This is a genomic window from Streptomyces sp. NPDC048479, from assembly GCF_040651435.1.
In the GTDB taxonomy this organism is placed as follows: Bacteria; Actinomycetota; Actinomycetes; order Streptomycetales; family Streptomycetaceae; genus Streptomyces.
The window spans coordinates 1-57,232 of sequence record NZ_JBEZKA010000027.1; the positions used below are offsets into that span (position 1 = coordinate 1).

The window sequence follows — 57,232 nt, forward strand, 5'->3', positions numbered from 1 at the left end:
ACCCTCCCGCCCCGGCCCCGGACGACCCCAAGGCCGAAAGAACACCCGGCCCACACCCCGCCACGACGTGCACACACCCCGCAAGACACAACCTGTGAAGCAGCGAACGAAGAAGTCAACTACCCCACGACCACGCCGCACAGGTTAAAGATCAAGCTAGAACCCGGGACCCGGGTCGCCGCCGCGCTGTTGGCATTCGGTTGCGGCGTCGAGCCAGTCACCTGCAGGTTCGAGGGCGTGCTCGCGCTCGATGCCGGAGTCCACCCTTCCGTCAGGGGGGCGGGCGTCGTCGGCGATGTCGCGGGCCCGTTGGCACGGATCTGATGATGGGCCGGACAACTCAGCGACAGCGCCGACGACGCCAAACGAGAGGGCGACGGCCGCTGCCCCAGCCATCATCAGGCCCGCGCTCCGGTCCTGTACAAGGCGCGGCAAGTGGCGCTGCCAGCGGAAGTAGGGAACGCGGTCCCGGCTGTTCACGATGTTCTCCCATCGGGTGGCAGGTGACTGGGGCATGGATCCTGCCGAAAGTACCGTGCCGGTCGGCCCTCCGAACGTGGCACTGATGTAGGTTCCGCGATTTGATGAGCACTGCTTCCTGCACGAAGGGATGAATCCGGGCTTGGTGCGCTCTGGCCCTGCTGGCTGATCACGCCCAATGGGGTCCGTCCAGCGGATGCTCCATGATGGTCCGTGACGCGTTTCGCCGTGTTGCTGCAGATTGTCGCTGCCGGGCCCACAATGGGCGCGTCACGTCCAAGACCAGGTTGTGGATGGATGGTTGGGCCCATTGGCCCTACTGGCCGCTGACGCCTGGCCCGACCTGAAGGATGGTTCGTTGACAAGTCGACACAAGCTCTGGCTCCGGTTCGTGGGTGCATCCCCCGTCGCTCTGCGAACCGAACGAGTCGGGGCCGGTCTCGTCTGATCCTGCGAATGCCGAGGTAGATCGTGGGAGCTGAGTCGCCCCACGAGTACGAGCGGGAGAGCCCGGCGCCCCAGGGGCCCGTCCGCGTCCCCGGTACAAGCAGGGAGCGGGCGCCGGCCCCACATACGACGGGTACCCGGCGCTCAGCCCAGTGAAGGCCGAAGAGGAAGACCGCAGCCAAGAAGACTGCAGGCTGCGAAACGCTGCCCGCGAACAAGACGGTTTCCAGTTGGCCCCGTAGCGCTTGGCTTCTCTGCCGCATCGCCGGGCTCGGAATGCTGAGGAGTCCCCGACCCGGGCCGATCGGCTCTCTGCCAGCCGGTCGTCGGTCCGCCTGGTGTCTTCAGCATGCAGTCCAACGGCCGTGTCGAACGCCACCTGCCACGTCGGGCCCGCTTCCATCCAGTCAGCACCGAAGTCAGCACCTTGGTCACTCTGTTGTGGATGCCCGCACGGGGGCCCTGGCGGCTGCGGCGGCGCGTTGAACAGGGTGTACTGGCCGTGGTGCCCCGGCTGGTCGAGTAAGCCCGCGAAAGTCGCCAGCCACGGGTCAGCGGCCGCTCGGCCCGCGGCCGGGGGCGCCAGGCCCGGACCGTCGGGCTCGGACCGTTGCGTAGTGCCAGGCCTGTACGGTCATCTCCGGCTCATCGCGGGCATGGTGCGCACCCCGAGCGTGGCCGCTGGTGGAGCAGGCCCCGATCCTGGGAAGAAGAGGAGATCTGGCCGTACCGCCAGCATCTGCTGGCGGGGGCCAGCGCGTCACGCCGCGCCGACGTTACCTCCGGGGCATCCTGTGGGCACTTGCGATCGTGGGGGTGGCCGAAGTGAAGGGTCTAAACATGCGGGTGCCGTCTCAGGGCGTCACGGTCGTAGCTCTCCTGGCGGATCCCGATGCGCCCACGGAGATCGCGCAACGCATTGCCCGGATACTTCCTGCTCGGCTCGCCGACAAGTCAGGCCAGGGGCGACGGTTCGATGTCGAGGTGGTCAGCGAGCCATTCACCTCTGGGGCCGAGGACCTGCCCACCTTGATGCGCCGGATCATGGATCGAGGAAGTGCAGAGAATTGGGACATCGTCATCGCCCTCACCGACCTTCCGCTGCTCTCACACGGGCGCAAGCTCGTTGTGGACCTGAGTCACGAACACGGCCTGGCACTGCTGCCCCTGCCTCCGCTGGGGGGCTTGCGGTTGCAGACGAGAGCTAGGCGGGTCGTGGAAGCAGCCGTGCTCGGCTTGGTAGGTCCGCAGGCCACACAGGCTGAAGGACCTGCGCCAAGTCCGCCGCTTCTGGGGCCCTTTGCCGGTCGTCTCACGCCAATCCACCCGAGCCCGGTCGGTGAGGAGGAGACCGCCGATCTGCGATATGTCGTCAGCGGGCTGCGCGGTTACCTGAGAGTGCTCTTCGGCATGGTCCGCGCCAACCGTCCGTGGCGATTGGTGCCAGGCCTGTCGAAAGCCCTGGCGGCCGCACTTGCCACGGGGGCCATCGCCACCCTGGACTCCACCGTCTGGAGCCTGGCCGGGGCCCTGAGCGCGCCACGCCTCGTGATCGCCATGGTCGGGTCACTCGGGATCATGATCGGGTGGCTGATCGTAGACGGGGAGCTGTGGCACCGATCAACAGAGCTCTCGCGGGAGGCCAGGCAGAGGACAAGGCTCTACAACGCCTCTACGGTCATGACCGTGGGTATCGGGGTGCTCGTCTGCTACGGGGGCTTGATCGTCATCAACTTGCTGTGGGCGTTGTTCATCCTCAACGACCGAGTGTTCGCATCCACGACACGAACCCCGCTGCACGCCACGGAATACCTGACGTTGTCATGGTTCGTCGCCTCGATTGCCACAGTGGGCGGCGCGCTGGGATCAGGCTTGGAGAGCGACGAAGCGATCCGGGCAGCCGCCTACTCCAAGCGCGAACAGGAACGTCGCCATATGCTCCAGAACGACCACAGCAACGAACCGTCGCAGTGAACCGATCCGGCGCAATTGGCTCCCGGACGCGGTGCGGCGGCATCACCGCTGGCCGCAGTGCCGAGGGTCCGGGCAACACGCGGCGGTCCTTCGGATCAGCCCGCGCCCACTGAACCAGGCCGCGTTTTGCATTATCGGTCGGCGACGCCAGCCCTCCGCTCCGCCCCTAACATCCGTCAGCATCCGTTCGGCGCAGATTGTTGAGCGGGTCAGCCTCCGCGACCCTCGCCGCCTTCTTTTCTCCGCCGACCTGCCTACCCGGTGCCGGGCTGAACGGGGGACGCCTGGCGCCGAGGCGCCTGTCGCGTTCGATCGCCACATGGGAGGGCGTTACAACGGAACCTCGGGCCGAAAGGCCGTCGCGCCTACCCCGACCGGATTGAGGCCGTGACAGATTCCCTGCCTGCCACTGCGGCGCACGCGGTGCGGATCGTGATGGTCGCCGACCCCGGAGTGGCGGCGGAGATTGTCCAGGATCTGGCCGACAAGCTGCCGCAGCTGCTGAGGCGGCGGGTCCGCGCGGACGTCGACTGGCGGGTTACGGCGCGCACGGCACCCCTGGTCGCGGACGAGCAACTGGACGTCTCCTCCGCGGTCGACGTCGTACGTCCCTTCCTACCCGAGGGAGACTGGGAGGCCGTAGTCTTCCTCACCGATCTGCCTCGACGAGCCGGCCTGCGGCCGGTCAGCGTCGAGGTGAGCCCGGAGGACCGCATCGCGCTGGTGTCCCTGCCGGCGCTCGGCTCCTGGCGGATGCGACGGCGCGCCCGGCATGTCGTCGCGGATGTCATCGGCAGACTCACCCGCGAGCGGGCCGATCTCGCTCCGGCGCCGGAGGCAGCCGGCTGGCTCGAAACTTCAGAGACCAGCGATGATGGCCTGCAACGCTTCATCGTGCCCGGCCTGCGCGGCCATCTGAGTCTCGTCACCGGCATGGTGCGGGCCAACCGCCCCTGGCGGCTCTTCGCAACCCTCTCCCGGGCACTGGCCGGTGTCTTCGCCACCGCCGCCTTCGGCCTGGTCAACACCTCGGCCTGGACCATCTCCTCGGGCATAGACGTGGGCCGACTGCTCGGGGCCTGTGTTGCGTCCTTCCTCGCCCTCACGGCATGGATCATCATCGATCACGAGCTCTGGGAACGCCCTCACGATTCACTCTCCCGCCCCTTCTCCCGCCTCTACAACACAGTCACCTGCGTGACGATCACCCTCGACTCTCCCTCTATCTGGTCCTGTTCCTCGTCCTCTTCGGCGTCACCCTGCTCATCCTGAACTCGTCGGTCTTGGGCAGGGTCGTCGGGCAAGACGCAACGATCCACGACTACGCCGTGCTCGCTTGGTTCGTCAGCTCCATGGGCATGGTCGGAGGTGCGTTCGGATCCGGACTCGAAGACGACGGCACTGTCCGCAACGCGGCGTACGGCGAGCGTCAGCGCCAGCGGTGGCAGAGGCTGCGAGAGGAGAAGAAGGTGCAGGAAGAGCAGTCGGGGGAGACGTAGAGCGCTTGGCCCTGTCCATGAGGGCAGACTGGCACAATGTCCCCGCACAACAACGTCTGTAATGGCAGTCGAAGTCTCTGCGGGCGCGGGTCGAGCCCTCGGTCATGGCCGCCATGGGGCGCATGCTCGCGACCTGGGGGCTGAGCCGCCGGGGCGAGTGCGCCACCGGGAGGCGAACCACCGCGTTCGCCGAAGGGCGCCGGCAGGGGGCAGGCGAAGGCCCCGACTGGTTCGGGGGATCCCCAGCCGGGGCCGATCGACAGTGGGCGCGAAGGGCGGTCGCCTCGCGGCGGGGGCTCCATAAGGCTTCAGCCGAACGATCGTCCTCATGGGCCAAGTGTGAGGCCCGGGGACACAGTTCCCTTCACGCCCACATTACGGACTAACGGTGAAGCACCCTCGAATGTTCCCTGGGAGCGGCTCATACCGGGACTCTCCGGATGCTCGTGTGAGCGGGGCCCGGTGACGGCGCCTGCCGCGCGGTTCCCGGCGCGATCAGGTAATCAGGAACGGTGAACAAGGACGCGAGCGACCCCTTCGTGCATGTCCGGGGCGCCAGTGAGAACAACCTGCGGAACATCGATGTCGACGTTCCGCGGGACGCGATGGTCGCCTTCACCGGCGTCTCCGGTTCGGGCAAGTCTTCGCTCGCGTTCGGCACGCTCTACGCGGAGGCCCAGCGGCGCTACTTCGAGTCCGTAGCACCGTACGCCCGAAGGCTGTTGCAACAGGTCGGCGCACCGCACGTGCAGGAAATCACCGGACTGCCACCCGCCGTGGCCCTGCAGCAGCGACGCGGGTCGCCCAGCTCGCGCTCAACGGTCGGCACCATCACCACGCTGTCCAATCTGCTGCGCATGCTGTACTCCCGCGCCGGCACCTATCCGCCCCAGGCCGCACGGCTGGAAGCCGAGTCGTTCTCACCCAATACCGCGGCCGGCGCCTGCCCGGAGTGCCACGGACTGGGCGTCGTGCACGACGTCGCCGAGGACCTGCTTGTCCCGGACCCCTCGCTGAGCATCCGCGAGGGGGCGATCGCCGCCTGGCCGGGCGCCTGGCAGGGCGCCAACCTGCGCAGTGTCGTGAGCGGCCTGGGGATCGACATCGACCGACCGTGGCGCAGGCTCAGGAAGAAGGACCGGGACTGGCTGCTGTACACGGACGAGCAGCCCTCCGTGTACATCGAGCCGGAGGAGGACCGCGTCGACTACGGCTACCAGGGCAAGTTCTGGAGTGCCCGCAAGCACGTCAGGCACGTCCTCGCCGACTCCAAGAGTGAGAAGATGCGCGAACGGGCGCTCCGGTTCGTCAGGAGTGTGCCCTGCCCCGAGTGTCACGGCAGCGGACTGCGGCCCGAGGCGCTCGCGGTGACCTTCGCCGGACGTTCCATCGCCGAGATCAACGCGATGCCGCTCACCGAGGTCGTGGCGCTGCTGCGGCCCGTCGCGGGACGGTCCAAGGCCGACGCCACCACGTCGACCGCCCGATCCGGGGAGACGACCGAGGTCGCGGTCCGGATCTGCGGCGATCTGGTCGCGCGGGTCGACGTACTGCTCGACCTGGGCCTCGGATATCTCAGCCTCGGGCGCCGCTCGACGACCCTGTCGCCCGGCGAGGCGCAACGCCTGCGGATCGCCACCCAGCTGCGCTCGGGGCTGTTCGGCGTCGTCTACGTCCTCGACGAACCCTCCGCGGGCCTGCACCCGGCTGACGCGGAACCGCTGCTGGACGTGCTGGACCGCCTCAAGGCGGCGGGCAACTCGCTATTCGTCGTGGAGCACGACATGGACGTCGTACGGCGGGCGGACTGGGTGGTCGACATCGGCCCCGGCGCGGGCGAGGGCGGCGGACGCGTGCTGTACAGCGGCCCGGTCGCCGATCTTGAGCGGGTCGGGGAGTCGGCCACGAGCCAGTACCTGTTCGGGCGCGCCCAGCCGCTCGATCACCGCCCGCGCACACCGAACGGCTGGCTGCACCTGCGCGGCGTCTCCCGTCACAATCTGCACGACGTGTCCGTCGACGTACCGCTCTGAGTACTGACGGCGGTGACGGGCGTGTCCGGTTCCGGAAAGTCGACGCTGGTGACGCAGGTGCTCGCCGAGGTCGTCCGCGGCCACCTCGGACTCGTACCCGAGGAGCCCGACGCGGCGCAACTGGAGGTCGACGTCCAGGACGCGTCGGGGGTCGAGTCGTTCGACCGGCTGGTCCGGGTCGACCAACGGCCCATCGGCCGAACTCCCCGGTCCAACCTGGCCACGTACACGGGGATGTTCGACGCGGTGCGCAAGCTGTACGCGGCGACGGACGAGGCCAGGGCGCGCGGCTACTCGGCCGGGCGGTTCTCCTTCAACGTGCCCGATGGGCGGTGCGAGACCTGCCAGGGCGAAGGATTCGTCGCGGTGGAACTGCTCTTTCTGCCCGGCACCTACGCGCCGTGCCCGACCTGCCAGGGCGCCCGGTACAACGCCGAAACGCTGGAAGTCACCTACCGCGGCAAGAACATCGCGGAAGTGCTGGCGCTGTCCGTCGACGCCGCCGCCAAGTTCCTGTCCGCCGTCCCGGCCGCCTCCCGCAGTCTGGAGACGTTGCGCGAGGTGGGACTGGGGTACCTGCGGCTGGGCCAGCCCGCGACGGAACTCAGCGGTGGTGAGGCGCAACGCATCAAACTGGCCACCGAACTGCAGCGAGCCCGCCGCGGGCACGCGCTCTACCTGCTCGACGAGCCGACGGCGGGGCTGCACCCCTCGGACATCGCGCTGCTGCTGCGGCAGCTGCACCGGCTCGTCGACGCCGGCAACACGGTCGTCCTCGTCGAGCACGACCTGGACACGATCGCCACCGCCGACTGGGTCATCGACCTCGGGCCGGGCGGCGGCGACGCGGGCGGGCGGGTGGTCGCGGCGGGCCCGCCGGCCAAGGTGGCGAGGGCCCGCCGCAGCGCCACCGCGCCCTATCTCGCGGCCCGCCTCGCGCGCTCCTGACGACGGCGCGAGGGGCTGAGCACCGGTCAGCCGGGGTCGGGGCGCAGGGTCGCCCTCCTCCGCAAACGTGTCCTCCTCACTGCGGCCAAAGGCAGCCACCGCCACCAGGCGGGCGTTGCTCTTGATAGAACTGCTTCATGAGTTCGAACGACGACCAGCTGGCGCAGGTCGAGCACCACTATCGTCCACTGTGACCTGCGGGTCAGAGCAGCCCTGAGAATCCCTTCACCACCGCCCTAAAGGGCAGTGCACTGCGATTAGTCCCGGTAGCGGTGCGCGCATGGCATGCACCGGGACGACTTCTACGCCTCGCAACAGGTCGGTCAAGGTTCCCCGGCCGAGCTTCCTGCGCCGACCCCTAAAGCCGCTGGCACGCTGATCGGCAGAACGCGATGATCGAAAGACAGCACCAAGCGGCCTGAGAGTCGGCTTGGCTCGCAGAGTGGAGAGGAATCGCTGTGATCGTGACGGTGGACTTGCGCCACGTCGACGAGGAGACGCTCCAAGGGCTCCTCGCGGTGGCTGTCAACGAAGCGGCACCCGGCGAGGTCATGCCACCCGTGGCCGGTCCGCCAGGCTGGACGCCGGCACGGCAGGACGCCTTCCGGGCCTGGCATCGGACTCGCCGGCCAGGACTGGCCGGTCCGCTCCGAGAAAGCACATTCGCGATCCTCACCGACGGGCAAATCGTCGGATCAGCACGGCTGGCCTGCCGCGACAATCAAGAGGTGCTCGAAACAGGCATGTGGCTTGCACGTTCCGCACGCGGGCGCGGAATCGGCACCGCCACCCTCCGGGCGCTCCTTCACGAAGCGGCGAGAGCAGACGCACGCCTCGTGGTCGCCGAGACCACCGCCACCAACCTCGGGGCAATCGCCGCCTTGCGCCGAAACGACGCCAGGCTCACCACGGACCAGCACAACGGTCACGTTCATGCCCATCTGCCCCTGAACCAAGCACAGCCCCCGCCACTGGCGTCACCGAACCCGTGATCTTTCGGCGGCATACCGCACGAGTTCACCGGCCCAAGTTCGCCTGGCAAAGGACTCGTTCGAGGCAATGGCCACGTTGTTCCTCACCTCACGCTCCGTCAGAACCCTGAACAGCAGCTCGGCTTATCTCAGCACTGGGGTCTGCTGCGAAAGTACTGGTCACGCCCATCGCAGGCAGCAGGGTGCTCGGCTGCTACCGTCCGCGTGCATGAACGACAGTGTGTACGTGGGCAATGCAGGCCGAGACGCGGCGATGGACCGAGGATGGCTGCTGGGACACTTCAAGGACACCGGCGATCCCCGGCACAGCGAGGCCGTTGAGATCAAGTGGGGTGTTCACCCGCGCGGTGACGAGCGTGCCCAGTGGGCGACGGGCGAGGCGCGTACAGCTCTGCTCGTCCTGATCAGTGGCCAGTTCCGCGTTGATCTGCCTGGACGCAGCGTGCTCCTGACCGAACAAGGCGACTACGTCGTGTGGGGCCGAGACGTGGAGCACTCCTGGTACGCGGAGGAAGAATCTGTCGTGATCACAGTCCGCTGGCCTTCCGTTCCCGGCTACCGAGCCCCTGATGAGAAGAGCCAGGCCCGGTCTTCCGCCTGGCGCCCTCCTCCAAGTCCGTTCCAAGTCCCTTCCAGGAGCCTCCGACGAGGCTTCTCGCAGGGCGCTGGGCTGGGCGATGCTGGCGATAACCTTCGTTCCGGCCGGAGACATGGTGATCGTCCTGAGCAATGACGGATCACCCGGCACCGCGTACGGGGTCCACGGCTTCACCGCCGCCGCGGTGGCGGTGACCGCCGGTCTGCTCCTGCGCGAGCGCCCGCTCCCGGCGACCACCCCTGGGTCCGCCGAACCGGCCTCACACCCTGCGGTGGGGGCGGGACCCGGTCGCGCTTTCGGTGGCCTTCCGCGGCTCCGGCACGGAAGGTGATCCAGAACCACGCATCAAACGTCGCCCAAGTCCGACCCGTCCCCCATCCGGCAGCACCGCCTCATCCCTGGGCGGACGCACTCGGAAGCGTCCGTGAATCAGCCCCAACACGATCGCGGCCCCGATCGCGATCAGGTGCTCACGAGCGGCCAGATTGGGTTTGACGACCGACTCCAGCACCATGGAGCCACCGGTGAAGGCGAACAGAACAGGCGCCCGCCGGACCACCGCGAGGTAGGTGAACAGGCCCACCACCGCCGCAGACGGCCCCGTGTCAAGCACCTGCCCGATCTCAGGCGGCAGCCCCAGCCCCCACCACCCCGGACCGAGCGCAATCATCACCCGCACGCTGAGCGTGCCGGCCAGCGTCGTAGCGTACGCAACCACCAGAGTCCGGGTACGGCCCAGCGAAAGCTCGGCAAGCGCGAACGCGAGGAACAACTGCGTAATGCCCGCCCACACCGGCAGATCCAGCGCAGGCACAAACAGCGAAACAGGAGTCCGCAACAAGGCAAGAGGCAGCGGCAGGTCAGCACGCACCTCGCCGAGCAGGCGCACCACCACCGCACCCCTCGGCGTCACGTGAATCGCGTGGAAGAAGATAACCGCGAACGTCGCCAGCAACGCCAACGAGACCCCGCCCACCCCACGGCGCAGAAGCCCCCGCACCGGCTCCACGACAACACCACGCCACTCCCCCAGCAGCGTGCCCCCCACAAAACGCACCAGCCAGCTCAACGCACCGTACAACCGCCCCCGGACGCCCTCACGCGCCACGCCCGGCCCCTCGTCAGCGACAGCCTCGCCCCCGCCGTCCCGGCCCCTCTCAAGAACGTCATGCCGAACACCCGTCCCACCGGACATCTGCCGACCAACCCCCCCTCACGCTCACAGCGCCGAACAACCCTGACCATCAGCGCATGACTGTGCCCACGCACCTCCAGATCGTGCACCAAGTCGCATAAGGCCTGCGCATGGGGGCCTGGGAGACGATCGGCCACATCTCTTCAACTCCGCGGCGTGGCCGAAAACATGCCTCAATCTCGCTCGTCCCGCGCATCGCCTGCCCCGCCCTCCCGGCTACTCATAGCATGGTCGCCTTACACGACCTGATTGCCGAAGATGCGGGTGAGGACTGGATGAAACGCGAGTCGTGGCGCCCGGACGCCATCGACACGAAGGTGCCCAGCGTGGCACGTATGTACGACTACTACCTGGGGGGCGACGACAACTACCAGTCCGACCGTGAGGCCTGCGAGCAGTTGCTGCTTCAGGTTCCCAGCACGAAGACGCTGGCCGTCAACAACCGTCGTTTTCTGCAGCGTGTGGTACGTATGCTGGCCGCCGAGTACGGCGTGCGCCAGTTCATCGACCACGGCTCCGGTCTCCCGACCCAGGACAACGTCCATCAGGTCGCCCAGGCGGTCGATCCGGCCTCGCGAGTGGTGTACGTCGACAACGACCCGATCGTGCTGGCACACGGTCGAGCTCTACTGGAAGAGAACGACCGCACCGCCGTCATCCAGGCCGACATGCGGGACACGGAAGCCATTTTCGGTCACGAGGAGACGACACGGCTGATCGACTTCAGCCAGCCGGTCGCTGCTCTGTTCGTGTCGGTGATGCACTGCATCCCGGATGAGTCCGACCCGGGCGCCCTCGTCCGTCGGGTTGCGGAACGCCTCGCGCCTGGAAGCTTCCTTGTCGTCTGCCAGCTCGTCAGCGACCGGCCGGAAATCCGGAAGTTCGTCACCGACTTCATGGCGGAAGCCACCGGAGGTCACTGGGGGCGCGTCCGCGAGGAGCACGAGGTGGCGGAGTACCTCACCGGGCTGGAGATCTTGGAGCCGGGCCTGGTGGAAGTGTCGACCTGGCGACCGGACTCCGACCTCGCGCCCGCCCAGCTGACCGATGAATGGATCGAGTGGGGCGGCGTCGCTCGGCTCCCTTAGCGCCGGCATCCAACTCGCCATACGCATTGACAGTTCTGGGTGGGATGCGCCTCGCGCGATCCCACCCGGAACGCTGCTGCGTCACGAGCCGGACAGGCGCTCCCGGATCAGCTCGATCGACTCCTTGGGAGTGAGGGCGCACGCCCCGAGCCGGTCCAGCATGTCGCGGTACTGCTCGACAACCTGCGGTTTCTGGCTGAACGTGCTGTCAGTCAGGTGCTCGATGTAGACGGCGTCCTTGAGCTCGCCGAGTGCGAAGCGCAGATAGGTCACGCCCGTGCCGACGCCGGCCGAGGCGGTCACATCCAGCGGAGCGATCTGCAGAACCACGCGGCGCTGCTCCATTATCGCGGCGAGATACTCGAGCTGCCCGCGCATCACCTCCGGTCCGCCGACCGTGCGCATCAGCACGGACTCGTCGATCAGCACCCACAGACGGGGCGCGTCCGGCTGTTCGAGCTGCCGCTGCCGTTCCAGCCTGAGGTCCACCCGTCGCCCGACGTCGTGCGGATAGAGGTGGGCGGGGCCGGAGCTGATGACCGCACGTGCGTACGCGGGCGTTTGCAGCAGGCCCGGTACATAGAACGGCTCGTAGGTACGGATGGTGGCCGCCGCCCCTTCCAGGGCGACCAGCGGAGCGAAGAAGTCGGACAGGACATCGCTGAACGAGCGCCACCAGTCCGGCCGACGTGACTGCTCCACCAGCCGCAGGAACTCAGCGACACGCTCCTCATCGCTCACCCCGTACAGGCTCAGCAGGGCCAGAGCGTCAGCGGGCTTGCAACCGTGCCGACCCAGCTCAATCCGGCTGGTCTTCGACCGGGAGAAGCCCAGCCTGGTGTCGACGCCGGACGGGTCGAGTCCAGCGCTCATGCGCAGCTGGCGCAACTTGCCGCCCAGAATCAGTTTCAGGGCGGTCGGGTTGCTCTCAACCACGCCCAGCGACTCGACGAACAACGACGGGCTCGGTACAGCTGCAGCCATCGCGCGCTCCTGCGGATTATTGAGAAGACCACGACATTATCGAGCACAGCAGGAGCAAGCCAGGGGGAACCGGTCGGCCACCACTCTCTTTCAGCCAATCATGGAGTCGAAATCGCCGGCTCGTGCTCCCGCCACGAAGGCAGCGATCTCCTCCCTGGTGTAGACGAGGGTCGGCCCTTGCGGATCACGGGAGTTGCGCACGGCTACGTTCCCGTCCGGCAGAGCCGCCATCTCCACGCAGTTTCCCGTGGCGTTGCTGTAACTGCTCTTGATCCACGTCACCGAATTCAGCGCACCCACCCGTATGCCGTTGGAGAACTCCATGCCCGCCAGCCCCTCCCCGCTCGTACATCCGTTCGCCCCGGAACCGGCCATGCAATCTCAGATGCAATTGCATTCTCAGGGCGCGCTCGACAATACTCGTCCTTCATCAGCTGCCGCAGCATCGAACACCGAAGCCTGCAGGGGGACATGACCAGTGACGACTCACATGTCAGCCTCTTCGACGATGAGGGTCGAGCAAGAGGTGCCTCGTCGGTGTGACGGCCGCGAGACAACACCGCTGCCCCAAGGCCTGTGTGCAGACTCAACGGACCTCGGCCACGACGAATGCTCCGGCCCCGGCCTGTTCGCCGCCTGCGGCCTGGACGGCCAGCTCCAGAACGCGCGTCAGTCACGGCAGTTCGTCACCATGACCCTGAACAGGTGGGCGTTGCAACCGCTTGTTCCCGATACGGAGCTGGTCGTCAGCGAACTCGTCACCAATGCCGTCCAGCACGCCTTGACACACACTGCGGCGGACGCCGAGGACTACCCCCTCTGGTTGGGCCTGTTCCGGCATCCCAGACATCTCGTCTGCGCCGTGGCCGATCCGAGCCCGGATCCGCCGCGCCCGCGCGACCCCGACGCCTTGGCGCTCGGGGGCAGAGGGCTTGCACTGATCGATGCGCTGAGCGACACGTGGTCCTGGTCCCCGACGCTGCCGTATGGAAAGACCATCTGGGTGACGCTGCCCCTCCCCAGCACGTTCCGTCCAAAGCCCCGCCCCCTGCACCGGCGCCCCGCGTAGCCGGCGCCGGATTCATGGCCGACACCAGCGGCAGGGCAGCGGCGCTCGTGACTCCTGACTCCTACGCCCGAGCGCCAACCTTGCGCAGGAAACGTCGCAGCTTGGTAAGCGGCCATGTGTTGATGACGTCGTCCTTCGTCAGCCATCCGCGCTGCGCCGTGCCCACTCCGTAGCGCATGTACGGCAGATGCGTGGTGGAGTGCGCGTCCGAGTTCACCGCGAACTTCACTCCGTACCGCTTCGCGCGCAGAATGTCCTCGTCGCAGAGGTCGAGACGCTCCGGATGCGCGTTGATCTCAAGGGCGGTGCCCGTTCTCGCGCAGGCTTCGAAGACCGCGTCGAAGTCGGCGTCTATGCCGGGGCGCTTACCTATCCGGCGAGTGGTGGGGTGGCCGATGATGGCAACGTTCGGGTTCTCGCAGGCGTGCACGAGCCGACGGGTGAGCGCCTGTCGGCTCTGGTTGAAGTGTGAATGGACAGACGCCACGCACAGGTCGAAGCCCTCCAGGAAGTCGTCCGGCCAGTCGACCTCCCCTTCCGGGCCGATGTTGAGTTCTGTCCCGTGCAGAAGCCGCATCCCGTGGTGCTTCCGGTCGAGTTCGCGTACGCGCTCGCGCTGCGCGAGGATTTTCTCGTCGGTCATGCGCTGCATATAGAGGTTCGGAGCGTGGTCGGTGATCGCGTAGTACGCGTAGCCGCGGTCGGCAGCGGCGGCGACCATGTCCTCCAGTGGGGCGAGGCCGTCGGTGAGGTCGGTGTGGGTGTGCAGGTCACCCCTGATGTCGTTCTCGGCCAGGAGGTCGGGGAGTTCGCCGCGCAGTCCTGCCGCGATCTCCCCCCGGTCCTCACGCAGGGGCGGCGGTATCCAGGGCAGGCCGAGCTTGGCGTAGATGTCCTCCTCGGTGTCCGCAGTGATCCTCTTGCCGCTCTCGGCGTGGAAGAGCCCGTACTCGGAGAGCTTGAGCTTGTGGCGTACCGCGATCTCGCGCGTGCGGATGTTGTGCGCCTTGGATCCGGTGAAGTACTGCAGTCCCGCTCCCCAGGATGCGGGCGGAAGGACCCTCAGATCCACCTGGAGGCCCTTGGTGGTACGGATGGACGTCTTCTTCTCCCCGTGCGCGATGACCTCGGCCGTGTCCGGAAGGTTGCTCAGGGCCTTCATGAATGGCGCCGACCGCTCCGCCGCCACCAGGATGTCGATGTCCCCGATCGTCTCCCTCATACGGCGCAGCGATCCCGCGTAGGTGCACCGTTCACATCCGGGGGTCCCGGACAGTTCGGAGACGATGTGCTCCGCGATGTCCATCGCGGCACTGATGAGGATCCGGCCACCGCCGGCCTCCTGCATCAGGGAGATGCCGTGGAGGATGTTCTCCTCGGTCTTCTCACCGAAGCCCTTCAGGTCGCGCAGCGTCTCCTCGCGGATGGCGTCCAGCAGCTGGTCCACGGAGGTGATGCCCAGCTCCTCGTACAGGACCATGGCCTTCTTGGGCCCGAGCGTGGGGATGGTGATCAGTTCGCGGACGCCGGCGGGGATCGATGCCCTGGTCTCCTCGATGGTGGCGACGTGACCGGACTGCAGATACTCGACGATTTTGTCGGCGATCGATCTGCCCACGTTGGGGATGTCCCGCAGGCCCTTGGCGTCGAGCTTCGAGACGTCCGCGTGGTAGCCGCCGATGGCACGTGCGGCCTTTTCGTAGGCACGCGCCTTGAAGGCATCCCCACCGCTGATCGCGATCAGGTCGGCGTACTCCTCCAGGAGTGATTCAACCTCCTCGTTGGCTCGGACCATACCTTCATGGTGCTCCGATACCGCTGGACAGGCAGCTTCCGATGCTGTGCGCCGAGGGGCCCAGCCCTGGGCCGGACCGCCGAGGCATCGTCACGGTGCCGACCGTCGGGTGAGTGCCATGCAACGCGACCGGCAGGCTGCGGGCGCGGTCCGGACAGTGGACAGATCACGCCGAGTTTATGGACTGCTGCTTCGGATATCGCAACAGCCACATAAAACGGGTGACGCAAGCCAGTGATCCAGAATGGCTTCGATTACATGGTCATGACCCATCTGGATCTGCTCAATCGATTCCCATGACGTGGACTGCCATGGAAGTGCCGAAAATCTGATTGAGATGTAGCTACGGATTCCGTAGGCAAATGAGCGTTGACGTTGCGGTTTCCGCAAGGTTCCATGGCGCCTCGGGAGCAGGTTCTACCCAGTACACAGCCGCCCGGAGGCGATAGCGCTCCCGCTCGACACCCGTCGCACGAATCGATCGGAACCACCACTCCATGACCGAGACGCTTCGCACCCCCGTCCCCGACGAAGTCCTTGAAGTGCCCGAGGCGGCGGATGGCAGCAGTCCTCAGAAGCTCAAGCGCTCCATCGGTGTGGTGGGCGGCACTCTGCTCACGCTGTCCTGCGTGACGCCCGCCTCCACGCTCTTCGTCGTTGTCCCCGACCTGTTTTCCAGCCTCGGTACGGCGACGGCGCTCACCATCGCGATCGGCTCGCTGCTCTGTATCGCCGTCGCCTTCTGCTACTCGGAACTCGGCACCCTCATCCCGAGTGCCGGCGGCGAGTACGCCATGGTGTCGACCCTGGCCGGCCGGCTCGCAGGCTGGCTCGTCTTCGTGCTGTCCCTCCTCGTCGTGGTGATCGTGCCGCCGGTGATCGCCATGGGCACGGCGGACTACCTCGCCCCGATCGTCCACCTCAACCCCTCCTACGCCGGCGCCGGCGTGATGCTGCTCGCCACCCTGGCCGGCCTGCTCGACCTGCGGGCCAACGCCTGGATCACCGGCGTCTTCCTGGTGCTCGAAGTGATCGCCGCGGCCGTCGTCGCCGTCCTCGGCTTCGCGCACTCCGAGCGCGGCGCGGGCAGCCTCGTCGACCTGACGGTGGCCGGCTCCGACGGGAAGACCGACCCGGTCACGGCGATGCTGATCGTCTCTGGGCTGGCCATCGCGCTCTTCGTCACGCAGGGCTTCTCCACCGCCGTCTACCTCTCCGAGGAACTGGACAACCCGCGCCGCAACGTCGCCCGCACCGTCCTCACCACCCTCGCCATCTCCGCCGTGATCATCCTGGTGCCGGTCATCGCCATCACCATGGGCGCCCCTGACCTCGCGGCCCTCACGAGCGGCGACATCAGCGGCATGGTCACCGCGTGGAGCAACTCTGCCGTCGGCACCTTCGTCAGCCTCTGCGTGGCCCTCGCGATCATCAACGCGGGCATCGTCATGGTCATCCAGAACTCCCGCGTCCTGTTCGCCTCGGCCCGCGACAAGGCCTGGCCCCAGCCCGTGAACAACGCGCTCTCAAAGCTCGGCCGCTTCGGCTCCCCCTGGGTCGCCACGCTCGTGGTGGGCGTTCCGGGAGCGCTCTTGTGCTTCGTGAACCTGGACACCCTCTACGGCGTCACCGGCGTCTCCGTCACCGGCATGTACCTCCTGGTCGCCGTAGCCGCACTGCTCGCCCGACGTGGTTCGCACGCCGCCCAGCCCGCCTGGCGGATGCCTCTGTGGCCCGCCATGCCGGTCCTGCTGATCGCCGTGCTCGCGTACATCCTCAGCCAGCAGGAAATGACCTACCTGCTGTGGACCGGGGGGATCACGGCAGTCGCCACCCTGTACTGGGTCTTCTACCTGCGGCCGCGCCGTGACACGAGGTGGCTGGTCTCCATCCCTGAGGACGCACAGGCCTGACACCGTCAACCGGCGGGGTCCCAGCCGGGCATCACGATGTGACGCACCGACTGGCCACCATGGCCGACAGGCTTCCGCGAGCCGCGGAGGCGTGTCGGCCATGGGCACGACGACCTAAGAGGCGGAACGAATAGGTCACCGGATCTGTCACGGACGGCGGAGAACCGTGGTGTGATGGCGCCGTGAGCCGCGCTGCAGAAGAGTCCAACCGCCGCATGCTTCGGGCACGGGATGCGATGGACCGCGGCTACGCGCAGCCGCTGGACGTCCCGGCGCTGGCCCGGATCGCCCATGTGTCGGAGGCGCACTTCACGCGCACCTTCCGGGCCACGTTCGGCGAGACGCCGCACCGCTACCTGCAGCGCCGCCGTGTCGAGCGTGCGATGTTCCTGCTGCGGGAGACCGACCACAGCGTGACGGACATCTGCTTCCAAGTCGGCTTCGGCAGCCCGGGAACCTTCAGCCGCACATTCCGCGACATCGTCGGCCGGTCACCGAGGACGTACCGCAAGGAAGCGGCGGCCACGGCCGTTCCGACGTGCTTCACGATGGCGTGGATGCGGCCGAGCTCCTGATCGTCCGCACTGCCCGTACCCGTCCGTCGACTGAGCAGTTTTGGACAAGTTTTCGTCCGGCTTGCCCGGTAGCGTGATGCACATGTTCAAGGCCATCACGCACTCACAGATCTACGTCCTCGACCAGGACGAGGCCCTCGACTTCTACGTCGGCAAGCTTGGCCTGGAGGTCAACGCCGACGTCGACCTGGGCTTCATGCGCTGGCTGACCGTGAGCGTCCCCGGTCACCCGGAGCGCCAGATCCTGCTGGAGAAGCCGGGCGCTCCGGCGATGTCCGAGGAGACGGCGCAGCAGGTCCGCGAGCTGGTGACCAAGGGGGTGATGGGTGGCCATCTCATCTTCAGCACGGACGACTGCCGCAAGACGTACGAGACGCTGCTGGGCCGGGGCGTGGAGTTCACCGAGGAACCCACCGATCGTCCGTACGGAACCGACTGCGGCCTCCGCGACCCCTTCGGCAACAGCATTCGCTTCACCCAGCCGAAGACCTGAGGGCTGTCCCAGGGGGCACGCGCGGAGCCAGAGCAGGATCACGGCAACGGTAACGGTGCCGCCTGCCCAGGCATCGACCGGCCGACGACGGCTGCGCACCGGAGCAGCAGGCCGACGGGTATCAGCTGAGGGCACTGCCCCTCTATCGCTGGGGGGCAAACGGCGAACTCGCCGAGTGGGCGGGAGGCACCCTCCGCGAAAGAACTGCCGGCCCTCTCCCGGGCTTCCTGGCCAAGGCGGAAGTCGGCGACAAGACCGTCGGCCTCGGTCCCGGCCAGCTGGCCCGGCACCCGGGGCCCGGACTCGTCGACGCGGTACGCATCGGCCTCGTGCCAGTCCTCCTTGGGAACGGCACCCGCATGCCGGCCGCGTCATGGATCGTCATGCCGACGCGTCTGCCGACATCAGCCTCTCCAGCTGTCGAGACTCTGAACCCAGCCCTCCTCGTTCAGGGCGTAGCGCTCCTCAGTGGCGAAGTGCTCCTGAGTGAATACCAGCTCCGTGGCCTGACCGCCGAGATCGCGAAGCGCGAGCGTCACTACCGTCTGCCGGTCCCCGAGGTCTTCCACCACTTCACGCGTGCCGGCCTCAGCCGTTCCCGCAGCGCGGGGGGAACGGGACTCGGGCTCGCCATCGTCGAAGCGGTCGTCGCCGCACACGGCGGCGAGGTCGATGTGACCAGTCGCCCCGGCCACACCCGATTCCGGCTGCGCCTGCCGTCCCTGACGAGGCCCCAGTGAGGTCGAAGGCGTACTCAGGCGCAGGCTGCTGCGCGCGCAAAGGTTGACTGACTCGGGGACCTACGCGCGGCGGATCGCGAACGGATCAGCAACACCTCCCTGGCCTCCGCGCCTTCATCACCCCTGCGCGGGCAGCGAGGCTTGCTGTGACCTACCTCACCCGCGCCTGCCGGTCATGTGCGCGAACTACCTGGTCAGCGCCTCGCTCCAGCAGTCGCTGACTGCCCGGTGGCCGGATTCGTCAACAAGCTGTCATTGCGGCCAGTTCGACGCCGGATACAGGCTGTGACCGTGTTAGAGCGACGTGTTGTGGTGGTTGTCTACTCCGGTGCGCAGGCCCTGGACGTCACCGGACCCATTGAAGTGTTCGATACCGTCAACCGGCTGCTCCCCGAGTCGGGTGCCCCCTACCGGATCGAGTTCGTCTCCACCGATGCGCCACTGGTGCGGACCAGCTCAGGGGTGGTGATCGAAGCCGCCCCGCTGGAGGCGGGTCAGGGCCCGATCAACACCCTCCTCGTCCCGGGCGGATGGAGCCTGAACGACGCGCTCGGGAACCGGGAGCTGGTCTCGTGGATCGGCGAGGCCGCCGCCCGGTCGCGGAGAGTCGCGTCCGTATGCGGCGGATCTTTTCTGCTGGCCGAGGCGGGCCTGCTCGACGGGCGGCGCGCCACCACGCACTGGGCGTACTGCGAGCAGATGGCCTACCGCTACCCGAACGTGACGGTGGACCCTCAGCCGATCTTCATCTGGGACGGCCGGTTCGTCACCTCGGCGGGAGTGTCGACCGGCATCGACATGGCCCTCGCTCTGGTGGAGGCCGACCACGGCGCGGCGTTCGCACTGCAGATAGCACGGTTTCTGGTGCTGTTCCTCAAGCGGCACGGAGGACAGTCGCAGTTCAGTGCCGTCCTCGACGCCCAGTTGGCCGATCACGCGCCGATCCGGGCCGCACAGGAGTGGATCCTGGACAACCTGGAGGACCCGCTGCCCGTGGCCGAGATCGCCCAGCGGGCCAATATGAGCCTGCGCAATTTCGCCCGGGTGTTCCGGCGCGAGGTGGGCACGCCCCCCGGCCAATACGTCGAGCGGACGCGTATCGCCCGCGCCCGCGAGCTGCTGGAGACCACCGATCTGACGGTCGGCCAGGTAGCGCGCCGCTGCGGATTCGCGGCCCCCGAGACCTTCTTCCGCTCCTTCGGACGAGCCCTGGGGCTCACCCCGAACGAGTACCGACACCGCTTTCAGATCATCTCGCCGTCCGGCCTCATGGTCCAGCCCGACCAAGCTGACAGGAGCTCCGTATGACAGCCACGCCACGCGAGATTCGCGAGGGATGCGGGGTACGCCTTGTCGACTACCTGGCAGCAGAGTTGACCAGGGCCGGCGTCACCCACCTCTTCGGCGTCGGCGGTGCGAACATCGAGGACCTGTACGACGCCGTCCACCGCAGCAGCACCATCCGCGGCGTTGTCGCCAAGCACGAGTTCTCCGCCGTCACCATGGCCGACGGATACGCGCGCGCCACGAGGCGCCTCGGCGTTGTCGCAGCCACCTCGGGCGGCGGCGCGATGAATCTTGTGCCAGGTCTGGCGGAGGCGTACGCCTCACGGGTGCCGGTGCTGGCTCTCGTGGGACAGCCGCCCACCGGCCAGGAGGGCCGGGGGGCGTTCCAGGACTCCAGCGGCAAGGCAGGCTCCTTCGACGCCATGGAGGTGTTCACACCCGTCTCCCGGTTCTGCGCCCGGGTCGATGACGCGGACCTGTTCGCGGAGTTGCTGCCCCGGGCGGTCGCGGCGGCACAGACCGATCCGAAGGGGCCGGCGGTGCTGCTGCTGCCCAAGGACGTGCAGCAGGCACAGATCGATGTGCCCGTTCGCGACGTGACGCCGACGCCGCTCGTGCAGGCGGCGACCGCGTCGGCCGCGTCCACTGCGGGGCTCGAAGCCGAGGCCCGGGACACTGTGTCGGCCGCGCTTCGCGGCGCGAGCCGTGTCCTCGTCATTGCCGGTGAAGGGGTGGCCGCCGCGGATGCGCGCGGGGAGCTGGCGGAGCTGGCCCGGCGGCTCGGGGCCTGGGTGGCGGTCACCCCGGACGCCAAGGATGTGTTCGACAACCGGGACCCCCGGTTCGCAGGTGTAGCCGGGGTGATGGGGCATACCAATGTCGAAGACTGTCTGCGGCGGGCCGACTTCTGCGTGCTGGTTGGCACCCGGCTGCCGGTACTGGCACGCGGCGGACTGGACCAGGCCCTGGCCGCCACCCCGGTCGTCTGCATCGATCCCGAACCGCCGTTCGTGGCCGGCATCGCGCTGGGCGGGAACCTGCGGGACACCTTGCGCGCAGTGGCCCGGCAGCTCCCGTCGCGCCCGCTTCCCTGCCCGGAGCACGCCGGTCCCCTACCGACGCCCCCACCGACGCCGGTTGCGCAGGCCGATGGTGGAACCCTCTCCTACGCCGAGGCGGTCGCCGCGGTCGAGGCGGCACTCCCCCAGGACGCGCACGTCTTCGTGGACGCCGGCAACGCAGGTGCCAGCGCGGTGCATCTGCTTCCCGCACCGCGCCACGGCCGCTTCGTGGTGGCGGTCGGCATGGGCGGCATGGGCTACACCTTCGGTGCCGGCATCGGCGCCGCGCTGGCCACGGGCCAACGCACCTACGTACTCGCCGGCGACGGAGCGTTCTTCATGCACGGGATGGAAGTGCACACCGCCGTTGAGTACGCCGCACCGGTGACCTTCGTGATCTTCAACAACAACGCCCATGGCATGTGCGCCATCCGCGAAGAGCTCTTCCAGGGCGGCGTCCGCAGCAACGACCTGTTCGCCCGGACAGATATCGCCGCCGGGGTGGCCGCCGCCTTCCCGGCTCTTGGGGCCACATGGGCCGGCGACGCCGCGCAGCTGTGCCAGGCCTTGCTGCGCAGCAACGCGCGCAGCGGCCCGGCGTTCATCTCGCTGGACTGTGATGCCCGGGAGATCCCGCCGTTCCTTCCCTTCCTGTCCTTCACCGAAAGCACCCAACGCACTGAAAGCACCGAGAGCGAGGAGAGTTCCGATGAGCGCGGACCCGTCCACGTTGGCTGACATCCCCGGCCTGATGCGGATCGAGAACACCGGCAAGGAGGAGCTGACCGCCCACTGCATGGACCTCACCCGCGCGGTCTATCCGCACCACCAGGTCTACGGGCAGTACTGCACCATCCACGAGCACGTCGACTGTCCGCCGGAGCAGGCCTATGACTACCTGCGCCAGGGCCACCACCTGGAGGAGTGGACCTGCAGCCTGCGGGGCTTCGCGCCCGCCGGCACCCCAGGACTGTGGGTCGGCCATGACCGGCTGGAGGACGACACCAGGATCTACTGCAAGGTGGTGGCCAACCCCGAGGCCATGACCGTGGACTACCACTGCTCCTGGGACCAGGGCGAGAAGCTGTGGATGATTTACCTGATGCGCGTCGTCCCGGCCCCGCTGGTGCTCAACAAGCCGGGGTCGGTGATCACTTGGACCAACTGCCGGCACCCGTACTACGACGACAACCCCCACCCGGAGACGGCGCCCCGCCCGGAGCGGCCGTGGGTGGGCGACTACTGGGATCTGTTCTACGCGGGCCACACCGTGGAGATGAGAAACCTCAAGGCAATCCTGGAGTACCGCCACCGCGGCGGCCTGCCCGTCAGCGTGCCGCCTGCGACGGCGGTGATGCGGTGAACACGGTCAGCCTCACCGATGTCGCAAGCTACCTTCCCGGTGAGCCGGTCCCCGCGGAGTTCTACACCGAGTACCCCGGAGCCGAGGACAAGCTCCGCGACCACCCCATGTTCAAGGTCCCGCCGTTACGTCACCACGTGGCCGCGGACGAGACCAACGCAGACATGATCGAGCGCGCGGTACAGCCCCTGATCGAACGGCACGGCAGGGACGAGATCCGCGACGTGGATGTGCTGTTGGTGCACAGCCAGGTGCCGGACCTCCCGTTCGTGGGCGCGGGCACCGAAGTGGCGCGCCGGCTGGGACTGCACCCGGAATGGCTGATCGACGTGGCCAACGCGGGCTGCGCGTCATTCGTGTACATGCTCAAGCTGGCCCGTCGGCTCCTTACCACCACCGATGCGAGGACCGCCCTGATCTGCAACGCGCAAAGCGCCGCAGGCCAGTGGTTCACCCAGTCCGAGGTGCGCAGGCTCGCCCAGGCCGCGATCCCGGGCGACGGCTGCGGCGTGGGATACGTGACGACCTCGGCCGGCGCCCCGGTGCTGGACGTGGAGACCCGGCACATCGGTGCCTACGCCGGCGACATGACCGTGATGCTCGACGACGGCCGCAAGTACTGGGAGCCCGGGGAGTCCCAGCTGCGGATCGGATTCACCGAGGCCGGCGTCGCCAAGGTCCTGGCACGCGGGAACCGCCTCGTGCCGGAGGTGGTCACGGACCTGTGCGGGCGTCTCGGGGTGGCCACCACCGAGATCGACGTGTTCATCACCAACCAGCCCAACCGAACGTTCCTGCGGAACTGGCGCGAAGCCCTGCAACTGCCGGCCGAACGGCACCTGCACACGTTCGATCAATGCGGGAATCTATTCGGAGCGGCGATCCCGATCACCTTGGACCGTGCCATCCGCTCACAGCGCCTCGAGGACGGCGACCTGGTGGTGCTGGGGGGATTCGCCCACGCCGGCGACTTCGCCGGTGCCGTCGCCATCCGCTGGCGCGGGGGGCGGGTATGAAGACCGGAGTACGGCGCCTCCTCGTGCCGGAGCCGCGATGGCGGTCCGACAGCGCTCGGCTTCAAAGCATCAGTGGTAGACCGAAGGCCGGGAACAGCCTGGCGACGTCATCGTCATGCGGATGTCCTGCGCTGTGATCGCAACGGCCGCCGTACGATGTGCCGCCGCGCGGTCGGCGTGCCTGCGCACTCGATCGGGCGAAATGCGGCTCCACGACCCTGTGGCTGGCCCAGGAGGCTTCGCGGCGGCGATATGGCTGTCCCATGGCGATTCTTACCCGTTCCACTGAAGGTGCAGAGGTTCAGCCGAGCAAGGCGCAGCAACCACCCACCAGGTGGCTGGCCGGCCTGTGGCTGTGGCTGTGGCCGACACTGGCCACCCTGGCAGTGACCGGGTTCCGCATCGACGCCCCGCAGTTGGTAACTGATGAGCTGGTCACCTGGAACGTGGCCAAGCGCAGCTTCGGGCAGATCCTGGCCACCCTGCACAACGTGGACGCGGTGCACGGCACGTACTACGTTCTGATGCACGGGTGGATGACGGTCTTCGGAGATTCGCCCCTGGCCCTTCGCCTGCCCTCTGCGCTCGCCATGGCCGGAACAGCTGCTCTTGTGGCACTGATCGGGCATAGGCTGTTCGGCCGACGTGCCGGGATGTGCGGCGGACTGTTGTTCGCCCTGATCCCTGCCGTGAGCCGGTTCGCCCAGGAGGCCCGCAGTTATGCCCTGGTGGTCCTGGCAGTCGGCCTGGCAACACTCCTGCTGCTCCGGGCCTTGGACGTGCCTCGAAGCTGGAGACGCTGGGCAGGGTATTCCCTCTGTGTGGCGGTCGTCGGACTGCTGCATCTGGTGGCGCTGACCGTCCTGCTGCCGCACTTGGTCGCAATGGTCCTGCGAGCTCGGCACGAGCGCTGGGCACTGTGGGGCTTTTGCCTCGCGGTCCTGGCTGGTACGGCCTGCGTGATCCCGGTGCTGCTGTCGGGCAGGTCGCAGGTGTCCCAGCAGCTCTGGTACGTCCCTCGGCCGGACGCGTGGGGTCTGGTCGATATCTGGCCGAAGATGTTCGCCTCAGGCCTGTGTGCCGGAGCGATGATCGCGCTGGCGGTGGTGGCACCCAGGAAGCGCCGCGAAGCCCTCCTGCTGTGCGCCGCCCTGGCCGTGCTGCCCCCACTGGTGCTGTGGGTGGCCTCCCACGGAGACATCTCCTACTTCCGTTTCCAGTACCTCTTGTTCACCCTGCCGGCCTGGGCGGTGCTGGCGGGGGCCGGACTCGCCGCGGCGACGACGTCCCGGGTGGCGGTCACGGCAGCCCTGACCGCAATCGCTCTGCTTGTACTCTCTGACCAGCACAAATTGAGAGAGGAGTACGCACACCACGACGACGTACCAACGGATTACGTGGGAGCCGCGGAAACCATCATGAAGTACCACCGCCCAGGGGACGCGGTGGTCTACAACAGGGAGGGCCCGGCCTGGATGCTCGACCAGGGCGTTCGTTACTACCTTCCGCGCGACGTGGAGATGCGGGAAGTCTTCCTGGCCACCCCGGCTGCCGACAACGACGAGCTGTTTCCGGTCTATTGCATGGAGCCGGCCAGGTGTCTGAAGGACGAGAGCCGGATCTGGCTGGTGGTTCCGGGCAACAAGCCGGATCCGCTGGATGCGGTCCCGGCAAGTCAGGCATGGGTACTGCGCACTTTGTACAAGAACTATGGGTCGGAACGCCTCTCGGGTCTGACCGTGGCTCTGCTCCAACGAAAGGTATAGCGCCCATCGTCCGGGGTGGCGTCGTGACGATGAGGCGGCCGTCTCGTAGGTGACGTCCACCAACTCCCCTGCATTCCTGCCCCGTTCGCGGCTTCACGTTGCAGAGTCGGGGTACGTTCGCCCGCCGCGATGCGCGCGCTTGGGAGGCTGGATCTTTGGGACACAGCGGCGAAGACACGTCCTGGATGAACAAGCGGGCACCTTGAGAGACCGAAGGCGCAGCGCACTGCCCGCACCCGCGTTGAGCAAGGCGCGGGAGCGGGCCCGGGACACGGACTGCTCCGCCCCCCGAACCCGACACCGCACCTCATGACCGTCAGCCGGAAGTTACCGTCTCCGCATTGGCGATGAGCATGTCCAGGAGCGACAGCAGGGCACCGTGGACGTCCTCGCGGGAGCGGGCGTCGAGCATGAGGATGGGCGTGTTCGGGTCGCTCGGGTGCAGGGCCGCACCGATCCGCTCCGCGGTGTACGGCTGCTCGCCGTCGAAGCAGTTCTCGATGCCGTCGAGGTCGTCGATACCGACGCCCGCCGCCGTCAGTCGCTCTTCGGTGCGCAGCGGATCGAAGGGGCCGGGATCTCACCGCCCGCCAGGATGAGCAGGTTCTGGATCTGCCGCCGCATGCCACCGTCAGCCGGCCGGCTCCCATGCAACAGGAACGGCGCCTTCGACCTGGCTCCGCACTCCGCCGCCGACAACGTCCCGCGAGCGACCCGGCGAGGCGCCTCGCCGTCGCCGACAGGCCTCACTTAACTGTCGCAAGAGGCCGTGTGCGGACCTTCGGTACACCGGCTGCTTTCCCGAGGAGAGTCATGCCTTCGAACCAACACCCGCCGGGGACGACCGTGGGGCAGGTGCTGCGGAACCCGAAGATCTGGGTGCTGCCCACGGTCATTGTCGGAGTGCTGTCCCTGTTGCTCTCCCTCATCTACTTGGGTGGCATCCTCAACCCGCGCAGCGATCTGCATCGCATGCCCATCGGGATGGTCAATGCCGACCGGGGCGCCACGGTGATGGAACAGCGGGTGAACCTGGGAGCGCGAATCACCGCGGGCATCAAGACCTCACCCGACCCCAGGGACCAGGTCTCCTGGCGGGTGCTGGACGCGGCCGAGGCCAGAGACGGCCTGGCCTCGGGCAAGCTGTACGGGGTTCTCGAGGTGCCACAGAACTTCTCCGCCTCGGTGGCTGCGCTGGAGACCACCGGGCAAAAGGCCCCGGACAGACCGACGATGACCGTGTTGACCAATCCTTCGGCCGGCAGCCTGGGCGCGTCGTTGGCCACCTCGATCGCCCAACAGGCAGCACACGCCGCATCGAAGCAACTGGGCCGCTCGCTCACTGAGCGCCTCCAGGCCCGAGACGGTCAAGTGACCAACGCCGAGCGGCTCCTGCTCGCCGATCCGGTCTCGGTCGAGGTGAAGGTCGGTCATCCGATCGGCACGCACAGCGGCCTCGGGCTGAGTGCCTTCTACTACACGCTGCTGCTGGTCCTGGTCGGCTTCCTGGGCGGCAACGTGATCAGCAACAGCGTCGACGTCGGCCTCGGCTACGCGGCCAGCGAGATCGGGCCCCTGCGCAGACAGCGGCCCACGGTGACCATCTCGCGCACGCACATGCTCATGGTCACCTGCGCGATGTCGGTCGTACTGTCCTTGCTGACATCCAGTCTGATCCTCCTCGCCAGTGTCGCGATCCTGGGGATGGACGCCCCCCACATCCCGCTGCTCTGGCTCTTCTCGGTGTGCGCCTCAGCCACGGTGGGGGTCGGCGTCCAGGCCCTGAACGCCGCGTTCGGCGGGATCGGGCAGCTGATGAGCATGTTTGTCTTCATCGCCCTGTCGCTGCCGTCCTCCGGAGCCACCATCCCGCTGCAGGCACTGCCCACCTTCTATCGCGTGCTGTCCTACTTCGAGCCAATGCGCCAGCTCACCGACGGCGTCCGGGCGATCCTGTACTTCGACGCCCGCGCCGATGCCGGCCTCACCCGGGGCTGGACCATGATGGGCATCGGGTTGGTGGCCGCCCTGCTCTTCGGCTTCGCCATGACCACGTACTACGACCGCAAGGGTCTGCACCGCATCGTGCCCGAGCCCGCCGAGCAACCCACGGCGAGCAGCTGACTCTGCTGCCCGACCGGCGCCGGGGGCGTCGGTGAACGCCTCGCCCCTCAAGCGGCTACGCCGGTCGCCTGCGACCTTCGGGGTTGTTGGCGTAGCGGGCGCGCATTGCGTCACTGGCGGCGGGGCCCGCGGTGAAGCGGTACGCGTCACTGTCATCGAGCCGGTGGCCGGTCACGGCGTCGACAACTATGGGCTCGACCTCCTCGCCGCTCTTCGCGTCCACAAGGATCATGCTGCGCTGGGACGGGTCGAGGCGGGCGTTGCCCCATGCGGCCAGCGCCACGATCACCGGGCGCAGGGAGCGGCCCATTTCGGTGAGGACGTACTCGTGGCGTACGGGGTTGGTCTGGTACGGGCGGCGTTCCAGCAGGCCGTCGGCGACCAGCGTCTTGAGCCGGGCGGTGAGCATGCTCGAAGAGATGCCCAGACTGTCCTGGAACTGGTCGAAGCGGGTGTAGCCGTCGAAAGCGTCGTGGAGGATCAGCAGCGTCCACCACTCGCCGACATGCTGCACCGTCGTGGACAGCGGGCACTCGCGGTCCTCCAGCCTGATCCGGCTCGCCAAGGTGACCATCTCCAATGAGTTGCTGCTAAAGTCGAAGTTACTAGCTTCTATCTTAGCAGTTACGACGGGAGCGGGGCTGTGGCCAGCCCGTGCCCGGGATCGGATCCCGTGTGATGTCCCCTCGTCATCGACGGCGGCACCACCCCCGCCGTCTGAAACCACGCGGCCTGAGAACACGCCGTCTGAAACCACGCCGTCTGAAACCACGCCGTCTGAAATCCGCCGACAACCACAGTCAGGACCACAACGAACGCCAACCAGGCCCCGGGCCGGCCCATCGAGCCGGCCGCACTCCCCGAGGCGATCACCCGCTACCTCAAGGCCCATCGCGCCCACGACACCGCCACGGCGATCACCGCGTTCGCCGCTGACGCAACGGTGATTGACGACGGCCACACCTACAACGGCAGCGCAGCGATCGAGAAGTGGCTGACCCGCTCCGCCGGCGAATACACGTACACCATCGAGCTCACCGGTGCCCAAGAGGTCGACGGCACCCGCCACATCGCCACTCACCATCTCAAAGGCAACTTCCCGGGCGGGGTCGTCGATCTGCGCTACCAGTTCACGCTCCGCGGCGGCCACATCGAACTGCTCGTCATCGAACCCTGAGACATGAGGCGTGTCGGGCCAATGCGACCCGGCGTGCGACACGGTGACGAGTGCGCGACAGCAGGCCCAACCGCTGGATGCGGGAGAGAATCACGAAGTGACCGAACCTTCAGCGGCTCCCGGCCTGGCCGGGCAGACCGTTTGCGGCGACGCCATGCGAACGCCGTGGCGCGATTTCCTGCGGACTGAGACGGGCAGTGCCACGTTCCTGCTGGTCGCGGTGGTGGCGGCGCTTGCTTGGGCAAATATCGGGCCGACCTCCTACGAAGCCTTCTGGGGCACGCACCTGTCGATCGAGGTGGGTTCCCACGGCGTGTCGCTCAGCCTGCGCGACTGGGTCAACAACGGTCTGATGACGCTGTTCTTCTTTGTCGTCGGACTCGAAGCACGCCGAGAGTTCGACATGGGCGAGCTGCGCGAGCGGCGACGCGTGACACTGACCCTGCTCGTCGGCATCGCCGGCATGCTCGTACCGGTTGCCATCTTCCTCGGCATCAACAGCGGCCACGCCTCGGTGCACGGCTGGGGCGCCGCAATGTCCACGGACACCGCCTTCGCCCTGGGGATGCTCGCCCTGCTCGGCTCGCGCCTGCCGACGGGCCTGCGCCCTTTCATCCTCACGGTCACCGTCGTCGACGACTTCGTCGCGCTCGGCGTCATCGCCGTCGCCTACAGCGACCGCATCGCCGTGGCCGCACTCCTGGTGGCGCTGGGCCTCTTCGGCGGCATTCTGCTGCTGCGGGCCGCCGGTGTACGCCAAGGGCCGGTGTACGCGTTGCTCGGCGTCGCGACATGGACGGCACTGCTGAAGTCCGGCGTCGACCCTGTCGTCACCGGTCTGGCCGTTGGACTGCTCACGTACGCGTATCCGGCGGCCCGCAGCGACCTGGAGCGCGCGAGCGGCTTGTTCCGGCTGTTCCGTGAACAGCCGACGCCGGAGCTCGAGCGCTCGGTACGGCAGGGACTGGCATCGGCCATCTCGCCGAACGAACGGCTGCAGCAGATGTTCCACCCGTGGACCAGCTATGTGATCGTGCCGCTGTTCGCGCTGGCCAACACGGGCATTCCCGTCGGCGCCGAGCAGCTGTCGGCTGTGGTGGGGTCGCCGGTCACCATGGGCATCCTGCTCGCCCTCGTCCTGGGCAAACCGGTTGCGGTCCTCGGTATGTCGTGGCTGGCGAGCCGGCTCAGCCACGGACAGGTGCGTCCGCCGGTCGGCTGGGGCGCGACGGCGGCCGGCGGCACCATCGCGGGCGTCGGGTTCACCGTGTCCCTGCTGATCGCGACCCTCGCCTTCACCGGCGACCAGCTCGAAGAAGCGAAGATCGGCATCCTCGCAGCGGTCGTCTGTGCCTTCGCCCTCACCTGGGCGGTCACGGCCGTGATCGGACTGCTACCGCGCCGTACGCAGATTCGTGCACTGTTGGGCGCGACGGAGGGCATCGTCGACCTGGCCTCGGCTGTCGACGACGAACGCGATCACATCCGTGGACCCCGGGACGCACCGGTGACCGTGGTCGAGTACGGCGACTTCGAATGCCCCTACTGCGGTAAGGCGGAACCCGTCATTCGCGCTCTCCTGGCCGGCTTCGGGGATGTCCGCTACGTATGGCGGCATCTGCCCCTGACCGATGTCCACCCCCATGCCCAACTGGCCGCGGAAGCGTCCTGTGCCGCAGCCGCCCAGGGTGCCTTCTGGCGGATGCACGATCTCCTCCTCAAACGCCAGGACGCCCTGAAGGCCTCCGATCTGGTCGGCTACGCGGCAGAGCTCGGCCTGGACGTCCAGCGTTTCGAGCACGACCTGCGGAAGCGGGTGGGCGCCGCGCGGGTGGCCGAGGACGTGGAATCCGCCGACCACAGCGGCGTGTCCGGGACGCCGACCTTCTTCATCAACGGAGTACGCCACCACGGCGCCTACGACATCGACCATCTCTCCGCCGCCGTACGAACGGCCCGCCAGCGCGCAGCCGTCCAACAGCCATAGCTCATCCAGCAGCCACAGTTCGGAACCTACGCCCGCGACAACCGCAGCGTCAGGAGCAGGAAGAGCAGGAGTTCCCCAAGGTGCGCGCGGAAAACCGCTCAAGTCGCTGGACCTGTGACCAGGGCCTACGATTCTTTTGGAGCTTTGTCCTCTCATGACGGGAGCCGGCTCATGACGCGCTTGCACACACGGCTGCGCAGGGGGGCGGCGGGCGCCGTGGCGGCCGGGCTGCTGATGATCTCGGTGTCCGCGGAATCCGCGTACTCCCAACCCGCCCCGGCACCAGCCGTATCCTCATCGTCCTCGTCCGACTTCCCGCAACTCACTCCCGCTGTGGCCAAGCAGTTGGACAAGGCAGTCACACAGGTCATGCGCGAAGCGCACGTGCCCGGCGTGACGGTTGGACTCTGGGCTCCCGGCAAGGGCAGTTACGTCCGCGCGTTCGGGGTCGCAGACAAGGCGACGGGCGCGCCCATGTCCACCGGCTTGAACATGCGGCTCGGGAGCGAAACCAAGACCTTTACCGTGACTGCCCTGCTCATGCTGGTCGACCAGGGCAAAGTCAGCCTGGACGACCCGATCGGGAAGTACGTGGACGGTGTCCCCAACGGAGACCGGATCACTCTGCGCGAGCTGGCGGGCATGCGCAGCGGACTCTTCAACTACACCATGGATCCCGACTTCTTCAAGGCACTGACAACCGACCCCCGACGACCGTTCACGCCGCAGGAGTTGCTCGCGTACTCCTTCAAGCACCCCGTGCAGTTCCAGCCCGGTGAGAAGTTCGAGTACTGCAACACCAACTTGATCCTGGTCGGCCTCGCCGTGGAGAAGGTCAGCGGTCAGCCCCTCGCGGAGTTCATCAACCGGAACGTCGTCGCACCGGCGGGCTTGGACCACACGCTCTTCCCGAAGGCCGCGGAGTTCCCGGCCCCGCACGCCCACGGCTACACCAACCAGACGGCGACCGGCAAGACCGAGGACGCGACGGACTGGAACCCCTCCTGGGCCTGGGCCGCCGGAGCCATGATCTCCGACCTGAACGACATGCGTACTTGGGCCGGCACCCTCGCCACCGGCACTCTGCTCCGCCCCGCCACGCAGGCCCAGCGCCTGAAGATGAGCCCGAGCGGCCTGCCGAACACCGGTTACGGCCTGGGCATCTTCAACGTCGCGGGCTGGATCGGCCACAATGGCTCGCTGCCCGGCTACGAGTCCCTGGTCGTCTACCTGCCGGAGTCGAAGGCGACCCTGGTCGTGCTCCTCAACACGGACATCGGCTACAAGGGCTCTGAACCAAGCACTCTCTTCGGCCAGGCGATCACCAGCATCGTGACCCCGCAGCACATCTTCAAACTGCCCGCCCAGCCGGCGGGGCGGTGAGCCCGGCCGAGCCGCGCCGGCGCTGACCGGGGTCTTCATCTGCCCCCGGCTCTGGGGAGCAGGCGCCATTCTCATGGTGCTCAGCCGGAGCGCCCGCTCCCCGTCTTTTCTGGCCATTGGCATCGGTTTCGTCGCCTTGGGACACATCGTGAAGCCAACGCAATTTCCCAAGCCCGCTGGGCAATCCGTCAGCTCCGGAGGTCAAAAGCCGAGCCAGGTCTCACCCGGACGAAGGAGCCGGCTGTTCCGCCGAGGGATTGCCGGTGAGAGCGCTGTAATAGACGGATTTCTGCTGCTTGGTGCGCTCGCTCTGGTTCTTTGCGACCGATGATTCCAGGGCGTTGCGCACCAGTGTGACGTTGACCGTGCGCTCCGGGTGCGCCTGCGCCAGCTCCTTGGTGACTTCGGCTGCTGACCGCGGTTCATGGTGCTCGGCGAGCAGGGCGACGACGAGTTCACGCAGCGGCGGCCCGGCAGGTTGTGCCTTCGCATCGGCCTTTCTCTTCGGCCCATTCTTGGGGCGCTTGCCCTTGCCGGCAACCACGTTGGCGCGCCGCGCCCTGGGAACCGCTGAGGTCGTTGCCGCTGGGGTGTCCTTGGCAGGGGCGGCCCCCAGGGTTGCCTGCATGCTCACCAGCATCTCGTGATCCTGTTGCAGCGCCTCAAGCTGGTCATGCAGTGCGGCAGCCTCGGACTTGAGGCGTTCTTGTTCCCTCGCGTTGGCCTCGATGTCGGCAGCCACTTGGTTCGCATATTGGGATTTCAGGGTGGGGTTGTTCTCCGGCACGACAGCTCTCTTTCCTCGTACCTGTGTTGCTGCCGGATGCTACCCACACTGACCGTGGTTATAGAACGCTGAAGTAGCTGGTAAGTCTCGTACGGCCCTGCCGGCACGAGTGAAGTGCCGCCGACACCGAGTCCCCCGTCGTGCGTCCAGGGCACCGAATGACTCGTCGACAAGCGGTAGTTCGGGCCGCCGCGCGCGAGGGCCCGGCCCAACTCCGAATAGTGTGCGGGATTCTGCCGGGTGAGCGACGACCGGCAGCATCGCCAGGAAGTGACTGCAGCAAGTCACCACCCTGATAGCCGGACACCAAATGTGACGCCCACGCGATTTCATACTCGTCGACGCGCCACCGCCAACCATGCACAAGCTCGTTGGCTCGCCGGCTCCGAGGCTGGACAGCTGTGCGTGATCGCACGCCGTAGCCCTTGACAGCGCCTCCTCACGGCCCGCAGGATCGCCCCGTGAAGCTGTCAGACAGCCAGACAGGTGGCCCGGTCGCCCGGTGCGGAGCTCTCGCCGGCCCCTCGCCCGCCCGGTGCGCTACCTGCCGTGGTTCACGCCCGTGAGATCGACACTCTCGTTGCGGCCCGCGCCGAGCCGGGCGGTGCCTGACCGGGCGCGCTCTTCCCTGCCGCTGGGGAGGGAGCCGCTACCTGCCCTTCGCCGTCAGCGGTCCGCAATGGCGTGACCCGAATTCCCTCTCCGGCAGCGGCAATGAGCGCCGCAGAAACCGACCACGTCCAGGACAAGGCCTAATCGATGCAAACCCAGACAACACGGCGCATCCATCCGTGCCCACCCGTCCGCGCACACATGCCGACGTTGGTGTCGGTTGACGAGACCTCGAGTTCGACGTTGGCCTTGAGGCTGGGCCAAGCGGGTCTCGCGCTCGGCTCCGCTGTGCGTTGGGGAAGCGAGTCGGCCTGCGCCTCCGTACTGGACCGAAGACCGGCAATGATCCTGCTCGATGTGCCCACGACGGAGGCTGACGGGCTGGCAAGGCTCGTCCGGGCCGCATCTTTGATCGCCCCCGTCGCCGTACTGCGGCACGAAGGGCGGGATGCCGTCGCCGCGTTCACAGCCGGGGCGTTCGACGTCCTCGACCGGCAGAGACCGGCCGCTGAGCTGGCCTGGCGCATCCATGCCGACCTGAGACGCCACCCGCCCACGCCGGTGCCGCGTGGGTCAGCGGGGAGTACCGCCAGCCAGCGCCTCCTGTTCGACCTGATCGCCAGAGCGCAGGCTCCCGTCTGCTGCCACCATCTGAGACTGCTCCTGGGAACACCCTGCCTGCCCATGACGCTTCGGGCACTCAAGGCACGTATCCAACGGCTGCTGCCCGACTTCGCCGACCACGGACTGACACTCATCGTGGACCAGCAGTGGGGGCTGGCGACCTACCGCACCCGGAGCGCGGCTCCAGGCACCGGTGCCCCCGGCCCGCCGAAGTCGCGGCCACCCCTCGAACTGCCTGCGGCTCCCGTCCCACCCGCTTCAATCGTCCAGCTGCCCACCGCCACCTGAGCCGCCCCAAGAGCCACACAGCCCCACACGGTCAAGCCAGCGAGTGAGGAGCGGCCGGCCTGGGCCTGAACCTGCGTTTCAGCATCTCAACGCTCACACAGCTGATGGCAGCTGAAGGGGATCTTCAGTGGGCGATACTGTCGATCAGCTCACGTGCGCCCTGGCGCAGCAGGGTGACGGCGACGGATGTGCCCAGGGTGGCGGGGTCCAGGGGGCCGGCCCATTCGTGGGCGTTGAGGACGGTCTTGCCGTCGGGGGTGAACACGCATGCGCGCAGGGAGAGGTCGCCGTTGCGATGAGCCTTGGCGTAGCCGGCGATGGGGCTGTTGCAGTGGCCTTGGAGGACGTGAAGAAACATACGTTCCGCGGTGGTCTCGCGGTAGGTGTCAGGGTCGCCGAGGGTGCTGACGGTGTCGATGAGGGTGGTGTCGCCCTCGCGGCATTGCAGGGCGAGGACTCCGGCTCCGATCGGCGGGCACATCACCTCGGGCGAGAGGACCTCGGTGATCACGTCGGTGCGACCGATGCGTTCCAGGCCGGAAACGGCGAGGAGGAGGGCGTCGGCTTCGCCGGCGGCGAGTTTCTCCATGCGCCGGTTGGCGTTGCCGCGGAACGGAACGCACTCCAAGTGCGGGTGGGAAGCGGCGAGTTGGGCGACGCGGCGCACGGAGGAGGTGCCGATCCTTGTGCCGGCCGGGAGGTCGTCGAGCGTGAGGCCGTCGGGGTGGATGAGGGCGTCTCGGATGTCGTCGCGCTTGAGGAATGCGGCGAAGGTCGTGCCCGCGGGGAGGGGCCGGTCGGCGGGGACGTCCTTGACGCAGTGCACCGCGAGGTCCGCCTCGCCTGCGAGGAGGGCGGCATCCACCTCCTTGGTGAACGCCCCCTTCCCTTCGACCAGGGAGAGGTCGCCCATCCACTTGTCGCCGGTGGTCTTGACCGGGACCACCTCGGTCGTGGTGGCGGGGTGGAGCGCGGCCAGCTCGGCGCGGACGCGCTCCACCTGGGCCAGGGCCATGGGCGAGTCGCGGGAGACGATACGGATCAGCTCAGGGGCGGACATGCCGCCCACGATAGACCGTCAGATCCGTGCGCATACCACCGGCTTGGACGCCCATCTCAGCGGTGTGGCAGGCCGGTTGGGCTGCTCGGGCACGTGTGCGAGGTGGGCATCGGCACATGGCTGGTGGCCGGCGGGTTAGGTGGCCTGCGTCATCAGGTCTACGCGACGTACCGGCCGCCCGGCTCCGGCAGGTCGATGAGGCGGTGGAACATGCCCGGGCGGCAGTCGACGTACGCGAGGGAGAGGCGAGGGTCACTGTAGGTGTCGAGCCATGTGTCCGCGTCCGCAGTCTCGAAGGTGATCCGGGGATCTTCGCCCAGGGTGGCCACGACCGCCTGCCGGGCTTTGCCCGGCCTGCAGGCCGCCCCCGCCAACCAGTTCACCCTCGCCGGTGCGTACGCTTCCCGCTTGGGCGAACCGGTGATTGAACGGAAGCCGCCGGCAGGCCGTACAGATAAGGGCGGCCCCGAGCTCCCAGGCCTGGTCCGCCGTGCCACCACCGGGCTTCGCATGGAAGGACCTTCGGGTTGTCACTCTTCACGCGCCCTCGTCGGCGTCCGAATACGGACAAGATGGCGGAGGGCCTGACGCCGGACGATGCCGTCGCGGGTCAGAACGCCACCGCGAGTGACGGCACCGGCGTTCGTGAGGACGCCACCGCAGATGACGCCGCCAGTGACGCCCCGGACGACCGGGCCGACCCGGACGAGGCTGTCGCAGACGGCGGCTGGCGGGGCAAGCACCCGGCCGCGGCACAGGCCGTGGCGTGGGTGACCACCGCCTTGGCCGCCGTGCTTGTGCTCTTCGCCCTCCTCGTACCGAACGAACTCGGCCGCCTCACGCCCGGCGCGTTCGCGCGCATCCCGGTAGAGGGGATCTTCGGCGCTGCCGTGCTGCTCGTCCTGCCGCCGAAAGCGAGGCGGGTGGGAGCGGTCCTCGCCGGGGTCGGCCTCGGCCTGGTGACCATCCTGAACCTCCTCGACATGGGCTTCTACTGGGTTCTCGACCGGCCGTTCGACCTGGTGCTCGACTGGATACTGTTCGACGACGCCGAGTCGTTCCTCAAGGACTCCGTCGGCCCGGCCGGCGCAATCGGTGCCGTGATCGGGGTCGTGGTCCTCGTCCTCGCCCTGCTCCTCCTCATGACGCTGGCGGTCGTCCGGCTGAGCCGCCTCATAGCGCGGCACAGTGCCATGGCGACCCGCACCACAGTGATACTCGGGACCGCATGGATCACCTGTGTGGCGCTGGGCGTGCAGATTGCCGGCGTACCGGTCGCTTCCAGGAACACGGCCGAGCTCGCCCAGCACCGCGCGCAGGCGGTACGTGCCGGCATCAAGGACGAGCAGGAGTTCGCCAAGGAAGCCGGCGTCGACAAGTTCAGCGACACCCCGGCCGACCAGCTGTTGACCGGGCTGCGCGGCAAGGACGTCATCTTCGCCTTCATCGAGAGCTACGGCCGCAGCGCGGTCGAGGACCCGGCGATGGCGTCGCAGGTCGGCGCGGTGCTCGCAAACGGGACCAGTCGGCTGCGCGCGGCCGGGTTCTCCTCCCGGAGCGCCTTCCTCACCTCGCCGACTTTCGGCAGTGGCAGTTGGCTGGCGCACTCCACTTTCATGTCAGGCCTGTGGATCAAAAACCAGCAGCGCTACCGCAGTGTCACCTCGAGCGACCATTTGACCCTCACCGGCGCCTTCCAGCGCGCCAACGCCTGGCGAACGGTGGGCATCATGCCGGGCGTCACCCGGTCCTGGCCGGAGGGGCAGTTCTACGGCCTCGACAACGTCTACGACTCTCGGGAGCTCGGATACAAGGGCCCGAAGTTCAGCTGGGCGCCCGTCCCCGACCAGTACAGCCTTTCGGCCTTCGAGCGCCTCGAGCACGGCAAACCGGGCAACAAGCCGTTGATGAGCGAGATCATCCTCGTCTCCAGCCACAACCCCTGGGCGCCCATCCCCAAGACGATCGGCTGGGACAAGCTCGGTGACGGCTCCGTGTACAACGCCATCAAAAAGGAGGGCAAGGACCCCAAAGAGGTGTGGAAGGACGCCGACCAGGTGCGCACCGAGTACCGGCGTTCCATCGAATACTCGGTGAGCAGCCTCGTCTCCTACGTGGAGAAGTACGGAAACGACAACACCGTGCTCGTCTTCCTCGGCGACCACCAGCCCGCCTCGATCGTCACCGGCGCCCACGCCAGCCGGGACGTACCCATCGCGATCGTCGCCCACGACCCGGCCGTCATGGACCGGATTTCCGGCTGGGGCTGGCAGGACGGCCTGAAACCCGGTCCGAAGGCCCCGGTCTGGCGGATGGATTCCTTCCGCAACCGCTTCTTGACCGCCTACGGCCCACAGCCCGGCCACACCCCGGCGCCGCCAACCCGGAGTATCTCGCAACATCGGTAAGGACCCGTCAGGCTTTGCGACTCCGGACCCGACTCGGGAGCCCCTTTTCCTCCGGAGGACGAGATGCTGCTGCGCGGACCACTGGGCGGTGCCCGAGCGGGCGGGCCGCACAGCGGTGGATCATGACGTGACGAGTACCGCGACTCCGGTGACGCGACCGACCGCCAGATCTTCCAGGGCTTGGTCGGCCCTGCGCATCGGATAGCGCGTGACCCGCACCGTAGGCCGCAGCCGCGCTGCTTCGGCGAGGAAGGCACGGCCGTCCTCGCGGGTGTTGGCGGTGACGCTGCGCACGGTCCGCTCCTGAAAGAGATGCTGGTCGTAGTCGAGCGGAGGTACGGCACTCAGGTGGATACCGGCGATCGCGAGTGTGCCGCCGCGGTCCAGCGCCTCGAGCGCCACCGGCACAAGGCGCCCGGCCGGGGCGAACAGGATCGCGGCCTCCAGCGGCCGCGGGGGTGCGCCCTCTCCGGCGGACGTCGCCCCGAGCTCCAGCGCCAGCCGCTGCGCACGTGGCGACCGAGTGACGACATGGACCTCAGCACCCCGCGCGATGGCGAGCTGGGCGGTCAGATGCGCGGAGGCTCCGAACCCGTAGATACCGAGCCGGCCGCCGCGCGGCAGGTCGGCCCGCTGAAGCGCCCGATAGCCGATGATCCCCGCGCACAGCAGTGGCGCGGCTTCCTCGTCACCCCACCCTTCCGGCAGAACGTAGGCAAATCGGGCATCCACGACCATGTAGTCGGCGAAGCCACCGTGGATGTCCCAGCCGGTATAGCGGGAGTCGGGGCACAGGTTCTCCCGCCCGGTACGGCAGTAGTGGCACTGCCCGCAGGTTTCCGCCAGCCAGGCAGCCCCTGCCCGGTCACCGACGCGGAAGTTCTGAACGGCGGACCCCGCGGCGATCACCTCGCCCACGACCTCGTGGCCCGGCGTGCAGCGTGGCCTGTGGGGTGCCAGGTCACCCTCGGCCAGATGCAGGTCGGTCCTGCACACCCCGCAGGTGCGCACGCGCAGCAACAGCTCGCTCGGGCCGGGCGCGGAAGTCTCGCGCTCCACAAACCGCAGCGGGGCGGACGTGATCGGCCCGGGGTGCTCGACAACCCAGGCGGATGTAACCACTGGACTCGGGGGTACCGTCATCACTCTCCTGCCCGCTCTTGATCTCTCAGCCGGCGCGCGGCCCGTCGGCCGCCTCCGCCCTGGGTGAACAGAGAAGGGCCGGTGAGTCGAACGGACGCTGCCTCAGGGCAATTTCGTAGTCCAGGAGTGGTGGGGGCGTCCATTGCTGCACCCGCTCAGCCCCCCTGTTCCTCGGCACGTTCACGCACCAACCGCTCCACAGCACTGGGGATGGTGGTTTCGAAATCCAGGAGCTTCGCCCACTCGGGGGTAATGGCGATTCGGACCATCTGCTTGTAGAGCGACCGCACCTCGGCTTCGAATGCAGACCACTGTTCGTCGGTGACGTACTTCTTCCCTGCTTCCAGGAACTCGGCGGGGATACCTTCGACAAGTTCGGTGTCAGCCGTGCCACGGACGAGCAGCGCATGCGGTGGCTGCCGGCCGGTCGTGTCGATGCTCAGCGCTACCTTCGGGTTGGCGGCGAGCGCCCGCACCTTGTACGAACTTGGCAGGGTGCAGATGACGATGTCAGCGCCGGACCAGAGGAAGCCGAGGGGGATGACGCGTGGCCCTCCGTCCAGCCCGGTGTAAGCCACCCGAGCCGGGATGTCCGAGGACATGAGCTCGAGCGCGAGCGGCTTGTTCAGGACCTCGGCGACTTCTCTTCGATCCACTTCGGCCTCCTGCGGGGGCGTTTGGCCTGTCGGCAGAGCACGATACGTCCCGGTACCGCCCACTGCGCCGACGGCGCGCCCGGCATGCTGGGCCGCCTGAGGTGACCACCAGCTGCTGCGCCTCCTACGCAGGCGCGTTGTGGGCCCGCTCATGCAACGCCAGCCATTCCTGAAGCTCGATCAGATTTCCCTTCCGGGTCCTTCAGCTACCCGACCGCATCCGGTCGCCCATCGGATCCGGGTGCCGGGTGAACTCCGCCCCCCGGCGAGGCGAGCTCGGCGTGCGCGGCGTCCAGGTCATCCACCCGCAGCACCACCAGGGCCCGGTATCCGTTCGGATCACCCTCCAACCCCGGCAGCACACCGGCCATTTGCGCTCGGTCCTGCAGCGCGATCGCGGCGTGTCCGGTATCGGGACTGAGCTTGGCGTACGGCCGCCATCTTTCCAGCCCAGTTCGGGCTCCGGTTCCGAGCGCCGGGCGGTTCAGTAACATCGGGCGATGAAACCTCCTCGGTTGATCGCCACCGATCTCGACGGCACACTCCTGCGCCGCGGCGGCGTTCTCTCGGAGCGCACCGCGCGCGCCCTGCGCAGCGCCGTCGACGCCGGTGCGGAGATCGTCCTCGTCACCGCCCGGCCACCCCGGTTCGTCGACATGCTCACCACCGCGACCGGCCTGGTCGGAACGGCGGTGTGCAGCAACGGTGCCCTCGTCTACGACGTCGCGGGGCGCACCGTCGTCGAAACACGGGCCCTGCCGGTAGCCGCCGCCCGCCAGGTGGCCACCGTGCTCTCGGAAGCCGCACCCGGACTGGGCTACGCCGTGGAGACCGGCCATCAGGTTCTGTACGAGCCGGGGTTCGGACTTCGGTTCCCCGGGGGCGCCGACGCCGAGGTGGCAGTGGCGTCCCTGCTGGACCTGTGGCTGACCGATGTACCCATCACCAAGCTGCTCGCCTGGTCGGCGCAGCTCGATGCGGACTTCCTGCTCGCAGCCGCGGAAGCGTCGGCCGACGGAGTGGCACAGTTCACCCACTCGGGCGGGGTGGGTCTACTGGAGATCAGCGCGCCGGGTGTCAGTAAGGCAAGCACCCTCGCTGCCCTGTGCGCCGCGCGCGGAATCGACTCCTCGGAGGTGGTCGCGTTCGGCGACATGCCGAACGACCTGGCCATCCTGCAATGGGCAGGCACCGGCTTCGCCATGGCCAACGCCCATCCTGCGGTGCTCTCCGCGGTGCGGCGGCACACCGTGTCGAACGAGGAAGACGGGGTGGCTGTCATCCTCGAACAGCTCTTCAGCAAGGCCTGATCGGCTCGGACCGGGGTGGGGCGGCTGGGGTGAGCCGGTCACAGACGACGTGCTTGACCCGGGGTTGCTCGACCGCGTCGGCCGGCCGAGGGACAGCAGAGGTCACGCCGGACGCCGCCGGAGTCGCGGAGCCCACGGGGCCGGCCAGGTCATGACCCCGCCCAGCAGAAGGATGCGACGCTACGACGGGCGCCGGAGACCGCATGCCCATGGAATGGCCGTCCAGCGCTCGTTTCCGGCGTGGCGGGCACAGCGACGTACGTCGTTCGTCTTGGCTGTGCTGCGACTGCAACCCGCCCCGCCGGGCGCGGGCGTGCGCCTTCCGGCAGCGGATGCCGGAGGGTCCGCGCGCAGCGGCGAGTGCGTTCAGCCCGCGGGGTGCAGGGCGGTGCGCAGCGTGGCTACCGCCTGGGTGATGGCTGCCTCGGCGGCGTGCGTACCGCGCAGGGCGTCGAGCATGACGAAGTCGTGGATGATGCCCTGGTAGCGGGTGGCGGTGACGGGGACTCCTGCCTGGCGGAGCTTGTTCGCGTACGCCTCTCCCTCGTCGCGCAGGACGTCGGCCTCGCCGGTGATGACGAGCGCCGGAGGCAGTCCGGCCAGCTGCTCGGTGGTTGGCTCGCAGCGGCGAGGCGGTGATCTGCGCCCGATCGGCCTCGTCGGCGAGGCACTGGTCCCAGAACCACTGCATGCCGTCGCGGCGCAGGAAGTAGCCCTCGGCGAACTGCTGGTGGGAGTCCGTATCGCCCCTGAGCCTGGATCAGGTGCTCGCGCAGCCGACGCCCGGCGAAAGCACCGCCGCGGCTCCGGTCAGCACCGAAGCCGGCCGTAGTGTCGAGCCAGCGCGTGGAACGAGTCCTTCGGCTCCCAGCTCCAGTCGGACGCGGGGTCCCCGGGCGTCTCCTTGACCGTCTTCACAATGCTGTAGCTCGCCATGTCGAGGTCGCAGCGTGGCTCATGCCGGTGCGGGGCATCGGGGCTGACGAAGTTGTACACCATCGCGGCCACCGCCCATCCACCCGGCCAGGGTGAATGCGCGGTGATGGACCTTCTGCGACGTCGGCTCACCCGCCCCCGAGCGAGCCGACGTCGTGACCGTTGGCGGTCAGCGTGACGTCGATGTTGCCCCGTGTGGCATTCGAGTACGGACACACCTGATGTGCGGCAGCGACAATCCGCGCTGCCTGCTCGGGATCCTGAATCTGCGGCAGGGTTACATGGAGCTCCACCGCGATCTTGAAACCACGATCCTCGGTGGGAAGGAGGCTGACGCGACTGTCGATCGAAACGTCGCCCGCCTCGATACGTTCGCGACGACCCACCACGCCGAGTGCACCCTCGAAGCAGGCCGCCCAACCCACTGCGAAGAGCTGCTCCGGGTTCGTGCCACCCCCATCGCCGCCCATCTCTTTGGGCACACGGAGCTGGACGTCCAAGACTCCGTCATTTGTGCGCCCATGGCCGCTTGTGCGACCGCCTGTCACGGTTGCCTCCGCCGTGTAAAGAACTCGTGCCATCTCGACCTCCACTCTGGATCTCCCGCCGACCCACCGCACCCCCCACGCCGCCGAAGCAAGTGACGGCGACACGACGGGGCGTCCGGGGCAGGACCGTTCCGGCAGGGGATCCCTCTCTCACGCGGGCACCTCTCCTGTCCGGACGGCAGGTTCGGTTCGGGAGTTCTCGGCAGCACCGGGCGGCGGTTCCTCGGGGTTCGAGGGCGGTGTGATCGGCAGGCAGACGCGGAATCTCGTGTCGCCCGGCTGCGAGTCCACTCTGATGTCGCCATGGTGCTTGTTGACCACGATGCGGTAGGAGATGTCGAGGCCCAGACCGGTGCCCTCGCCCACCGGCTTCGTAGTGAAGAAGGGCTCGAAGATCCGCGGGCGAATGTCGGCCGGGATGCCGGAGCCGGTGTCGCGGACCTCGACGAAGAGTCGGTCGCCGTCGCGCCAGGTGGCAATCGTGAGGGTACCGCTGCCGTTCATCGCGCCGAGTGCGTTGTCGATGAGGTTCGTCCAGACCTGGTTGAGCTCCGCGCCATACGCCGGAATGGGCGGCAGGCTGCGGTCGTACTCCTTCACCACCCGCACGGCCGGGGGGATTTTGGCCTGCAGCATCACCACGGTGGCGTCGAGGAGTTCATGGACGTCGACGGGCTGCTGAGCGGCACGGTCGAGCTGGGAGTACTGGCGTGCCGCATCCACCAGACCCAAGATGCGGTTGACGGCATCCTCGATCTCTCCCATCAGGAGCTCGGTGTCGATCGTGTACGTCAGCCATCCCACCGCGGCCTGCCGGTTCTCGTCGCCCAGGCTGTCGGTCGCCTCGGACAGCCATGAGGCGTCGATGCCGCCGGCGACCAGGGTGGGGGCGATGTCCCAGGGCCGGCCGACGTCGTGGTCCTCCAGCCAGTCGGTGACTTCGTCCTCGGCGTCGGAGGCGTCGATCGCCGACAGCTTGGGGGCGTTGGAGGCGCGCTGGACGGCCGCGTCCTGCATCTCGACCAGGTGGTGCAGACGGGTGCCGTCCACACGGCCGTCGGCGATGAGGGCGAGCTTGTGGCGCATCTTGGTGACCCGGTCGCGCAGCGAGTCGGTGGCACGTACGGCTGCCGCCGCGGGGTTGTTGAGCTCGTGGGTGAGTCCGGCGGTGAGCGAGCCGAGGGCCTCCAGGCGTTCGCGTTCGCCGATGATGGTGTTACTGGCACGGGTGCCGAAGAAGAGGCCTTCGAGCAGATGCAGGGCCATGGGGAACCAGGTGCGTACCGCGTGGGCGAACTCTTCGGCGGGCAGCACGAAGAGTTCGACGTCCGTGATGGCCTGCAGCGTGTTGAGGTAGGCCTGGTCCACCCGGTCCCCGAGGTAGGCCTGAGTGGCTCCGCTGTAGACACCTACCTGATCGGTGCGACCGAACTCGATGTCGTCCCCGTGGAGGCGGCGGACGAGAGCGACCGTGCCACTGAGAAGCACGAAGAAACAGGTGGCGGCCTCGCCCTGAGAGTAGACGGGCGCTCCACCGGGTCGCGCCTCGACGCGGCCGCGCTCGGCGAGCCAGGCCAGTTGCTCGTCGTCGAGGGCCTCGAAGAGGAACAGGGCCTGCAGTTCGGCCGGGCTGAGCCTGTCGCGCGGGCTCGGGGTATTCATTGCGCCTCCAGGTAACGGTGCACCAGGGAGACGGCCATGGCTCCCTCCCCCACCGCGGATGCGACCCGTTTGACCGATTCGGCCCGTACGTCGCCGGCGGCAAAGACACCGGGCACGCTGGTCTCGAGATGGTAGGGGTCCCGTGACAGCGGCCAGCGCGCGGGACGCGCTCCCCCGGACAGCAGGTCGGGACCGGTCAGCACGAAACCCCGTTCGTCACGGGCGACGACACCGTCGAGCCATTGCGTGGGCGGTTCCGCGCCGATGAAGACGAAGAGCCATGAGGCATCGGTCGTGGTGACGGCACCCGTGCGGTTGTCACGCAGTATCAGGCGCTGCAGATGCCTGTCGCCCTCGCCGCCCGCCACTTCGGTGTGCGGGTGAACCTGAATACTGGCGATGTCGTCGATCTGCTGTACCAGGTAGTGCGACATCGACCGGGTCAAGTCGGTTCCCCGGACCAGGAGATGGACGCGGTCGGCGTAGCGGGAGAAGTAGACGGCGGCCTGGCCGGCGGAGTTGGCCCCGCCGACGATGTACACGTCTTCCCCCGTGCAGCTGGCTGCTTCGAAGGAGGCCGAGCCGTAGAAGACGCCCGCTCCGGTGAACTCATCAAGGCCCGGCCCCTTCAGCCGCCGGTACGACACCCCCGTGGCCAGCACGACGGTATGCGCCCCGATCGAGGTCCCGTCGCTGAAGTGCAGCACCCGGCCTGCCCCCGCCGCCTCGAGCGACACCACTTCTCGGGCGCTGAGGATCTCGGCGCCGAAACGGGTGGCCTGCCGACGTGCGCGTTCCGTCAGCTGCGCCCCGGACACTCCGTCGGGGAAACCCAGGTAGTTCTCGATACGGCTGCTCTGGCCGGCCTGCCCTCCGGTTGCGCTCCGCTCCACCAGTACCGTGCGCAGCCCCTCGGAGGCCGCGTATACAGCGGCGCCGAGACCTGCGGGGCCCGCGCCGATGACGACAACGTCGTAGAAGTCTGAGGCCGGGGTGGTGCTCAGCCCGACCTGGGCGGCAAGCTCGGCCTCGCTCGGCGCCTGCAGGGCTTTGCCGTCGGCCGTGATCACCAGCGGCACGTCGTCGGCGCTGAGCCCGGCCGCATCCAGCAGCCGCCTGCCTTCGGGGTCGTCCGCGGCGATCCAGATGTAGGGCACAAGATTGCGGGCAAGGAATTCCCGCACCGCGAACGATGGCGCCGACCAGCGGTGGCCGACGATCCGTGTCTCCCCCGCCTCCGGGTCGGGCGCGCTCGCCCACACCTCCAGCAGCGCATCCAGCACCGGATAGAGATTCTCCTCCGGCGGGCTCCACGGCTTGAGCAGGTAGTGATCGAGATCGACGATGTTGATCGCATCAATGGCTGCGCCGGTGTCGGCGTACGCCGTCAGAAGCACCCGTCTGGCCAGCGGGAAGAGGTCCATGGCCGCTTCCAGGAACTGCACCCCGTTCATCGTCGGCATGCGGTAGTCGGCGATCACCACCGCGAGCGGCTCGCCTCGCAGTTTGACCTCCCGCAAAGCCTCCAATGCCTCTTTACCCGAAGGTGCGCGGAGCACGCGATACCGCTCGCCGTACCGGCGCCGGAGGTCGCGGGCGATGGCTCGGGACACCCCCGGATCGTCGTCGACGGTCAGGATGGTCGGCTTCGCCATGTCCACCATCATGCGCCGCACCGATATCCATTGCGATGCGAGAACCCAACGCGACCGGGTTCGGCTCCGGCAACGGTCTCCGGAGGCCGGAGCGCGGCGCTCCGGAAGGGATCCTGGCGGACGGCACCCTCAGCCACAACGCCGGCGGGCGTCACAGTCGGACGATGACAAGGGCGATGTCGTCGCGGGCCCCGCCACTCACGTCGAGACGGGCCAGAACGGCGTCAGCGAGGCCTTCCGCTCCGAGTCGCCGGTGGTGGGTCAGGGCATCGGTGAGGCGGGCGAGGCCGATGTCGATATCTTCGCCTCGGCGCTCGACAAGTCCGTCGGTGTAGAGCACGAGGGTGGCGTCGGAGATGTAGGCGCGGCTGCTCTGGGGGCGGGGAGCGTGTGCGGGTCGGGCGCCCAGCGGCGGGTCGGTGGCCTGGTCCAGGAGCTCGCAGGCACCGTCCGGATGCAACAGGATGGGCGGTGGGTGGCCGGCGCTGCTGTAGGTGATCACGCGGCGACCGGTGTCGATCAGCACCTGGGCGGCGGTGGCGGCCAGTGCCCCGTCGACGGAACGGGCGTAGAGACCCAGCACTTCCAGTGCTTTGGCCGGGCCTTCGACCGCCCGGGCCGCGGCGCTCAACGCGCTGCGGAGCATTCCCATGACGGTGGCGGCTTGCAGCCCGTGGCCCACCACGTCACCGACCGCTACGGCGAAGCAGCCGTCGGGAAGATCGACGATGTCGTACCAATCGCCGCACACGTTCAGCGATCCAATGGCGGGTAGATAGCGCACCGCAATGTCCGTGTGCTTGCTCAGATCGGGTACATGGAGCATGGCCTCCTGCAGAGCGAGCGCGACGTGGCGTTCACGGGCGTGTGCCTGGCGCAGTTCTTCGTTGAGTCGCTGCAGTTCGCGTGCCCGCGCGTAGAGCTCGGCTTCCATCTCCTCGCCCCCCGTGCTGTGGGTTGTGCCCGGGCGACGCGCGTGGATGAAGGCGGTTACGTCCTCGACCCGGTGAATGACCCATGCGACGGTGCCGTTCGGCTTCAGGACCGGGGTGTTGATCGTGGACCACCACCGCTCCTCGAACAGACCGGGCCTGTCGGTGAGTGGGATGTCATACCTCTGCAGGGCCATCGAGTCGGGCTTACGGGAGTTCAGGACGCGGTGGAGCGACGACTCGAGATTCGGCACCCCGTCGGCTTCGGGGTCCGCGGGATTGTCGGGAAAGGCATCGAAGACGTACTGCCCGACCAGTTCTTCTCTCGTGCGGAGCGTGGCCTGAAGATATGCGTGGTTGACGTCGACGATGAAGAAATCTGTGTCGAGCACCAGGTAGGGGCTGGGCGTGGCGGCAAACAGCGCTGCGTAGTCGAGAGTCATGCCATCACGCGCCTGCCCGTTCCTGCGGTCCATGGCCCTGCCCACTGATCAATCTACGAGGCTTCCAGCACTCCCGCGCGGGCTGAAGCCCGGGACTCCGGGGCCCCAGCCGTGTGTTCAGCTCCCTTCGCCCGGTGGACGGCAAACTCCCGCCGCCGGCGCATTGACACCCGCCCGCCTCGCCCCGACACTCATCGCAATCAAACAGTGAAATGTAGTTCACCAGGCGAACATAGTCGATCTCGCTCGCATCCAGGGACACATATGACTTCCACCGGTACACCGGGCGCGCGGAACCCGGACCCTGAACGACCGACGCACACACTCCGCAGCGTGCTCCCCGTCCTCGCCCTCTGCTGGCTCGCCGTCTTCTTCGACGGTATGGACGTCAACATCTACGGCGCCGTCATGCCGCACATGCTCGACGACCCCGGCCTCGGGCTGACCCCGGCCAGTGCGGGCACCATCGGAAGCTGGACCACCTTCGGCATGCTCATCGGCGCACTCGTCGCCGGGAACATCACCGACTGGCTCGGCCGCCGGCCCGTGCTCATCGTGAGCGTGACGCTCTTCTCCCTCGGCTCCGCCGTCTGTGCGACGGCCGGCTCCCCCGCGCTGTTCGGAACCGGCCGCTTCATCGCGGGCCTCGGCCTCGGCGGACTCATGCCGCTGTGTCTGGCCATGGTGATGGAGTTCGCGCCGCCGCGGCGCGCCGCACTGACCACCGGGCTACTGATGACCTCGTACCACTTCGGCGGCATGGCAGCCACGGGGCTCGGACTGACGGTGGCGCCCTCGGCCGGCTGGCGCTGGGTGTTCTGGGCGGGCGTGCTCCCCGCGGTGATCGTCGGGCCCCTGCTGTACAAGGTGCTGCCCGAGTCCCCCGGTGTGCTGCTCGCCCGCGGCGAGCGTGACCGGGCCGACGCGGTCGCCGACCGGTTCGGCATTCCCCGCCCCTCCGCCGTCGAGGCCCCGGACTCCGGAGCGAAGGGCCGCTTCGACGCCGTACTGGCCCTGTTCCGGCCGGAGTCCCGCTGGGCGACGCCCCTACTCTGGCTGGCCTCGTTCTGCGGTCTGCTCCTCGTGTACGGCGTGTCCACCTGGCTGCCGCAGCTGATGCGGGCTTCCGGCTACGGACTCACCTCCTCCGTCAGCTTCCTGCTCGTCATCAACGCCGGCGGCATCGTCGGCATGCTGATCGCCGGGCGTACGGCGGACCGGTTCGGCGCGGTCAAGGTCTCGGCGATCTGGTTCCTCCTCACCGCGGCGGGCGCACTCCTGCTGAAGTCGCACCTGCCGCTGGGGATCACCTACGTCGTCGTCGCCTTCACCGGGGTCTGGCTGTTCAGCGCCCAGGTGATGGTGTACGCGGCCACCAACACGGTCTACCGGGGCAGCGAACGCGCAGCGGGCCTCGGCTGGGTGACGGGCGTCGGGCGCACGGGTGCCGTGCTCGGCCCGTGGATGGGCGGCGCGCTCGCCCAGGGCGGCAACGAGAGCTGGGGCTTCACTGCATTCGCCCTGGCAGGCCTGCTCGGGGCGATCGCGGTGTCCCTCGTCCCGCTGGCGGCCCGGCTGGGCAGCCGTAGCGGGGCCGCGTCCGTACGGGCGGTGAAGGCGTCGCCGGTGACGGCCGCCGACGGCTGACCTCTCCCCGCCCCCCGGACAGACCAGGGCCGGCCGGAAGCGATCCCACTTCCGGCCGGCCCCTGGTCTTTCACTGGATGAAGTGCTCCCAGAACCTCACCGATGCCGGCGGATTGGCGGGGGCATCCTCGTGTTCACCCTCGTGTTCATCTTCATCTTCATCTTCGACGAACTCATGGCTGATGTAGTCGGCCAGGTCGACGCCGTAGTAGATGATGTCCGTGCCCCACATCGAGAGGACAGGCCGCCCGAAGGTTCCCTGTCCCGCGGGCAGGAACCGGTGCGCATGGACCGGAACCAGCTGCGGCACCAGCGCCAGATGGTTCAGCGCCTCAGTACGGGCGTCCTCGAGTGCAGAGGGACGGGTGCCCCACGCCGGATGCCAGTAGCCGTGTTCGACGCTTCGCAGGACTCCGTCGGTGGGCCAGGCGAGGCGATACCGCAGATCGTCCTTGTCGCCGCTACGCCAGTCGGGCCAGGGCTTCTCCCATGGCGCTGCCTCGTCGGGCGGTTGGCTGACCGGCAGGCCGGCTGCCAGGAAGGCGCGGTGGTCGTCGGAGAAACGGAAGCCGTATGTCGTCTCGATGCGGTGGAACTCGTCGTCGCTGAGGCCTGGTTCGATCTCGCAGCAGTCGGCCTCAGCCAGGCGACGTGCCGCTTCGGCCCCGAGCCGGGCCCCCTCGCTGTTGATCACGCATGCACCCTAGTCATCAGCAAGGGAAGCCTGCTCGGCATTCTTCTGTGCGCCCGTGCCCGGCTGTCGCCCTACCTCACGCGATCGGCAGCCCGGTGTAGTTGGCCGCCAACTCCGCTGCCGCGTAGGGCGAGTTCGCCACGCGCTGCAGCTGGGACAGCTGCAGACGGGTGTCGAAGGCAGACTGGGACGGGTCCGTGTGGAGCATCGTCGTCATGAAGTACGAGAAGTGCTCCGCTCGCCAGACCCGGCGCAGGCAGGTGTCGGAGTAGGCGTCGAGCAGCTCCGGCGAGCCCGTCATCTGCTCGTGGATCAGTGCGCGGGCGAGGACGATTACGTCGGATGCCGCCAGGTTGAGGCCCTTCGCGCCCGTCGGCGGGACGATGTGCGCCGCGTCCCCGGCCAGGAAGACACGGCCGAAGCGCATCGGCTCGGTCACCGAACTGCGCATCGGGAGAACCGCCTTGGAGGAGACGGGACCTCGCTCGAGCTTCCAGCCGGGGTCGGTGCCGATGGCGAAACGGGCATCCAGTTCATCCCAGATGCGCACGTCCGGCCAGTCGGCGGGATCGGTGTCATTGGGGACCTGAAGGTAGAGCCGGCTGACGGCGGGCGACCGCATGCTGGCCAGGGCGAAGCCACGCGCCGAGTGGGCGTAGATCAACTCGTCGTAGACCGGGGGTGCTTGGGCGAGAATCCCCAGCCAGGAGTAGGGGTAGCTACGCGCGTACGTCGTCCGGGCCGACTCGGGGACCGCGTTGCGCGTCACCCCGTGGAAGCCGTCGCAGCCCACGACATAGTCGCAGGTGAGGGTCTGCTCGCGCCCCTCGTGGAGGTAGTGAACAGCCGGCGGGTCACTGTCGGCGCCCTCCACCGAGCGCACCTCCGCCTCGAACAGCAGCGGACCGCCGTCGATGAGCTGGCGGGCTATCAAATCCTTCACCACTTCGGTCTGCGCATACACCATCACGCTCCTGCAGCCGGTGAGAGCGCGGAAGTCGATCCGGTGGGCGCCTCGGTCGAAGCGCAGCTCGATACCGTCGTGGACCATCCCCTCGCGGTCCACGCCCTCCGCGACTCCGGCGGAGCGCAGGGCGTCCACCGTGCCCTGTTCGAGGATGCCTGCACGCTGGCGGCTCTCCACATAGGTGCGGTCGCGCGACTCCAGGGTCACGCTGTCGATGTCGGCGTTGCGCAGCAGCCGGGCGAGCAGCAGTCCGGCGGGGCCGCCGCCGATGATGCCGACGGTGGTGTGCATCAGCGATCCTCTCCCCGGGGGTGGTTCACATCATGTTCGCGCAGGACGTCGGCAATCTCGTCCGGAGTCAGGCCGTTGCGCAGGGCGGCGCGGACGTGCATCGCGAGCTCTTCCCTGCGGCCACCCGCCACCAGCGCAGTCGTACGGGCCACGGCTCCGTCCACGTGCGCGTCACCGAGCACCGCCCTGCGCACTGCCATCCCGTCGCCGCCGCGGTCCGGGCCGCCGCGCTCCGGGCCGCCGCGCTCCGGGCCGGATCCGAGTCGGCTGAGCAGGGCGTCGAGTACAGCGCGAGGCTGCTCGACATTGGCCAGATGGGCGGCGCGCGGCAGTTCGACGAGGTGTGTGTCTCGGATGCCGTCGGCGAGGGCCCGTGCGTGGGGTGGCGGCGTGGCCTTGTCGTCGCGGCCGGCGACGACAAGGGTCGGCGCGGTGATACGGGCAAGGTCGGGTCGCAGATCGAGGCCGGCGAGCACTTCGCAGCAGCCCGCGTAGCTCTCCGGATCGACGGATCGAAGGTCGGCGGGCAGCGAGTCGACGGCGAGATCGCCCGAGGCCGCGAAGGCGGGCGTGAACCAACGGTCGCGGGCGGTCGCGGCGAGCGGCCCCGCCCCCTTCGTCCTCATCAACTCGGCCCTGTCCAGCCAGGGTTGGGGTTCGCCGAACCGTGCCGATGAGCACACGAGGGTGAGCGAGGTGATCCGGGACGGATGGTGCGCGGCCAGCCATGTGCCGACCGCTCCGCCGAGCGAGATGCCCGCGTACGCGAAGGAGTCATGGCCCAGGGAATCGGCGAGGTCGAGCACCAGACGTCCCAAATCTGCCATGGCGGCAGGAGTGGGAAGCAGGCCTGTCGGCGAGGCCCCGTGGCCCGGCAGATCCCAGCGGACCACTCGACAGTGCCGGGCGAGCGCGGGAGCCTGCTTGTCCCAGACGGCGAGCGATGTGCCCAACGACGGCCCGAGGTAGAGCGGGGGTGCGTCGAGGGGTCCTTCGGCTCGGTGGTGAAGAGTCATCAGAGGTCCCGGTGGGGTTGGCGGGCGAGCGCGCGGTCGGTGAGCGAGGCGGCGGAGCCGAGGTACCCGAGAGGGTCGGCGAGTGTGCGCAGCAGCGCCTCGGGGAGCCCGCCCGATTCCTGTTGCAGGGCCTCGACCAGTCCGGTGCCGTGCTCGGCGGCGCGCCGCGAGGCCTTCGCGAGCAGTTCCTTCGCGGCGCCGCGGCTGATGACCGGGGCGAGCTCGGCACTCAGCCGTTCACTGAGAATCAGACCGCCGGTCAGATCGAGGTTCGTACGCATCCGTTCCGGCAGGATCCGCAGATCGGCGCAGAGTTCGGCCGCATTGTGGGCGGCCCCGCCGGTCAGGCGCAGGGCGTCTCGCAGGGGCTGCCACTCCGCGTGCCAGGCTCCTGCGGGCCGTTCGTCCTCCGCGGCCAGCGAACCGTGGAGAGCAGCCGACAGCGACGGGACCTGGCGGGCGGCGGAGGCGATCAGGGTCGCCCTGACCGGGTTGCTCTTGTGGGGCATGGCGGAGGAGTCACCGCCGGCCGACTCGGCGACCTCCCCGATCTCGGTACGGGAGAGCACCAGGACATCGGCGGCGATCTTGCCCAGTGCGCCGGCGGTGAACGCGAGTGCGCTCCCGAGGTCGGCGACCGGCGTGCGGAGCGTGTGCCACGGCATGTCGGGGGCGGCAAGGCCGAGTTCGGCGGCGTACGCGGCGATCAGCGCCAGGCCCACGTCTTCCTCATTGTCGCCATGGTTCGCGTACGCGTGGAAGGCGGCCAGTGTGCCTGCCGCACCACCGAGTTGGACGGGCAGCGAGAGCCGGACGCGGGCGAGACGGTCGTGGGCGTCCAGGACCAGGGAGCGCCATCCGGCGGCCTTGAGACCGAAGGTGGTGGGAACGGCGTGCTGCGTGAGTGTGCGCGCCGGCATCGGTGTGTCGCGGTGCGCGTCCGCCAGCAGGGCCAGCTCTTCGCCGGTACGCACCAGATCGGCGGTGGTCAGATCCAGGGTACTGGCGGCGACCAGCATGAGCGCGGTGTCGACGATGTCCTGGCTCGTGGCTCCGCGGTGGACGAACTCAGCGTGTTCCGGGGCGCGTTGGGCCACCTCGTGTGTGAGGTCGGCGACGAGCGGGATGACCGGGTTGCCGCCGCCTCGGGCGCGCAGCGCCAGGGAGCGGGCGTCGAACCGGTCCGCGTGGGCGGCCTCGGTGACGGAGTGGCCCGCCGCCGCCGGTGCCAGTCCGACGGCGGACTGCGCCCGGGTCAGGGCGGCTTCGGCGTCGAGCAGGGCCTGCAGGACCGCCCGGTCGCCGGTGGCCGCCTCGGCGGGGCTGCCTGCCCTGACGGGTGCGAGCAACCCGGTGTCCCACTCCGGGCAGCCGGCCGTGTCATCGGTGGAAGTCAAGGAAGACCGTCTCCTTCTCCCCCTGCAGATGAATGTCGAAGCGGTAGGTCCGCTCCCGCTCCTCGTGTGCGATCAGAGTGTCCCTGCGCTCCTGAGGCAGGGCGGACAGCAGCGAGTCCGAGGCGGGCTGTGCGAAGTAGGCGCGGGTGAACAGGTGGTGCATGAGCCCGCGGGCGAAAACACACACCGCCAGATACGGCGCGGTGGCGGGCGGCGCCAGAGTGCGCACCGCCCAGTGGCCGTCCGCGTCGGTGGCCACACGGCCGAAGCCGGTGAAGTCCACGCCGTTGCGACCGAGGAAGCCGCGCGTCACCGGGTCGCGCCGCAGTGAACCGGGCCGGCCGGTGCCGTCCGGCCCGCTCTGCCAGGTCTCCAGCAGCGCGTCGGGCACCGGGTCGCCGTTCCCGTCGCGCACATACCCGTGAACGGTCAGGGTTTCGGGATGACCGGCGGGAGCGATGTCGCCGCCGCCCGGGAACGGCAGGGCATATCCGTAGAACGGGCCGACGGTCTGGGAGGGGGTGGGGTGCATCAATGGTCCTCCGGGTCCGGGAGCGTGGCGGCGGGCCCCTCGAGGACGATGTCCCAGCGGTAGCCGAGTGCCCATTCGGGGGTGGACAGCTCGTGGCGGTATTCGGCGACCAGCCGGGCGCGGGCGTCGGCGTCGGTGACGGACTGAAGGATCGGGTCGTACGCGAAGAGCGGATCGCCGGGGAAGTACATCTGGGTCACCAGGCGCTGGGTGAACTGGGTACCGAAGAGCGAGAAGTGGATGTGTGCCGGCCGCCAGGCGTTGACGTGATTGCGCCAGGGGTACGCGCCCGGCTTGATCGTGGTGAACCGGTACTGCCCGTCGTCGTCGGTCAGACAGCGGCCCACGCCGGTGAAGTTCGGGTCGAGGGGCGCCGGGTGCTGGTCGCGCTGGTGGGCGTATCGGCCCGAGGCGTTCGCCTGCCACACCTCGACGAGCTGCCGGCGCACCGGCCGGCCCGCCCGGTCGAGCACCCGGCCGGTGACGACGATCCGCTCACCGAGCGGTTCGCCCGCGTGCTGCCGGGTCAGATCCGCGTCGAGTTCGGTGACATCGGTGACGCCGAAGACCGGTCCGGACACTTCGGCGGCCTCGGGATCGTCACGGACGGCGACCAGGGGCCGGTGGGGGTGGCGCAGCAGGCTGCTGCGGTAGGGGGCGAAGTCGCGGGCCGGGTGGTGCGGTGGGGCGCTGCCGCCCGCCACGGCCTTCCGGACGGCTTCGTGGGCATCGGTGATCTCCGCGCTGATCTGCTGCTGGGTCAGCCGGTTGGGGATCGCCGGCTGGGTGACGGTCATGGGTCACTTCTCCAGTACGAGTGCCAGGCCCTGCCCCACGCCGATGCACAGGGCGGCGATGCCGGTGCCGGAACCCGCTGCGGCGAGCTGGTGGGCGACGGCTCCGGTGATGCGGGCGCCCGACGCGCCGAGCGGATGACCGAGCGAGATGGCGCCGCCACGCGGGTTGACCACGGCCGGGTCCAGTCCGGGCCACTGTCCGACGCAGGCGAGTGCCTGCGCCGCGAACGCCTCGTTGAGTTCAAGGGTGTTGAGGTCTCCGAGGCCACGGCCGGCCTTCTTGAGTGCACGGTGGACCGCTTCGACGGGCCCGGCTCCGAAGTACTGCGGCTCGATGCCGGTCACGGCAGTGGCTCCGATCCTGGCCAGCGGCTCGCGTCCGGTGGCGCGCAGGCCGTCCTCGTCGGTGAGCAGCAGGGCCGCGGCACCGTCGTTGAGCGGTGAGGAGTTGCCCGCCGTGACGGTGCCGCCCTGGCGGAAGACGGGCTCGAGCTTGGCGAGGGCCTCGGTCGAGGTGTTGTCACGGATGCATTCGTCCCGGGCCAGATCGACGCCGTCGAAGGGGACGACCTCGGAGTCGTACAGACCTGCCTCCCAGGCACGGGCGGCCTTCTGGTGGCTTTCGACGGCGAAGGCGTCCTGCGCCTCGCGGTCGATGCCGTACCGGTCGGCGACCAGTTCGGCGCCTTCACCAAGGGCGACCGTCCACTCCTTGGGCATACGCGGGTTGACCATCCGCCAGCCCAGGGTGGTCGAGAACATCTCCTGATGACCCGCGGGGAAGGCGCGTTCGGGCTTGGGCACCACCCAGGGCGCGCGGCTCATCGACTCGACGCCGCCCGCGACGGCGATGGACGCGTCCCCGACGGCGATGGCCCGGGCGGCCTGGATGACCGCTTCCATGCCGGAGCCGCAGAGCCGGTTGACCGTGGCGCCGGGCACGGTGACGGGGAGCCCGGCCAGCAGCACGGCCATGCGTGCGACGTCGCGGTTCTCCTCCCCCGCCCCGTTGGCGTTGCCGAAGAGGACATCGTCGATACGCGCCGGGTCGAGGTCGGGTGTACGGGAGACGAGGGCGCCCAGCACACCGGCTGCGAGGTCGTCGGGCCGTACACCGGCGAGCGCGCCACCGTACTTGCCTATCGGAGTGCGGACGGCGTCGACGACATAGACATCACGGAGGCGGTCGGTCATATCAGCTCCTGGTACGGACGGAGGGAGAGGCCCAAGAAGGGGTGTCAGCGGGTGGTGGCGGGGACGCGGACGGGCGCGGCGGTCCTGTCCTGCACTTCGTCGAGGGTGACTCCGGGAGCGGTCTCGACGAGAAGCAGTCCGTCCTCGGTGATGTCGAGGACGCCGAGGTCCGTGATGATGCGGTGCACGCAGGCTGTGCCGGTGAGCGGGAGCGTGCACTCCTGGACGATCTTCGGGGAGCCGTCCTTGGCCGTGTGATCGGTCAGGACAATGACGCGGCGGGCTCCGTGGACCAGGTCCATGGCGCCCCCCATGCCCTTGATCATCTTGCCGGGGATCGACCAGTTGGCGAGGTCACCGGTGGCAGAGACCTGCATGGCGCCCAGGATGGCGGCATCGATGTGGCCGCCGCGGATCATGCCGAAGGAGAGCGCGGAGTCGAAGAAGGCAGCTCCGGGCCGGACCGTGACGGTCTCCTTGCCCGCGTTGATGAGGTCCGGGTCGATCTCGTCATTCGTCGGGTAGGGCCCGACGCCGAGGATCCCGTTCTCCGAGTGGAGCACCACATCCACGCCTTCGGGAAGGAAGTTGGGGACGAGCGTGGGCAGTCCGATGCCGAGGTTGACGTACGAGCCGTCGGTCAGCTCGGCGGCCGCGCGGGCAGCCATCTCGTCTCGTGTCCAGGCCATCAGGCTCGTACCGTCCTCTTCTCGATCTGCTTGTCGGCGGCCTGCTCGGGGGTGAGCGCCACCACGCGCTGGACGAACACCCCGGGCAGATGAACGGCATCGGGGTCCAGCTCGCCGGGTTCGACGAGTTCCTCGACCTCGGCGATGGTCACCCGGCCCGCCATCGCGGCAAGGGGGTTGAAGTTGCGGGATGCCTTGTTGAAGACGAGATTGCCGTAGCGGTCGCCCTTTGCGGCCCGTACGAGCGCGAAGTCGGTGGTGATGCCGTACTCGAGGACATGCTCGAGTCCGCCGAAGACACGGACTTCCTTGGCGGGGCTCAGCACGGCCACCTGGCTTTCCCTCGCCTCCGGCCGGGAGGTACCCCCGGCCGCGTACCGGCGGGGCAGGCCGCCGTCGGCGACCTGAGTGCCGACACCGGCGGGGGTGAAGAAGGCGGGGATGCCACAGCCGCCTGCCCGCAGTCGCTCGGCGAGTGTGCCTTGGGGTACGAGCTCAACCTCGAGCTCGCCGCCGAGGTACTGGCGGGCGAATTCCTTGTTCTCGCCGATGTACGAGCCGGTGACGCGGGCAATGCGGCCCGCTGCGAGCAGTGTGCCGAGCCCGGCGCCGTCCACCCCGCAGTTGTTGGAGACCACCTGCAGTCCGCGGACACCACGAGCCAAGAGCGCGGCGATCAGCGTGTTCGGCACACCGCTCAGGCCGAAGCCGCCGACGGCGAGGGAGGCGTCGTCCCCGATGTCGCCGACCGCCTCGGCGGCGCTCTGCTTGACTTTGTCCATGGAGGGGTTCCTTGTCATGAGCTGACAGAACCTGCAGGGATGCAGTCGTTCGCCAGATGAACTACAGTTCATTTGTACGCGACGAGTGTGCGTTCACCGGCCACGCAATGTCAACGGCTGGAGGGGACGCCGATGCTCGAAGACACAGAAGTGCCCCGCTCCAGAACCGCACGGA

48 protein-coding genes and 6 pseudogenes are annotated in these 57,232 nt (G+C 68.3%); 27 read left to right on the forward strand and 27 right to left on the reverse strand.

The features are described 5' to 3' along the window. The first annotated feature begins 1,767 nt into the window (after nt 1–1,767). From AB0D12_RS32055 to AB0D12_RS32075, 5 genes and pseudogenes are all read left to right on the forward strand, one after another. Nucleotides 1,768–2,901 carry a hypothetical protein gene (locus AB0D12_RS32055; protein WP_362690820.1) on the forward strand — a complete coding sequence of 378 codons (1,134 nt, stop codon included), beginning with the start codon at nt 1,768–1,770 and terminating at the stop codon, nt 2,899–2,901. 387 nt (nt 2,902–3,288) lie between these two features. Next, nucleotides 3,289–4,173 (forward strand): hypothetical protein, encoded by an 885-nt coding sequence (locus AB0D12_RS32060; RefSeq protein ID WP_362690654.1) that lies wholly within the window; start codon nt 3,289–3,291, stop codon nt 4,171–4,173. A 56-nt stretch (nt 4,174–4,229) separates the two neighbouring features. Next, entirely contained in the window at nt 4,230–4,400 is a 171-nt protein-coding gene (locus AB0D12_RS32065; RefSeq protein WP_362690657.1) for a hypothetical protein, read from the forward strand. Between the two features lie 512 nt (nt 4,401–4,912). Then, nucleotides 4,913–7,381, forward strand: a pseudogene (gene uvrA / locus AB0D12_RS32070) (excinuclease ABC subunit UvrA). A gap of 464 nt (nt 7,382–7,845) precedes the next feature. Then, nucleotides 7,846–8,373: a GNAT family N-acetyltransferase gene (locus AB0D12_RS32075; protein WP_362690660.1), complete on the forward strand. Its 528-nt coding sequence runs from the start codon at nt 7,846–7,848 to the stop codon at nt 8,371–8,373. A 48-nt stretch (nt 8,374–8,421) separates the two neighbouring features. Here AB0D12_RS32075 and AB0D12_RS32080 read toward each other — a convergent pair. Continuing rightward, nucleotides 8,422–8,502, reverse strand: a pseudogene (locus AB0D12_RS32080) (AAA family ATPase); the annotation flags it as partial. A gap of 79 nt (nt 8,503–8,581) precedes the next feature. Between AB0D12_RS32080 and AB0D12_RS32085 the strand changes: the two are divergent. Next, a pseudogene (locus AB0D12_RS32085) lies at nt 8,582–8,935 on the forward strand (signal peptidase I); the annotation flags it as partial. A 7-nt stretch (nt 8,936–8,942) separates the two neighbouring features. Next, entirely contained in the window at nt 8,943–9,302 is a 360-nt protein-coding gene (locus tag AB0D12_RS32090; RefSeq protein ID WP_362690663.1) for a DUF4267 domain-containing protein, read from the forward strand. On the opposite strand, the gene AB0D12_RS32095 is transcribed toward AB0D12_RS32090, so the two are convergent. Beyond that, complete coding sequence (locus tag AB0D12_RS32095) at nt 9,231–10,079, reverse strand: hypothetical protein (protein WP_362690666.1); 849 nt, start codon at nt 10,077–10,079, stop codon at nt 9,231–9,233. The two genes, AB0D12_RS32090 and AB0D12_RS32095, sit on opposite strands and share 72 nt — an antisense overlap. A gap of 362 nt (nt 10,080–10,441) precedes the next feature. On the opposite strand from AB0D12_RS32095, the gene AB0D12_RS32100 reads away from it, so the two are divergent. Next, entirely contained in the window at nt 10,442–11,254 is an 813-nt protein-coding gene (locus AB0D12_RS32100) for an SAM-dependent methyltransferase (RefSeq protein WP_362690823.1), read from the forward strand. 81 nt (nt 11,255–11,335) lie between these two features. On the opposite strand, the gene AB0D12_RS32105 is transcribed toward AB0D12_RS32100, so the two are convergent. Both AB0D12_RS32105 and AB0D12_RS32110 read right to left on the reverse strand, forming a co-directional pair. Continuing rightward, a complete protein-coding gene (locus AB0D12_RS32105) occupies nt 11,336–12,238 on the reverse strand; it encodes a helix-turn-helix transcriptional regulator (RefSeq protein ID WP_362690669.1) in 903 nt (300 codons plus the stop codon). Between the two features lie 90 nt (nt 12,239–12,328). Next, complete coding sequence (locus tag AB0D12_RS32110) at nt 12,329–12,562, reverse strand: DUF397 domain-containing protein (RefSeq protein ID WP_362690826.1); 234 nt, start codon at nt 12,560–12,562, stop codon at nt 12,329–12,331. 184 nt (nt 12,563–12,746) lie between these two features. Between AB0D12_RS32110 and AB0D12_RS32115 the strand changes: the two genes are divergently transcribed. Continuing rightward, nucleotides 12,747–13,307 carry an ATP-binding protein gene (locus AB0D12_RS32115; protein ID WP_362690672.1) on the forward strand — a complete coding sequence of 187 codons (561 nt, stop codon included), beginning with the start codon at nt 12,747–12,749 and terminating at the stop codon, nt 13,305–13,307. 61 nt (nt 13,308–13,368) lie between these two features. Here the strand turns inward: AB0D12_RS32115 and polX are convergent, their stop codons facing one another. Then, nucleotides 13,369–15,102, reverse strand: coding sequence for a DNA polymerase/3'-5' exonuclease PolX (gene polX / locus AB0D12_RS32120; protein WP_362690675.1), 1,734 nt, complete (start codon nt 15,100–15,102; stop codon nt 13,369–13,371). Between the two features lie 497 nt (nt 15,103–15,599). Here polX and AB0D12_RS32125 point away from each other — a divergent pair, with 497 nt between their 5' ends. The 11 genes and pseudogenes from AB0D12_RS32125 (at nt 15,600) to AB0D12_RS32175 (ending at nt 27,440) form a co-directional block, all read left to right on the forward strand. Next, nucleotides 15,600–17,015, forward strand: a complete 1,416-nt coding sequence (locus tag AB0D12_RS32125; protein WP_362690677.1) for an APC family permease — start codon at nt 15,600–15,602, stop codon at nt 17,013–17,015. A 182-nt stretch (nt 17,016–17,197) separates the two neighbouring features. Then, a complete protein-coding gene (locus AB0D12_RS32130; protein WP_362690679.1) occupies nt 17,198–17,590 on the forward strand; it encodes an AraC family transcriptional regulator in 393 nt (130 codons plus the stop codon). 82 nt (nt 17,591–17,672) lie between these two features. Beyond that, entirely contained in the window at nt 17,673–18,083 is a 411-nt protein-coding gene (locus AB0D12_RS32135) for a VOC family protein (RefSeq protein ID WP_362690682.1), read from the forward strand. Nucleotides 18,084–18,640: 557 nt separating this feature from the next. Beyond that, nucleotides 18,641–18,823: pseudogene (locus AB0D12_RS32140) on the forward strand (ATP-binding protein); the annotation flags it as partial. Nucleotides 18,824–19,114: 291 nt separating this feature from the next. Continuing rightward, the gene (locus tag AB0D12_RS32145) at nt 19,115–20,131 is read left to right on the forward strand and encodes a GlxA family transcriptional regulator (protein ID WP_362690685.1); all 1,017 of its coding nucleotides are present in this window, start codon (nt 19,115–19,117) and stop codon (nt 20,129–20,131) included. Beyond that, the gene (locus AB0D12_RS32150) at nt 20,128–21,909 is read left to right on the forward strand and encodes a thiamine pyrophosphate-binding protein (RefSeq protein ID WP_362690688.1); all 1,782 of its coding nucleotides are present in this window, start codon (nt 20,128–20,130) and stop codon (nt 21,907–21,909) included. The genes AB0D12_RS32145 and AB0D12_RS32150 overlap by 4 nt, the downstream gene beginning before the upstream one ends. Next, nucleotides 21,881–22,534 carry an SRPBCC family protein gene (locus AB0D12_RS32155; protein WP_362690691.1) on the forward strand — a complete coding sequence of 218 codons (654 nt, stop codon included), beginning with the start codon at nt 21,881–21,883 and terminating at the stop codon, nt 22,532–22,534. The genes AB0D12_RS32150 and AB0D12_RS32155 overlap by 29 nt, the downstream gene beginning before the upstream one ends. Continuing rightward, on the forward strand, nt 22,531–23,550 hold the full coding sequence (locus tag AB0D12_RS32160) for a ketoacyl-ACP synthase III family protein (protein ID WP_362690694.1): 1,020 nt from the start codon (nt 22,531–22,533) through the stop codon (nt 23,548–23,550). Before AB0D12_RS32155 ends, AB0D12_RS32160 begins: the two co-directional genes overlap by 4 nt. Before the next feature lie 263 nt (nt 23,551–23,813). After that, nucleotides 23,814–25,316 carry a glycosyltransferase family 39 protein gene (locus tag AB0D12_RS32165; RefSeq protein WP_362690697.1) on the forward strand — a complete coding sequence of 501 codons (1,503 nt, stop codon included), beginning with the start codon at nt 23,814–23,816 and terminating at the stop codon, nt 25,314–25,316. Between the two features lie 439 nt (nt 25,317–25,755). Next, nucleotides 25,756–26,070: a hypothetical protein gene (locus AB0D12_RS32170; protein ID WP_362690700.1), complete on the forward strand. Its 315-nt coding sequence runs from the start codon at nt 25,756–25,758 to the stop codon at nt 26,068–26,070. 59 nt (nt 26,071–26,129) lie between these two features. Next, nucleotides 26,130–27,440: a DUF3533 domain-containing protein gene (locus AB0D12_RS32175; protein WP_362690703.1), complete on the forward strand. Its 1,311-nt coding sequence runs from the start codon at nt 26,130–26,132 to the stop codon at nt 27,438–27,440. A gap of 55 nt (nt 27,441–27,495) precedes the next feature. Here the strand turns inward: AB0D12_RS32175 and AB0D12_RS32180 are convergent, their stop codons facing one another. Next, nucleotides 27,496–28,014: a helix-turn-helix domain-containing protein gene (locus tag AB0D12_RS32180; RefSeq protein ID WP_362690829.1), complete on the reverse strand. Its 519-nt coding sequence runs from the start codon at nt 28,012–28,014 to the stop codon at nt 27,496–27,498. 294 nt (nt 28,015–28,308) lie between these two features. Here AB0D12_RS32180 and AB0D12_RS32185 point away from each other — a divergent pair, with 294 nt between their 5' ends. The 3 genes from AB0D12_RS32185 to AB0D12_RS32195 all read left to right on the forward strand — a co-directional run bounded on the left by AB0D12_RS32185 (nt 28,309) and on the right by AB0D12_RS32195 (nt 31,987). After that, nucleotides 28,309–28,617: a nuclear transport factor 2 family protein gene (locus AB0D12_RS32185; RefSeq protein WP_362690832.1), complete on the forward strand. Its 309-nt coding sequence runs from the start codon at nt 28,309–28,311 to the stop codon at nt 28,615–28,617. Between the two features lie 154 nt (nt 28,618–28,771). Continuing rightward, nucleotides 28,772–30,604 carry a Na+/H+ antiporter NhaA gene (gene nhaA, locus AB0D12_RS32190; protein WP_362690835.1) on the forward strand — a complete coding sequence of 611 codons (1,833 nt, stop codon included), beginning with the start codon at nt 28,772–28,774 and terminating at the stop codon, nt 30,602–30,604. Between the two features lie 171 nt (nt 30,605–30,775). After that, complete coding sequence (locus AB0D12_RS32195) at nt 30,776–31,987, forward strand: serine hydrolase domain-containing protein (RefSeq protein WP_362690706.1); 1,212 nt, start codon at nt 30,776–30,778, stop codon at nt 31,985–31,987. Between the two features lie 220 nt (nt 31,988–32,207). On the opposite strand, the gene AB0D12_RS32200 is transcribed toward AB0D12_RS32195, so the two are convergent. Further along, entirely contained in the window at nt 32,208–32,774 is a 567-nt protein-coding gene (locus tag AB0D12_RS32200; RefSeq protein WP_362690709.1) for a hypothetical protein, read from the reverse strand. Between the two features lie 969 nt (nt 32,775–33,743). Between AB0D12_RS32200 and AB0D12_RS32205 the strand changes: the two genes are divergently transcribed. After that, nucleotides 33,744–34,298, forward strand: coding sequence for a hypothetical protein (locus AB0D12_RS32205; RefSeq protein ID WP_362690712.1), 555 nt, complete (start codon nt 33,744–33,746; stop codon nt 34,296–34,298). A gap of 124 nt (nt 34,299–34,422) precedes the next feature. Here AB0D12_RS32205 and hemC read toward each other — a convergent pair whose 3' ends face one another. Both hemC and AB0D12_RS32215 read right to left on the reverse strand, forming a co-directional pair. Continuing rightward, on the reverse strand, nt 34,423–35,358 hold the full coding sequence (gene hemC / locus AB0D12_RS32210; RefSeq protein ID WP_362690715.1) for a hydroxymethylbilane synthase: 936 nt from the start codon (nt 35,356–35,358) through the stop codon (nt 34,423–34,425). A gap of 158 nt (nt 35,359–35,516) precedes the next feature. Then, on the reverse strand, nt 35,517–35,687 hold the full coding sequence (locus AB0D12_RS32215; RefSeq protein ID WP_362690718.1) for a hypothetical protein: 171 nt from the start codon (nt 35,685–35,687) through the stop codon (nt 35,517–35,519). A 243-nt stretch (nt 35,688–35,930) separates the two neighbouring features. On the opposite strand from AB0D12_RS32215, the gene AB0D12_RS32220 reads away from it, so the two are divergent. Further along, nucleotides 35,931–37,766: a sulfatase gene (locus AB0D12_RS32220; protein WP_362690721.1), complete on the forward strand. Its 1,836-nt coding sequence runs from the start codon at nt 35,931–35,933 to the stop codon at nt 37,764–37,766. Nucleotides 37,767–37,886: 120 nt separating this feature from the next. Here the strand turns inward: AB0D12_RS32220 and AB0D12_RS32225 are convergent, their stop codons facing one another. The 3 genes and pseudogenes from AB0D12_RS32225 to AB0D12_RS32235 form a co-directional block, all read right to left on the reverse strand. Further along, nucleotides 37,887–38,909 carry a zinc-dependent alcohol dehydrogenase family protein gene (locus AB0D12_RS32225; RefSeq protein WP_362690723.1) on the reverse strand — a complete coding sequence of 341 codons (1,023 nt, stop codon included), beginning with the start codon at nt 38,907–38,909 and terminating at the stop codon, nt 37,887–37,889. Nucleotides 38,910–39,064: 155 nt separating this feature from the next. Continuing rightward, on the reverse strand, nt 39,065–39,565 hold the full coding sequence (locus tag AB0D12_RS32230) for a pyridoxamine 5'-phosphate oxidase family protein (protein ID WP_362690725.1): 501 nt from the start codon (nt 39,563–39,565) through the stop codon (nt 39,065–39,067). Nucleotides 39,566–39,767: 202 nt separating this feature from the next. Further along, nucleotides 39,768–40,059 (reverse strand): annotated as a pseudogene (locus AB0D12_RS32235) (VOC family protein). 6 nt (nt 40,060–40,065) lie between these two features. Here AB0D12_RS32235 and AB0D12_RS32240 point away from each other — a divergent pair. After that, nucleotides 40,066–40,875, forward strand: a complete 810-nt coding sequence (locus tag AB0D12_RS32240; protein ID WP_362690727.1) for a Cof-type HAD-IIB family hydrolase — start codon at nt 40,066–40,068, stop codon at nt 40,873–40,875. 366 nt (nt 40,876–41,241) lie between these two features. Here AB0D12_RS32240 and AB0D12_RS32245 read toward each other — a convergent pair. From AB0D12_RS32245 to AB0D12_RS32270, 6 genes and pseudogenes are all read right to left on the reverse strand, one after another. Then, nucleotides 41,242–41,620: pseudogene (locus tag AB0D12_RS32245) on the reverse strand (alpha/beta hydrolase fold domain-containing protein); the annotation flags it as partial. A 65-nt stretch (nt 41,621–41,685) separates the two neighbouring features. Beyond that, nucleotides 41,686–41,883, reverse strand: coding sequence for a hypothetical protein (locus AB0D12_RS32250; RefSeq protein ID WP_362690730.1), 198 nt, complete (start codon nt 41,881–41,883; stop codon nt 41,686–41,688). Between the two features lie 56 nt (nt 41,884–41,939). Beyond that, on the reverse strand, nt 41,940–42,392 hold the full coding sequence (locus tag AB0D12_RS32255) for an organic hydroperoxide resistance protein (RefSeq protein WP_362690838.1): 453 nt from the start codon (nt 42,390–42,392) through the stop codon (nt 41,940–41,942). Between the two features lie 117 nt (nt 42,393–42,509). Beyond that, nucleotides 42,510–44,021 carry an ATP-binding protein gene (locus AB0D12_RS32260; protein WP_362690733.1) on the reverse strand — a complete coding sequence of 504 codons (1,512 nt, stop codon included), beginning with the start codon at nt 44,019–44,021 and terminating at the stop codon, nt 42,510–42,512. Then, complete coding sequence (locus tag AB0D12_RS32265) at nt 44,018–45,676, reverse strand: FAD-dependent oxidoreductase (RefSeq protein ID WP_362690736.1); 1,659 nt, start codon at nt 45,674–45,676, stop codon at nt 44,018–44,020. The genes AB0D12_RS32260 and AB0D12_RS32265 overlap by 4 nt, the downstream gene beginning before the upstream one ends. A gap of 151 nt (nt 45,677–45,827) precedes the next feature. Next, a complete protein-coding gene (locus tag AB0D12_RS32270) occupies nt 45,828–47,051 on the reverse strand; it encodes a SpoIIE family protein phosphatase (protein WP_362690739.1) in 1,224 nt (407 codons plus the stop codon). A 333-nt stretch (nt 47,052–47,384) separates the two neighbouring features. On the opposite strand from AB0D12_RS32270, the gene AB0D12_RS32275 reads away from it, so the two are divergent. Next, complete coding sequence (locus tag AB0D12_RS32275) at nt 47,385–48,698, forward strand: MFS transporter (protein WP_362690742.1); 1,314 nt, start codon at nt 47,385–47,387, stop codon at nt 48,696–48,698. Nucleotides 48,699–48,768: 70 nt separating this feature from the next. Here the strand turns inward: AB0D12_RS32275 and AB0D12_RS32280 are convergent, their stop codons facing one another. The 9 genes from AB0D12_RS32280 to AB0D12_RS32320 all read right to left on the reverse strand — a co-directional run bounded on the left by AB0D12_RS32280 (nt 48,769) and on the right by AB0D12_RS32320 (nt 57,057). Further along, nucleotides 48,769–49,392 (reverse strand): hypothetical protein, encoded by a 624-nt coding sequence (locus tag AB0D12_RS32280; RefSeq protein WP_362690745.1) that lies wholly within the window; start codon nt 49,390–49,392, stop codon nt 48,769–48,771. A 76-nt stretch (nt 49,393–49,468) separates the two neighbouring features. Next, entirely contained in the window at nt 49,469–50,650 is a 1,182-nt protein-coding gene (locus AB0D12_RS32285; RefSeq protein WP_362690748.1) for a 4-hydroxybenzoate 3-monooxygenase, read from the reverse strand. Continuing rightward, nucleotides 50,650–51,666 carry an alpha/beta fold hydrolase gene (locus tag AB0D12_RS32290; RefSeq protein WP_362690751.1) on the reverse strand — a complete coding sequence of 339 codons (1,017 nt, stop codon included), beginning with the start codon at nt 51,664–51,666 and terminating at the stop codon, nt 50,650–50,652. Before AB0D12_RS32290 ends, AB0D12_RS32285 begins: the two co-directional genes overlap by 1 nt. Further along, entirely contained in the window at nt 51,666–53,063 is a 1,398-nt protein-coding gene (pcaB, locus tag AB0D12_RS32295) for a 3-carboxy-cis,cis-muconate cycloisomerase (RefSeq protein ID WP_362690754.1), read from the reverse strand. The genes AB0D12_RS32290 and pcaB overlap by 1 nt, the downstream gene beginning before the upstream one ends. Continuing rightward, complete coding sequence (gene pcaG / locus AB0D12_RS32300) at nt 53,047–53,595, reverse strand: protocatechuate 3,4-dioxygenase subunit alpha (RefSeq protein ID WP_362690757.1); 549 nt, start codon at nt 53,593–53,595, stop codon at nt 53,047–53,049. The genes pcaB and pcaG overlap by 17 nt, the downstream gene beginning before the upstream one ends. Further along, nucleotides 53,595–54,392: a protocatechuate 3,4-dioxygenase subunit beta gene (pcaH, locus tag AB0D12_RS32305; RefSeq protein WP_362690760.1), complete on the reverse strand. Its 798-nt coding sequence runs from the start codon at nt 54,390–54,392 to the stop codon at nt 53,595–53,597. Before pcaH ends, pcaG begins: the two co-directional genes overlap by 1 nt. A 3-nt stretch (nt 54,393–54,395) precedes the next feature. Beyond that, nucleotides 54,396–55,586, reverse strand: coding sequence for a thiolase family protein (locus tag AB0D12_RS32310; protein WP_362690763.1), 1,191 nt, complete (start codon nt 55,584–55,586; stop codon nt 54,396–54,398). Between the two features lie 44 nt (nt 55,587–55,630). Then, nucleotides 55,631–56,275 (reverse strand): CoA transferase subunit B, encoded by a 645-nt coding sequence (locus AB0D12_RS32315; RefSeq protein ID WP_362690766.1) that lies wholly within the window; start codon nt 56,273–56,275, stop codon nt 55,631–55,633. Continuing rightward, complete coding sequence (locus AB0D12_RS32320; protein ID WP_362690769.1) at nt 56,275–57,057, reverse strand: CoA transferase subunit A; 783 nt, start codon at nt 57,055–57,057, stop codon at nt 56,275–56,277. Before AB0D12_RS32320 ends, AB0D12_RS32315 begins: the two co-directional genes overlap by 1 nt. Between the last annotated feature and the right edge of the window lie 175 nt (nt 57,058–57,232).

Bases quoted from the DNA above. Each gene is read 5' to 3' on its own strand.
- AB0D12_RS32055 (WP_362690820.1), top strand. From the start codon at position 1,768: ATGCGGGTGCCGTCTCAGGGCGTCACGGTCGTAGCTCTCCTGGCGGAT.
- AB0D12_RS32090 (WP_362690663.1), top strand. From the start codon at position 8,943: ATGAGAAGAGCCAGGCCCGGTCTTCCGCCTGGCGCCCTCCTCCAAGTC.
- AB0D12_RS32100 (WP_362690823.1), top strand. From the start codon at position 10,442: ATGAAACGCGAGTCGTGGCGCCCGGACGCCATCGACACGAAGGTGCCC.
- AB0D12_RS32105 (WP_362690669.1), bottom strand. From the start codon at position 12,238: ATGGCTGCAGCTGTACCGAGCCCGTCGTTGTTCGTCGAGTCGCTGGGC.
- AB0D12_RS32110 (WP_362690826.1), bottom strand. From the start codon at position 12,562: ATGGAGTTCTCCAACGGCATACGGGTGGGTGCGCTGAATTCGGTGACG.
- AB0D12_RS32115 (WP_362690672.1), top strand. From the start codon at position 12,747: ATGAGGGTCGAGCAAGAGGTGCCTCGTCGGTGTGACGGCCGCGAGACA.
- polX (WP_362690675.1), bottom strand. From the start codon at position 15,102: ATGGTCCGAGCCAACGAGGAGGTTGAATCACTCCTGGAGGAGTACGCC.
- AB0D12_RS32125 (WP_362690677.1), top strand. From the start codon at position 15,600: ATGACCGAGACGCTTCGCACCCCCGTCCCCGACGAAGTCCTTGAAGTG.
- AB0D12_RS32135 (WP_362690682.1), top strand. From the start codon at position 17,673: ATGTTCAAGGCCATCACGCACTCACAGATCTACGTCCTCGACCAGGAC.
- AB0D12_RS32150 (WP_362690688.1), top strand. From the start codon at position 20,128: ATGACAGCCACGCCACGCGAGATTCGCGAGGGATGCGGGGTACGCCTT.
- AB0D12_RS32155 (WP_362690691.1), top strand. From the start codon at position 21,881: ATGAGCGCGGACCCGTCCACGTTGGCTGACATCCCCGGCCTGATGCGG.
- AB0D12_RS32165 (WP_362690697.1), top strand. From the start codon at position 23,814: ATGGCGATTCTTACCCGTTCCACTGAAGGTGCAGAGGTTCAGCCGAGC.
- AB0D12_RS32175 (WP_362690703.1), top strand. From the start codon at position 26,130: ATGCCTTCGAACCAACACCCGCCGGGGACGACCGTGGGGCAGGTGCTG.
- AB0D12_RS32180 (WP_362690829.1), bottom strand. From the start codon at position 28,014: ATGGTCACCTTGGCGAGCCGGATCAGGCTGGAGGACCGCGAGTGCCCG.
- nhaA (WP_362690835.1), top strand. From the start codon at position 28,772: ATGCGAACGCCGTGGCGCGATTTCCTGCGGACTGAGACGGGCAGTGCC.
- AB0D12_RS32195 (WP_362690706.1), top strand. From the start codon at position 30,776: ATGACGCGCTTGCACACACGGCTGCGCAGGGGGGCGGCGGGCGCCGTG.
- hemC (WP_362690715.1), bottom strand. From the start codon at position 35,358: ATGTCCGCCCCTGAGCTGATCCGTATCGTCTCCCGCGACTCGCCCATG.
- AB0D12_RS32220 (WP_362690721.1), top strand. From the start codon at position 35,931: ATGGCGGAGGGCCTGACGCCGGACGATGCCGTCGCGGGTCAGAACGCC.
- AB0D12_RS32225 (WP_362690723.1), bottom strand. From the start codon at position 38,909: ATGACGGTACCCCCGAGTCCAGTGGTTACATCCGCCTGGGTTGTCGAG.
- AB0D12_RS32240 (WP_362690727.1), top strand. From the start codon at position 40,066: ATGAAACCTCCTCGGTTGATCGCCACCGATCTCGACGGCACACTCCTG.
- AB0D12_RS32255 (WP_362690838.1), bottom strand. From the start codon at position 42,392: ATGGCACGAGTTCTTTACACGGCGGAGGCAACCGTGACAGGCGGTCGC.
- AB0D12_RS32260 (WP_362690733.1), bottom strand. From the start codon at position 44,021: ATGAATACCCCGAGCCCGCGCGACAGGCTCAGCCCGGCCGAACTGCAG.
- AB0D12_RS32265 (WP_362690736.1), bottom strand. From the start codon at position 45,676: ATGGCGAAGCCGACCATCCTGACCGTCGACGACGATCCGGGGGTGTCC.
- AB0D12_RS32270 (WP_362690739.1), bottom strand. From the start codon at position 47,051: ATGACTCTCGACTACGCAGCGCTGTTTGCCGCCACGCCCAGCCCCTAC.
- AB0D12_RS32285 (WP_362690748.1), bottom strand. From the start codon at position 50,650: ATGCACACCACCGTCGGCATCATCGGCGGCGGCCCCGCCGGACTGCTG.
- AB0D12_RS32290 (WP_362690751.1), bottom strand. From the start codon at position 51,666: ATGACTCTTCACCACCGAGCCGAAGGACCCCTCGACGCACCCCCGCTC.
- pcaG (WP_362690757.1), bottom strand. From the start codon at position 53,595: ATGCACCCCACCCCCTCCCAGACCGTCGGCCCGTTCTACGGATATGCC.
- pcaH (WP_362690760.1), bottom strand. From the start codon at position 54,392: ATGACCGTCACCCAGCCGGCGATCCCCAACCGGCTGACCCAGCAGCAG.
- AB0D12_RS32310 (WP_362690763.1), bottom strand. From the start codon at position 55,586: ATGACCGACCGCCTCCGTGATGTCTATGTCGTCGACGCCGTCCGCACT.
- AB0D12_RS32315 (WP_362690766.1), bottom strand. From the start codon at position 56,275: ATGGCCTGGACACGAGACGAGATGGCTGCCCGCGCGGCCGCCGAGCTG.
- AB0D12_RS32320 (WP_362690769.1), bottom strand. From the start codon at position 57,057: ATGGACAAAGTCAAGCAGAGCGCCGCCGAGGCGGTCGGCGACATCGGG.